The 57226-nt window shown below is 58.3% G+C and carries 51 protein-coding genes, 4 tRNA genes, 3 rRNA genes and 1 pseudogene (2 of these 59 cut by a window edge); 42 read left to right on the top strand and 17 right to left on the bottom strand.

Annotation, left to right across the window (positions count from 1 at the left end; all coding sequences use genetic code 11):
- On the bottom strand, positions 1-815 hold the 5' portion of the coding sequence (gene metN, locus E7738_RS10255; protein WP_058759540.1) for a methionine ABC transporter ATP-binding protein MetN. It extends 217 nt beyond the left edge of the window; 815 of the gene's 1032 nt are visible here — the first part of the coding sequence; it begins with the start codon at positions 813-815; its stop codon lies beyond the left edge, outside the window.
- Between the two features lie 188 nt (positions 816-1003).
- Between metN and gmhB the strand changes: the two genes are divergently transcribed.
- The 7 genes from gmhB to dkgB all read left to right on the top strand — a co-directional run bounded on the left by gmhB (position 1004) and on the right by dkgB (position 8263).
- Positions 1004-1564, top strand: coding sequence for a D-glycero-beta-D-manno-heptose 1,7-bisphosphate 7-phosphatase (gmhB, locus tag E7738_RS10250; protein ID WP_394515592.1), 561 nt, complete (start codon positions 1004-1006; stop codon positions 1562-1564).
- Positions 1565-1970: 406 nt separating this feature from the next.
- A 16S ribosomal RNA gene (locus tag E7738_RS10245) occupies positions 1971-3512 on the top strand.
- Positions 3513-3600: 88 nt separating this feature from the next.
- Positions 3601-3675, top strand: a tRNA-Glu gene (locus E7738_RS10240).
- A gap of 214 nt (positions 3676-3889) precedes the next feature.
- Positions 3890-6793 (top strand): 23S ribosomal RNA (locus tag E7738_RS10235).
- 203 nt (positions 6794-6996) lie between these two features.
- Positions 6997-7112: ribosomal RNA gene (rrf, locus tag E7738_RS10230) — 5S ribosomal RNA — on the top strand.
- Together the 16S, 23S and 5S rRNA genes with 2 tRNA genes alongside form the textbook arrangement of a ribosomal RNA operon.
- A gap of 100 nt (positions 7113-7212) precedes the next feature.
- Positions 7213-7289, top strand: a tRNA-Asp gene (locus tag E7738_RS10225).
- 170 nt (positions 7290-7459) lie between these two features.
- Positions 7460-8263: a 2,5-didehydrogluconate reductase DkgB gene (gene dkgB, locus E7738_RS10220; protein WP_021507313.1), complete on the top strand. Its 804-nt coding sequence runs from the start codon at positions 7460-7462 to the stop codon at positions 8261-8263.
- Between the two features lie 12 nt (positions 8264-8275).
- Here the strand turns inward: dkgB and yafC are convergent, their stop codons facing one another.
- Entirely contained in the window at positions 8276-9184 is a 909-nt protein-coding gene (yafC, locus tag E7738_RS10215; protein ID WP_059010977.1) for a DNA-binding transcriptional regulator YafC, read from the bottom strand.
- Between the two features lie 100 nt (positions 9185-9284).
- Here yafC and E7738_RS10210 point away from each other — a divergent pair, with 100 nt between their 5' ends.
- The gene (locus tag E7738_RS10210; protein WP_222985738.1) at positions 9285-10463 is read left to right on the top strand and encodes an MFS transporter; all 1179 of its coding nucleotides are present in this window, start codon (positions 9285-9287) and stop codon (positions 10461-10463) included.
- A 148-nt stretch (positions 10464-10611) separates the two neighbouring features.
- The gene (locus E7738_RS10205; RefSeq protein WP_031279675.1) at positions 10612-11412 is read left to right on the top strand and encodes an endonuclease/exonuclease/phosphatase family protein; all 801 of its coding nucleotides are present in this window, start codon (positions 10612-10614) and stop codon (positions 11410-11412) included.
- A 172-nt stretch (positions 11413-11584) separates the two neighbouring features.
- On the opposite strand, the gene mltD is transcribed toward E7738_RS10205, so the two are convergent.
- Together mltD and gloB are read right to left on the bottom strand one after the other, a co-directional pair.
- Entirely contained in the window at positions 11585-12961 is a 1377-nt protein-coding gene (gene mltD / locus E7738_RS10200) for a murein transglycosylase D (protein WP_031279674.1), read from the bottom strand.
- A 71-nt stretch (positions 12962-13032) separates the two neighbouring features.
- Entirely contained in the window at positions 13033-13788 is a 756-nt protein-coding gene (gene gloB / locus E7738_RS10195) for a hydroxyacylglutathione hydrolase (RefSeq protein WP_394515591.1), read from the bottom strand.
- A 40-nt stretch (positions 13789-13828) separates the two neighbouring features.
- Here gloB and E7738_RS10190 point away from each other — a divergent pair, with 40 nt between their 5' ends.
- Positions 13829-14563 carry a class I SAM-dependent methyltransferase gene (locus E7738_RS10190; protein WP_021507307.1) on the top strand — a complete coding sequence of 245 codons (735 nt, stop codon included), beginning with the start codon at positions 13829-13831 and terminating at the stop codon, positions 14561-14563.
- On the opposite strand, the pseudogene rnhA reads toward E7738_RS10190, so the two are convergent.
- Positions 14548-15115: pseudogene (gene rnhA / locus E7738_RS10185) on the bottom strand (ribonuclease HI). The gene E7738_RS10190 and the pseudogene rnhA overlap by 16 nt on opposite strands.
- On the opposite strand from rnhA, the gene dnaQ reads away from it, so the two are divergent.
- Positions 15069-15800, top strand: coding sequence for a DNA polymerase III subunit epsilon (gene dnaQ / locus E7738_RS10180; RefSeq protein WP_058776026.1), 732 nt, complete (start codon positions 15069-15071; stop codon positions 15798-15800). The pseudogene rnhA and the gene dnaQ sit on opposite strands and share 47 nt — an antisense overlap.
- Before the next feature lie 134 nt (positions 15801-15934).
- Positions 15935-16011, top strand: a tRNA-Asp gene (locus E7738_RS10175).
- A gap of 100 nt (positions 16012-16111) precedes the next feature.
- Here the strand turns inward: E7738_RS10175 and E7738_RS10170 are convergent.
- A complete protein-coding gene (locus E7738_RS10170) occupies positions 16112-17605 on the bottom strand; it encodes an NCS1 family nucleobase:cation symporter-1 (RefSeq protein WP_021507305.1) in 1494 nt (497 codons plus the stop codon).
- Between the two features lie 144 nt (positions 17606-17749).
- Here E7738_RS10170 and E7738_RS10165 point away from each other — a divergent pair, with 144 nt between their 5' ends.
- From E7738_RS10165 to puuE, 3 genes are read left to right on the top strand one after another with little or no spacing between them, the layout of a single operon-like run.
- Positions 17750-18472 carry a GntR family transcriptional regulator gene (locus tag E7738_RS10165; RefSeq protein WP_394515590.1) on the top strand — a complete coding sequence of 241 codons (723 nt, stop codon included), beginning with the start codon at positions 17750-17752 and terminating at the stop codon, positions 18470-18472.
- The gene (gene hpxA / locus E7738_RS10160; protein ID WP_021507303.1) at positions 18469-19200 is read left to right on the top strand and encodes an allantoin racemase; all 732 of its coding nucleotides are present in this window, start codon (positions 18469-18471) and stop codon (positions 19198-19200) included. The genes E7738_RS10165 and hpxA overlap by 4 nt, the downstream gene beginning before the upstream one ends.
- 35 nt (positions 19201-19235) lie before the next feature.
- Complete coding sequence (gene puuE / locus E7738_RS10155; RefSeq protein ID WP_021507302.1) at positions 19236-20189, top strand: allantoinase PuuE; 954 nt, start codon at positions 19236-19238, stop codon at positions 20187-20189.
- A gap of 74 nt (positions 20190-20263) precedes the next feature.
- Here the strand turns inward: puuE and hpxZ are convergent, their stop codons facing one another.
- From hpxZ to E7738_RS10135, 4 genes are read right to left on the bottom strand one after another with little or no spacing between them, the layout of a single operon-like run.
- The gene (gene hpxZ / locus E7738_RS10150; RefSeq protein WP_058769325.1) at positions 20264-20647 is read right to left on the bottom strand and encodes an oxalurate catabolism protein HpxZ; all 384 of its coding nucleotides are present in this window, start codon (positions 20645-20647) and stop codon (positions 20264-20266) included.
- Positions 20648-20649: 2 nt separating this feature from the next.
- Positions 20650-22047 (bottom strand): AtzE family amidohydrolase, encoded by a 1398-nt coding sequence (locus E7738_RS10145; protein ID WP_394515589.1) that lies wholly within the window; start codon positions 22045-22047, stop codon positions 20650-20652.
- The gene (hpxX, locus tag E7738_RS10140; RefSeq protein WP_104092603.1) at positions 22044-22229 is read right to left on the bottom strand and encodes an oxalurate catabolism protein HpxX; all 186 of its coding nucleotides are present in this window, start codon (positions 22227-22229) and stop codon (positions 22044-22046) included. Before hpxX ends, E7738_RS10145 begins: the two co-directional genes overlap by 4 nt.
- Positions 22230-22240: 11 nt before the next feature.
- Positions 22241-23827, bottom strand: coding sequence for a gamma-glutamyltransferase family protein (locus E7738_RS10135; protein ID WP_394515588.1), 1587 nt, complete (start codon positions 23825-23827; stop codon positions 22241-22243).
- A gap of 192 nt (positions 23828-24019) precedes the next feature.
- Here E7738_RS10135 and hpxU point away from each other — a divergent pair, with 192 nt between their 5' ends.
- The 10 genes from hpxU (at position 24020) to katG (ending at position 33682) form a co-directional block, all read left to right on the top strand.
- Entirely contained in the window at positions 24020-24859 is an 840-nt protein-coding gene (hpxU, locus tag E7738_RS10130) for a MurR/RpiR family transcriptional regulator HpxU (RefSeq protein ID WP_021507298.1), read from the top strand.
- A 194-nt stretch (positions 24860-25053) separates the two neighbouring features.
- Positions 25054-25839: a transporter substrate-binding domain-containing protein gene (locus E7738_RS10125; protein ID WP_031279673.1), complete on the top strand. Its 786-nt coding sequence runs from the start codon at positions 25054-25056 to the stop codon at positions 25837-25839.
- Positions 25840-25851: 12 nt separating this feature from the next.
- On the top strand, positions 25852-26520 hold the full coding sequence (locus tag E7738_RS10120; RefSeq protein ID WP_021507296.1) for an amino acid ABC transporter permease: 669 nt from the start codon (positions 25852-25854) through the stop codon (positions 26518-26520).
- Positions 26517-27173, top strand: coding sequence for an amino acid ABC transporter permease (locus tag E7738_RS10115; RefSeq protein ID WP_021507295.1), 657 nt, complete (start codon positions 26517-26519; stop codon positions 27171-27173). Before E7738_RS10120 ends, E7738_RS10115 begins: the two co-directional genes overlap by 4 nt.
- Positions 27154-27885 carry an amino acid ABC transporter ATP-binding protein gene (locus tag E7738_RS10110; RefSeq protein WP_021507294.1) on the top strand — a complete coding sequence of 244 codons (732 nt, stop codon included), beginning with the start codon at positions 27154-27156 and terminating at the stop codon, positions 27883-27885. Before E7738_RS10115 ends, E7738_RS10110 begins: the two co-directional genes overlap by 20 nt.
- A 21-nt stretch (positions 27886-27906) precedes the next feature.
- Entirely contained in the window at positions 27907-29142 is a 1236-nt protein-coding gene (locus tag E7738_RS10105; protein ID WP_058781166.1) for a pyridoxal-phosphate-dependent aminotransferase family protein, read from the top strand.
- Entirely contained in the window at positions 29139-30398 is a 1260-nt protein-coding gene (gene hpxK / locus E7738_RS10100; RefSeq protein ID WP_394515587.1) for an allantoate amidohydrolase, read from the top strand. The genes E7738_RS10105 and hpxK overlap by 4 nt, the downstream gene beginning before the upstream one ends.
- Positions 30399-30410: 12 nt before the next feature.
- On the top strand, positions 30411-30905 hold the full coding sequence (gene uraD / locus E7738_RS10095) for a 2-oxo-4-hydroxy-4-carboxy-5-ureidoimidazoline decarboxylase (RefSeq protein WP_021507291.1): 495 nt from the start codon (positions 30411-30413) through the stop codon (positions 30903-30905).
- Complete coding sequence (gene uraH / locus E7738_RS10090) at positions 30902-31237, top strand: hydroxyisourate hydrolase (RefSeq protein WP_021507290.1); 336 nt, start codon at positions 30902-30904, stop codon at positions 31235-31237. Before uraD ends, uraH begins: the two co-directional genes overlap by 4 nt.
- 246 nt (positions 31238-31483) lie before the next feature.
- Positions 31484-33682: a catalase/peroxidase HPI gene (gene katG / locus E7738_RS10085; RefSeq protein ID WP_031279672.1), complete on the top strand. Its 2199-nt coding sequence runs from the start codon at positions 31484-31486 to the stop codon at positions 33680-33682.
- Positions 33683-33729: 47 nt separating this feature from the next.
- Here the strand turns inward: katG and E7738_RS10080 are convergent, their stop codons facing one another.
- The 3 genes from E7738_RS10080 to fadE all read right to left on the bottom strand — a co-directional run bounded on the left by E7738_RS10080 (position 33730) and on the right by fadE (position 38283).
- Positions 33730-34500 (bottom strand): amidohydrolase, encoded by a 771-nt coding sequence (locus E7738_RS10080; protein ID WP_104189157.1) that lies wholly within the window; start codon positions 34498-34500, stop codon positions 33730-33732.
- Entirely contained in the window at positions 34488-35648 is a 1161-nt protein-coding gene (locus E7738_RS10075) for a pyridoxal phosphate-dependent aminotransferase (RefSeq protein WP_394516342.1), read from the bottom strand. Before E7738_RS10075 ends, E7738_RS10080 begins: the two co-directional genes overlap by 13 nt.
- Positions 35649-35832: 184 nt before the next feature.
- The gene (gene fadE, locus E7738_RS10070; RefSeq protein ID WP_159377485.1) at positions 35833-38283 is read right to left on the bottom strand and encodes an acyl-CoA dehydrogenase FadE; all 2451 of its coding nucleotides are present in this window, start codon (positions 38281-38283) and stop codon (positions 35833-35835) included.
- 229 nt (positions 38284-38512) lie between these two features.
- Between fadE and lpcA the strand changes: the two genes are divergently transcribed.
- A complete protein-coding gene (gene lpcA / locus E7738_RS10065) occupies positions 38513-39091 on the top strand; it encodes a D-sedoheptulose 7-phosphate isomerase (protein WP_021507284.1) in 579 nt (192 codons plus the stop codon).
- Between the two features lie 48 nt (positions 39092-39139).
- Positions 39140-39907, top strand: a complete 768-nt coding sequence (locus E7738_RS10060) for a class II glutamine amidotransferase (RefSeq protein WP_127833720.1) — start codon at positions 39140-39142, stop codon at positions 39905-39907.
- On the opposite strand, the gene dpaA is transcribed toward E7738_RS10060, so the two are convergent.
- Entirely contained in the window at positions 39878-40621 is a 744-nt protein-coding gene (gene dpaA / locus E7738_RS10055; RefSeq protein ID WP_021507282.1) for a peptidoglycan meso-diaminopimelic acid protein amidase, read from the bottom strand. The two genes, E7738_RS10060 and dpaA, sit on opposite strands and share 30 nt — an antisense overlap.
- Before the next feature lie 244 nt (positions 40622-40865).
- On the opposite strand from dpaA, the gene dinB reads away from it, so the two are divergent.
- Complete coding sequence (gene dinB, locus E7738_RS10050) at positions 40866-41921, top strand: DNA polymerase IV (protein ID WP_394515586.1); 1056 nt, start codon at positions 40866-40868, stop codon at positions 41919-41921.
- A 109-nt stretch (positions 41922-42030) separates the two neighbouring features.
- Here the strand turns inward: dinB and pepD are convergent, their stop codons facing one another.
- A complete protein-coding gene (pepD, locus tag E7738_RS10045; protein ID WP_059011002.1) occupies positions 42031-43491 on the bottom strand; it encodes a beta-Ala-His dipeptidase in 1461 nt (486 codons plus the stop codon).
- A 254-nt stretch (positions 43492-43745) separates the two neighbouring features.
- Between pepD and gpt the strand changes: the two genes are divergently transcribed.
- The 3 genes from gpt to crl all read left to right on the top strand — a co-directional run bounded on the left by gpt (position 43746) and on the right by crl (position 46083).
- A complete protein-coding gene (gene gpt / locus E7738_RS10040; RefSeq protein ID WP_021507279.1) occupies positions 43746-44204 on the top strand; it encodes a xanthine phosphoribosyltransferase in 459 nt (152 codons plus the stop codon).
- A gap of 120 nt (positions 44205-44324) precedes the next feature.
- The gene (gene frsA, locus E7738_RS10035; RefSeq protein ID WP_394515585.1) at positions 44325-45572 is read left to right on the top strand and encodes an esterase FrsA; all 1248 of its coding nucleotides are present in this window, start codon (positions 44325-44327) and stop codon (positions 45570-45572) included.
- A 109-nt stretch (positions 45573-45681) separates the two neighbouring features.
- Positions 45682-46083, top strand: coding sequence for a sigma factor-binding protein Crl (crl, locus tag E7738_RS10030; RefSeq protein ID WP_021313042.1), 402 nt, complete (start codon positions 45682-45684; stop codon positions 46081-46083).
- A gap of 81 nt (positions 46084-46164) precedes the next feature.
- Here the strand turns inward: crl and ompC are convergent, their stop codons facing one another.
- Entirely contained in the window at positions 46165-47247 is a 1083-nt protein-coding gene (gene ompC, locus E7738_RS10025) for a porin OmpC (protein ID WP_021507277.1), read from the bottom strand.
- Between the two features lie 246 nt (positions 47248-47493).
- Here ompC and proB point away from each other — a divergent pair, with 246 nt between their 5' ends.
- The 10 genes from proB (at position 47494) to E7738_RS09975 (ending at position 55142) form a co-directional block, all read left to right on the top strand.
- On the top strand, positions 47494-48597 hold the full coding sequence (gene proB / locus E7738_RS10020) for a glutamate 5-kinase (RefSeq protein ID WP_394515584.1): 1104 nt from the start codon (positions 47494-47496) through the stop codon (positions 48595-48597).
- Between the two features lie 10 nt (positions 48598-48607).
- The gene (gene proA, locus E7738_RS10015) at positions 48608-49861 is read left to right on the top strand and encodes a glutamate-5-semialdehyde dehydrogenase (protein WP_394516341.1); all 1254 of its coding nucleotides are present in this window, start codon (positions 48608-48610) and stop codon (positions 49859-49861) included.
- A 353-nt stretch (positions 49862-50214) separates the two neighbouring features.
- On the top strand, positions 50215-50946 hold the full coding sequence (locus tag E7738_RS10010; protein ID WP_031279669.1) for a S24 family peptidase: 732 nt from the start codon (positions 50215-50217) through the stop codon (positions 50944-50946).
- Positions 50947-51359: 413 nt separating this feature from the next.
- Entirely contained in the window at positions 51360-51638 is a 279-nt protein-coding gene (locus E7738_RS10005; protein ID WP_021507273.1) for a transcriptional antitermination N peptide, read from the top strand.
- A gap of 178 nt (positions 51639-51816) precedes the next feature.
- A complete protein-coding gene (locus tag E7738_RS10000) occupies positions 51817-52284 on the top strand; it encodes a lysozyme family protein (RefSeq protein ID WP_021507272.1) in 468 nt (155 codons plus the stop codon).
- A 2-nt stretch (positions 52285-52286) separates the two neighbouring features.
- Complete coding sequence (locus tag E7738_RS09995) at positions 52287-52631, top strand: DUF7940 domain-containing protein (protein WP_031279668.1); 345 nt, start codon at positions 52287-52289, stop codon at positions 52629-52631.
- The gene (locus E7738_RS09990; RefSeq protein ID WP_021507270.1) at positions 52628-52921 is read left to right on the top strand and encodes a hypothetical protein; all 294 of its coding nucleotides are present in this window, start codon (positions 52628-52630) and stop codon (positions 52919-52921) included. The genes E7738_RS09995 and E7738_RS09990 overlap by 4 nt, the downstream gene beginning before the upstream one ends.
- Positions 52922-52931: 10 nt before the next feature.
- Entirely contained in the window at positions 52932-53072 is a 141-nt protein-coding gene (locus E7738_RS09985; protein ID WP_021507269.1) for a hypothetical protein, read from the top strand.
- A gap of 50 nt (positions 53073-53122) precedes the next feature.
- Positions 53123-54868: an amylovoran biosynthesis protein AsmF gene (locus E7738_RS09980; protein ID WP_021507268.1), complete on the top strand. Its 1746-nt coding sequence runs from the start codon at positions 53123-53125 to the stop codon at positions 54866-54868.
- Positions 54869-55066: 198 nt separating this feature from the next.
- Positions 55067-55142: transfer RNA gene (locus E7738_RS09975), tRNA-Thr, on the top strand.
- Between the two features lie 205 nt (positions 55143-55347).
- Here E7738_RS09975 and E7738_RS09970 read toward each other — a convergent pair.
- Entirely contained in the window at positions 55348-56766 is a 1419-nt protein-coding gene (locus E7738_RS09970; protein ID WP_394515583.1) for an aldehyde dehydrogenase family protein, read from the bottom strand.
- A gap of 104 nt (positions 56767-56870) precedes the next feature.
- Between E7738_RS09970 and E7738_RS09965 the strand changes: the two genes are divergently transcribed.
- Positions 56871-57226, top strand: the 5' portion of a protein-coding gene (locus tag E7738_RS09965) for a LysR family transcriptional regulator (protein WP_150361746.1). It continues 562 nt past the right edge of the window; the window shows 356 of its 918 coding nt (coding positions 1-356); its start codon is at positions 56871-56873; its stop codon lies beyond the right edge, outside the window.

The raw sequence follows: 57226 nt of genomic DNA, 5'->3' as shown, positions 1-57226 counted from the left end.
TCCAGCCGCAGCAGTGGCACGCTCTCGCTGCCCGCGCTCGCCTGCATGCGCTGCTGGTAATCATCCGGAATATCCAGATGCAACGTTGACTGAATAAACTGCTGGGCCAGGGGCGTTTTCGGATGCGAGAACACTTCGCTGACGCTGTCTTTTTCAATCAGTTCGCCGTTGCTGATCACCGCTACCTGATCGCAGATGCGTTTCACCACATCCATCTCGTGAGTAATCAGCAGAATAGTGATGCCGAGCCGACGGTTGATGTCTTTCAGCAGCTCCAGAATCGAGCGGGTAGTGGCCGGGTCCAGCGCGCTGGTGGCTTCATCACACAGCAGGACCTTCGGATTGCTGGCCAGCGCACGGGCAATCGCGACGCGCTGTTTCTGACCGCCGGACAGATTCGCCGGCCAGCTGTCGTGTTTGTCCGCCAGACCGACCAGCTCCAGCAGTTCGCTGACGCGCTTTTTGATCGCTTCGCGTGACAGGTTACCCAGCTCAAGCGGCAGCGCAACGTTGCCCGACACGGTGCGGGAGTTCATCAGGTTGAAGTGCTGGAAGATCATGCCAATCTGGCGGCGCGCCAGCGTTAACTGCCCGGAAGAGAGCGCGGTGAGATCCTGACCGTCAACCAGCACGCGGCCGGATGTCGGGCGCTCCAGCAGGTTGACGCAGCGGATGAGCGTACTTTTACCGGCACCGGATGAACCGATGACGCCATAAATCTGTCCGGCAGGCACGTGCAGGCTAACGTTTGACAACGCCTGAATAGTGCGTGAACCTTGCTGGAACACTTTGGTGATATTTTCGAGTTTAATCATTAGTTTAATTGTTATCGTGTTGCGTTGTCCGTGGTGTATCGGTCTTCGCGCCGCCGGGGCAGGCGAAATCTGGATGGATGGTAAGGCATCCAGACGGCTAAATCAATCAAAGTCATTCAATCTGCCATTCTCACGGTATGCGCAATCATGCGATACTGCGCGGCACTATTTGCAGCAGGAGTTTCTACGTGGCGAACCCAGTCCCGGCTATTTTTCTCGATCGTGATGGCACCCTGAATGTCGATCACGGCTATGTTCATGAGATCGATAATTTTCAGTTTATTGATGGCACCATTGAAGCGCTGCAGGCGTTAAAGAAGATGGGCTACGCGCTGGTGCTGGTGACCAACCAGTCTGGCATCGCGCGCGGCATGTTTACCGAAGATCAGTTTATGCAACTCACCGAGTGGATGGACTGGTCACTGGCCGATCGCGATGTCGATCTCGACGGCATCTATTTCTGTCCGCATCTGCCTGATGCAACGGTCGTGGAGTACCGTCAGACTTGCGATTGCCGCAAGCCGCAACCGGGCATGCTGCTTTCGGCGCAGAAACACCTGAACATCAATATGGCGGCTTCTTATATGGTGGGCGATAAGCTGGAAGATATGCTGGCAGCGCAGGCGGCAGGCGTGGGAACCAAAGTGCTGGTGCGCAGTGGTAAGCCGGTAACCGCCGAAGGCGAAGCGGCTGCGGACTGGGTGATTGATAGTCTCGCAGAGCTGCCGGCGCACATGAAAAAGGCCTGAAATCAGGCCTTCTGCACAAATCTTAAGCGAACAGTAAAAAAGTTGAAATTTGCACTTGCGCTTCCATAAGTTCGCCCTATAATGCGCCACCACTGAGACGGCAAAGCGGCAACGCAGACGGCTCAGCAGGGCGTGAAGTGATTCACCCCGCCGGAGAAAAACGCTGAAAAAAGTGTTTGACTCTGAAGGAGGAAAGCGTAATATACGCCACCTCGCGACAGCAGGCCGAACGCCGCGTCGCACCGCTCTTTAACAATTTATCAGACAATCTGTGTGGGCACTCGCAGGATTGATATCAGCGTCTCCGGACGTAAAAAAATATCAAGTCTTTGCTGAGTGAACACGTAATTCATTACGAAGTTTAATTCACAGAGCATCGCTGCACTCGTTGCAGCAAATCAAACTTAAATTGAAGAGTTTGATCATGGCTCAGATTGAACGCTGGCGGCAGGCCTAACACATGCAAGTCGAACGGCAGCACAGAAGAGCTTGCTCTTTGGGTGGCGAGTGGCGGACGGGTGAGTAATGTCTGGGAAACTGCCCGATGGAGGGGGATAACTACTGGAAACGGTAGCTAATACCGCATAACGTCGCAAGACCAAAGTGGGGGACCTTCGGGCCTCACACCATCGGATGTGCCCAGATGGGATTAGCTAGTAGGTGGGGTAATGGCTCACCTAGGCGACGATCCCTAGCTGGTCTGAGAGGATGACCAGCCACACTGGAACTGAGACACGGTCCAGACTCCTACGGGAGGCAGCAGTGGGGAATATTGCACAATGGGCGCAAGCCTGATGCAGCCATGCCGCGTGTATGAAGAAGGCCTTCGGGTTGTAAAGTACTTTCAGCGGGGAGGAAGGCGGTGAGGTTAATAACCTTGCCGATTGACGTTACCCGCAGAAGAAGCACCGGCTAACTCCGTGCCAGCAGCCGCGGTAATACGGAGGGTGCAAGCGTTAATCGGAATTACTGGGCGTAAAGCGCACGCAGGCGGTCTGTTAAGTCAGATGTGAAATCCCCGGGCTTAACCTGGGAACTGCATTTGAAACTGGCAGGCTTGAGTCTCGTAGAGGGGGGTAGAATTCCAGGTGTAGCGGTGAAATGCGTAGAGATCTGGAGGAATACCGGTGGCGAAGGCGGCCCCCTGGACGAAGACTGACGCTCAGGTGCGAAAGCGTGGGGAGCAAACAGGATTAGATACCCTGGTAGTCCACGCCGTAAACGATGTCGACTTGGAGGTTGTGCCCTTGAGGCGTGGCTTCCGGAGCTAACGCGTTAAGTCGACCGCCTGGGGAGTACGGCCGCAAGGTTAAAACTCAAATGAATTGACGGGGGCCCGCACAAGCGGTGGAGCATGTGGTTTAATTCGATGCAACGCGAAGAACCTTACCTGGCCTTGACATCCAGAGAACTTAGCAGAGATGCTTTGGTGCCTTCGGGAACTCTGAGACAGGTGCTGCATGGCTGTCGTCAGCTCGTGTTGTGAAATGTTGGGTTAAGTCCCGCAACGAGCGCAACCCTTATCCTTTGTTGCCAGCGGCTCGGCCGGGAACTCAAAGGAGACTGCCGGTGATAAACCGGAGGAAGGTGGGGATGACGTCAAGTCATCATGGCCCTTACGGCCAGGGCTACACACGTGCTACAATGGCGCATACAAAGAGAAGCGACCTCGCGAGAGCAAGCGGACCTCATAAAGTGCGTCGTAGTCCGGATTGGAGTCTGCAACTCGACTCCATGAAGTCGGAATCGCTAGTAATCGTAGATCAGAATGCTACGGTGAATACGTTCCCGGGCCTTGTACACACCGCCCGTCACACCATGGGAGTGGGTTGCAAAAGAAGTAGGTAGCTTAACCTTCGGGAGGGCGCTTACCACTTTGTGATTCATGACTGGGGTGAAGTCGTAACAAGGTAACCGTAGGGGAACCTGCGGTTGGATCACCTCCTTACCTGAAGATACCTTCCCGCGAAGTGCTCACACAGATTGTCTGATAGAAAAGTAACGAGCAGGACGGCTGCGAAGTCGTGACACTTTGTGTCCCCTTCGTCTAGCGGTTAGGACTCCGCCCTTTCACGGCGGCAACAGGGGTTCGAATCCCCTAGGGGACGCCACTGCTTGGTGACAGGTGAAAGGTGTCTCCACAGAATATCTCAAAACTGACGGTAACGTCGTGTTTGAGATATTGCTCTTTAACAATCCGGAACAAGCTGAAAATTTGAAACGATGCGTCGTGTTCATTCTCCGTAATAAGAATGAAATGGCGATGCGTTCGAGTCTCTCAAATGCTTGCAGTCCGCAGCGTTGCAAAACGCCTGTGGGTTGTGAGGTTAAGCGACTAAGCGTACACGGTGGATGCCCTGGCAGTCAGAGGCGATGAAGGACGTGCTAATCTGCGAAAAGCGACGGTGAGGTGATATGAACCGCTACAGCCGTCGATGTCCGAATGGGGAAACCCAATGCACTTGTGCATTATCGTTTGATGAATACATAGTCAAACGAGGCGAACCGGGGGAACTGAAACATCTAAGTACCCCGAGGAAAAGAAATCAACCGAGATTCCCCCAGTAGCGGCGAGCGAACGGGGAGCAGCCCAGGACCTGAATCAGCTTGTGCATCAGTGGAAGCGTCTGGAAAGTCGCGCGATACCGGGTGACAGCCCCGTACACGAAGATGCATGAGTTGTGAGTCCGACGAGTAGGGCGGGACACGTGGTATCCTGTCTGAACATGGGGGGACCATCCTCCAAGGCTAAATACTCCTGACTGACCGATAGTGAACCAGTACCGTGAGGGAAAGGCGAAAAGAACCCCGGCGAGGGGAGTGAAACAGAACCTGAAACCGTGTACGTACAAGCAGTGGGAGCCTACTTGTTAGGTGACTGCGTACCTTTTGTATAATGGGTCAGCGACTTATATTCTGTAGCAAGGTTAACCGCATAGGGGAGCCGAAGGGAAACCGAGTCTTAATTGGGCGTTAAGTTGCAGGGTATAGACCCGAAACCCGGTGATCTAGCCATGGGCAGGTTGAAGGTTGGGTAACACTAACTGGAGGACCGAACCGACTAATGTTGAAAAATTAGCGGATGACTTGTGGCTGGGGGTGAAAGGCCAATCAAACCGGGAGATAGCTGGTTCTCCCCGAAAGCTATTTAGGTAGCGCCTCGTGAACTCATCTCCGGGGGTAGAGCACTGTTTCGGCTAGGGGGCCATCCCGGCTTACCAACCCGATGCAAACTGCGAATACCGGAGAATGTTATCACGGGAGACACACGGCGGGTGCTAACGTCCGTCGTGAAGAGGGAAACAACCCAGACCGCCAGCTAAGGTCCCAAAGTCATGGTTAAGTGGGAAACGATGTGGGAAGGCACAGACAGCCAGGATGTTGGCTTAGAAGCAGCCATCATTTAAAGAAAGCGTAATAGCTCACTGGTCGAGTCGGCCTGCGCGGAAGATGTAACGGGGCTAAACCATGCACCGAAGCTGCGGCAGCGACACTATGTGTTGTTGGGTAGGGGAGCGTTCTGTAAGCCGCTGAAGGTGTGCTGTGAGGCATGCTGGAGGTATCAGAAGTGCGAATGCTGACATAAGTAACGATAAAGCGGGTGAAAAGCCCGCTCGCCGGAAGACCAAGGGTTCCTGTCCAACGTTAATCGGGGCAGGGTGAGTCGACCCCTAAGGCGAGGCTGAAAAGCGTAGTCGATGGGAAACAGGTTAATATTCCTGTACTTGGTGTTACTGCGAAGGGGGGACGGAGAAGGCTAGGTTATCCGGGCGACGGTTGTCCCGGTTTAAGCGTGCAGGTGTGAAGACCAGGCAAATCCGGTCTTCTTTAACACTGAGGCGTGACGACGAGCCGCTACGGCGGTGAAGTAACTGATGCCCTGCTTCCAGGAAAAGCCTCTAAGCTCCAGGTAACACGAAATCGTACCCCAAACCGACACAGGTGGTCAGGTAGAGAATACCAAGGCGCTTGAGAGAACTCGGGTGAAGGAACTAGGCAAAATGGTGCCGTAACTTCGGGAGAAGGCACGCTGGCGCGTAGGTGAAGGGACTTGCTCCCGGAGCCGAGGCCAGTCGAAGATACCAGCTGGCTGCAACTGTTTATTAAAAACACAGCACTGTGCAAACACGAAAGTGGACGTATACGGTGTGACGCCTGCCCGGTGCCGGAAGGTTAATTGATGGGGTTATCCGCAAGGAGAAGCTCTTGATCGAAGCCCCGGTAAACGGCGGCCGTAACTATAACGGTCCTAAGGTAGCGAAATTCCTTGTCGGGTAAGTTCCGACCTGCACGAATGGCGTAATGATGGCCAGGCTGTCTCCACCCGAGACTCAGTGAAATTGAAATCGCTGTGAAGATGCAGTGTACCCGCGGCAAGACGGAAAGACCCCGTGAACCTTTACTATAGCTTGACACTGAACATTGAGCCTTGATGTGTAGGATAGGTGGGAGGCTTTGAAGCGCGGACGCCAGTCTGCGTGGAGCCAACCTTGAAATACCACCCTTTAATGTTTGATGTTCTAACGTAGGCCCGTAATCCGGGCTGCGGACAGTGTCTGGTGGGTAGTTTGACTGGGGCGGTCTCCTCCCAAAGCGTAACGGAGGAGCACGAAGGTTGGCTAATCCTGGTCGGACATCAGGAGGTTAGTGCAATGGCATAAGCCAGCTTGACTGCGAGAGTGACGGCTCGAGCAGGTGCGAAAGCAGGTCATAGTGATCCGGTGGTTCTGAATGGAAGGGCCATCGCTCAACGGATAAAAGGTACTCCGGGGATAACAGGCTGATACCGCCCAAGAGTTCATATCGACGGCGGTGTTTGGCACCTCGATGTCGGCTCATCACATCCTGGGGCTGAAGTAGGTCCCAAGGGTACGGCTGTTCGCCGTTTAAAGTGGTACGCGAGCTGGGTTTAGAACGTCGTGAGACAGTTCGGTCCCTATCTGCCGTGGGCGCTGGAGAATTGAGGGGGGTTGCTCCTAGTACGAGAGGACCGGAGTGAACGCACCGCTGGTGTTCGGGTTGTCATGCCAATGGCACTGCCCGGTAGCTAAGTGCGGAAGAGATAAGTGCTGAAAGCATCTAAGCACGAAACTTGCCCCGAGATGAGTTCTCCCTGACCCTTTAAGGGTCCTGAAGGGACGTTGAAGACGACGACGTTGATAGGCCGGGTGTGTAAGCGCAGCGATGCGTTGAGCTAACCGGTACTAATGACCCGTGAGGCTTAACCTTACAACGCCAGAGGCGTTTTGGTCTGAGAGACCGAAAGAATTTTCAGCTTGTGACGGAAAAATTAGCGGAAACGAAAGATTTTGCGCTGAGGCGAGGCGGCAGGCCGAAGGAAAGGAAGGAGCATACAGAAGTATGTGACTGACTTTGCGAGGGCGGCCAACGCGGCATCAGTGAAAAAGATTCGTTTCGCGCACCAGAATTTGCCTGGCGGCAACAGCGCGGTGGTCCCACCTGACCCCATGCCGAACTCAGAAGTGAAACGCCGTAGCGCCGATGGTAGTGTGGGGCCTCCCCATGCGAGAGTAGGGAACTGCCAGGCATCAATTTAAGACCCCTAGTCGGGTCGTGACCTTCCCGGTGACGCGGAAAGGGCGAAACACCTGAAATCAGCGACGGTCTGATATCAGTACAGAATCGGTGGAGCGGTAGTTCAGTTGGTTAGAATACCTGCCTGTCACGCAGGGGGTCGCGGGTTCGAGCCCCGTCCGTTCCGCCACTTAAATTGAGAAGCCCTGACTGCGAAGTCAGGGCTTTTTCATATCCGCTAAAAACCTGCCATTGTTGAGTAAAACGCAAAATTCCTCTGCTCATAAGCGGATTTTTCAGCAACAATAATCCTGCCACAATACGCCTCATCGCAACATTCAACGCAATGATGAGGAAAACATGACAATCCCCGCTTTTGGTTTAGGAACATTTCGTCTGCAGGACGATGTCGTTATTCATTCAGTGAAAACCGCACTGGAACTCGGTTATCGTACTATCGATACCGCTCAAATTTATGAAAACGAAGCTGCCGTAGGTCAGGCTATTGCTGAAAGCGGCGTGGCACGTGATGAGCTGTTTATCACCACTAAAATCTGGATTGAGAATCTCGCCGCCGACAAACTGATCCCCAGCCTGCAGCAGAGCCTGGCAAAACTGCGTACCGACTATGTCGATTTGACGCTGATTCACTGGCCATCGCCGGGTGCAGCGGTATCGGTCAAAGAGAGCATGCAGGCATTGATGGCCGCGAAAGAGGCGGGACTGACGCGTCAGGTTGGTATCTCTAACTTCCCGATTGCCCTGATGAAAGAGGCCATTGCCGCTGTGGGCGCAGAGAACATTGCGACCAACCAGATTGAACTGCACCCGTTCCTGCAAAATCGCCAGGTCGTGGACTTCGCGAAACAGCAGGGCATTCATATCACTTCATACATGACGCTGGCGTATGGCGAAGCGTTAAAAGAACAGGTGATAATGCAGATTGCGCAGAAACATCAGGCCACACCCGCGCAGGTCGTCCTGGCGTGGGCACTGGCACTGGGTTATGCCGTGATCCCCTCCTCAACCAAACGTGAGAACCTGGCCAGCAATATGGCGGCGCAGGATCTGAAACTGGATGCGGACGACATGGCGCAGATCGCCGCGCTGGATCGCCAGCAGCGTCTGGTCAGCCCGGAAGGCCTGGCACCAGACTGGGATTAATTCTCCCATGCATCAGCCCTGCACGCGCCAGGGCTGATCTCTGACCCACTCGCTGAGAAAATCAATAAAGGCCCGCACGCGCTGGCTCACCCCTAAATCGCTGTAATACACCGCATTAAAAGGCATCTCAACCGGTACCGACTGGTGCGCCAGCACCTCAGCAAAAGTGCCCGCCGCAATTTCCGCATTCACCATAAAGTCCGACAGGCAGGCGATACCCTGATCGTTCAGGCACAGCTGCTTGATCGTCTCTCCGCTGTTAGATGACATCGCCGCGTCAATTTCATACAGATCGCTGCCATTGGCCGACACGGGCCAGCGATTAAGACGAGGCGTCTCGACAAAGCCGAGGCACTGATGCTGTGCCAGCGCCTCCACCGACGCCGGCGTGCCATATTTCGCCAGATAAGCTGGCGTAGCGACCATTTTACGATAGCTGGTGAACAGCAGCCGGGCACGCAGCGTGGAGTCGGTTAAATCCCCGGCACGAATAGCGACATCCACTTTACGATCGATCAGGTTGATAAAGCTTTCAGAGGAGATTAGCGATAGCGTGACCGCCGGATAGCGCTCGCGAAAAGGCTTAATCATCGGCATCAGCAGGTTAAGGATCACCGGTGTTGCCGCGTCGATACGCAGCACGCCCTGTGGCGCCTGCTGGCGCTCAATCAGCTCATTCTCTGCTGTCGCCATCTCAAGGATCAGCTTCTGCACGCGCCGGAAATAGAGTTCGCCTTCGTAAGTCAGCGCCAGCTGACGGGTGGTACGCGTCAGCAGCGACACGCCAAGCTTGTTCTCCAGCTTCTTCACCGTGCGGCTCACCGCTGAATTGGCCATCTGTAACTGCTCCGCTGCACGGCTAAAACTGCCGCTTTCCACCACAGCGATAAAGACTTTTAACTCCTCTGAAGATGCCTTCATTATGCCTCCTCAGGCAAAAGTTTATTGTTACTTTGCTTCTTTTTGTTATTAAAGCACGAGTCGATAATGGCGCCCATCAAAACATTATTGGGAGTCAACCATGCCACTTGCACTCTGGGCGCTGACCATCAGCGCCTTCGCTATCGGAACCACCGAGTTTGTTATCGTCGGGCTGATTCCGACCATCGCTGAACAGCTCAGCATTACGTTACCTTCTGCCGGGATGCTGGTATCCATCTACGCGCTTGGCGTAGCCGTCGGTGCGCCAGTGCTCACCGCCTTAACCGGCAAGCTGCCGCGCAAGCAGTTGCTGATGGGGCTGATGGCGCTGTTTACCGTCGGTAATCTGGTGGCCTGGCTGGCACCCAACTATGAAACGCTGGTGATGGCGCGTCTGCTGACCGGACTGGCGCACGGTGTTTTCTTCTCCGTCGGCTCAACCATTGCGACCAGCCTGGTAAGCAAAGAGAAGGCCGCCAGTGCGATAGCTATCATGTTTGGCGGCTTAACCGTGGCGCTGGTCACCGGCGTACCGCTTGGCACACTGATTGGCCAGCACTTTGGCTGGCGTGAAAGTTTTCTGGCGGTCTCTCTGCTGGGTGTGATTGCACTGGTCAGCAGTATGATACTGGTACCGCGTAACATCGCACAGCCGCCTGCCACCTCCCTGGCACAGCAGGCCGCGGTAATGATCAATCCGCGTCTGCTGCTGATCTACGCGATTACCGCGCTGGGCTACGGTGGCATCTTTACCACCTTTACCTTCCTGGCACCGATGATGCAGTCACTGGCCGGTTTCTCGCCGACCGCCGTCAGCGGTGTGCTGCTGGGGTACGGTATTGCGGTGGCGATCGGGAATATCTGGGGCGGCAGGCTGGCCGATCGCCGCGGTGCGGTACCGGCGCTGACGCTGATTTTTATCGCGCTGGCCATTCTGTTAGTGGTATTCCAGTTCACCGCTAGCATGCATTACCCCGCGCTGCTCACGGTGCTGGTGATGGGCGTCTTTGCCTTTGCTAACGTACCTGGCCTGCAGGTTTACGTGGTGCAAAAGGCTGAACACTATGCGCCAGGCGCAGTTGATGTCGCGTCCGGGCTGAATATCGCGGCCTTTAATATTGGCATCGCACTGGGTTCAACCGTCGGCGGTCACATCGTGGAACATTACGGTCTGGCGCAGACGCCATGGGTGGGTGCCGTCATCGTGTTTGCGGCTCTGCTGCTGGTCCGCCTCAGTGGCCAGCTGGATAAGCCGCGCACGGCAGCCATCATTGAATAAGCCGCACAACAGCCTGCCGTATGGCGGGCTGTTGCCGTTGCTGGCTGTGAGGCGAATTCCGACAATCAATAACAGCAATTGAAACCCCGCGCTAAAATCCCTATAACAGTCAGGTGAAGTTGTAGTCGTAAATCAGCCAGGCGGGACAGTGCGAAAAAAAACTTATGCAATGCGGTATGTAGCAGGTCAGCCTGCTGAGCGGATTTTTCCGCCAGGGGCGATGCTGCATCTTGGGCAGGCGTTACCGCCCGGTGCACCGCTGCCAGCCGACCCAACCCTGCGCGTGCTGGTGTGGAATATCTTCAAACAGCAGCGGGCAGACTGGATGTCAGTACTGCAGGGCTTCGGCAAAGATGCCCATCTGGTGCTGCTGCAGGAGGCGCAGACCACACCGGAACTGGTGCAGTTCGCCACCAGCAATTATCTTGCGGCCGATCAGGTACCGGCCTTTGTGCTGCCACAACACCCCTCTGGCGTCATGACGCTGGCTTCTGCCCATCCGGTCTACTGCTGTCCGCTGCGTGAGCGTGAGCCGCTACTGAGGCTGTCTAAATCCGCTCTGGTCACTGCCTATCCGCTTCCCACCGGCGAAATGCTGATGGTGGTCAACATTCATGCGGTCAATTTCAGCCTCGGCGTTGATGTGTACAGCAAACAGCTGGGGCCGATTGGCGAGCAAATCCAGCATCATCGCGGGCCGGTGATCATGGCCGGCGACTTCAATGCCTGGAGCCGTCAGCGTATGAACGCGCTCTACCGCTTTGCCCGTGAGATGGCGCTGCGCGAAGTAAACTTTACTGATGATCATCGACGCAAAGCCTTCGGCCGCCCGCTGGACTTTGTCTTTTACCGCGACATGAAAGTCAGCGAGGCGTCGGTGCTGGTGACACGTGCCTCTGACCATAATCCTCTGCTGGTTGAATTCAGTCCCGGCGCGGCTAAACGCTAAGCTAAGTGCGGCACGCCAAAGCGAATGATTCACAGCGCTGAAGCCGCATCCTGCTCAATAGCCACTTCAGGCTGCTAAAGGCATTGAGGTTTACGCGTGAGTGTGTCTGACTGCGGGAACGGGAAAAGGTAAATAATGAAAAAGGCTGACAAAAGTCAGCCTTTTCGGTGCATCAGGTATCAGGTGTTGCGCTATTCTTCACAAACAGCGTCAGCTTGTCGCCGGGCTGAATGTCTTTAGCGTCACTGTTCCAGCGCATCACGTCTTTGGTGTTAACACCGTGACGTTTGGCGATACTGGCAAAAGAATCACCCTTACGTACACGGTAGGTGATGCTGTTGCCGTTATCCGCCAGCTGCGACGCGCCAGCTTTGCTGCCAACGGTCAGTGTCTGACCGATGCGTACTGACGCACTGCGCAGGTTATTCTGCTGCTTCAGTGCACTAACGCTCACACCAAGCTTACTGGCAATGCCCGATAAGGTGTCGCCTTTGCGGACCTTATAGCTATTGCCTGCAGCGCTGACTTTCGCCAGCTCGCCGGGCTGTACCGCAGCAATATCACCGGAAGCCAGCGAATTACGCAGCTGAGCCACGTTGGACTTTGGCACCATAATATAGTGCGGTCCGTTTGGCGCGGTGGTGCCGTTTTTATACCCGGCATTGAATGTCTTCAGCTTGCTGAGCGACATACCGGCCATATCTGCGGCCTGCGTCAGTTCAATCTGCTGTCCCACTTCAACGCGAGCCAGTGCACGGCTCTCATTCGCGGTTGGCAGCTTAATACCGTAACGCTTGCTGTTCTTGAGAATATCACTCAGGGCCAGCATTTTAGGTACGTAAACCGTAGTCTCGCGTGGCAGCGATAAATGCCAGAAGTCGGTCGGCTTACCGCGCGCCTTGTTCTGTTTCATCGCCTTCAGCACACGTCCTTCACCGCTGTTATAGGCGGCGATAGTCAGTAACCAGTCACCGTCAAACATGCCGTTCAGACGTTGCATCATATCCAGCGCAACTTTGGTTGAGGCCACCACATCGCGGCGTCCGTCGTACCATTGGTTCTGTTTCAAACCATAGTTTTTGCCCGTTTGCGCAACGATCTGCCAGATGCCAGCGGCATTCGCAGAAGAGGTTGCGTGTGGGTCAAAAGCGCTCTCCACTATGGGTAGCAGTACCAGTTCCATCGGCATTTTACGTTTCTGTATCTGCTCGACAATCCAGTACATGTACGGCTCTGCCCGTAATGTTACATCGTGGAGATAGCTCTTATTTTTTAAGTACTTTGTTTTTTGTTCGCGGATTCGCGGGTTTTCCGGAATCCCCATCTTCAACTCGTCACTAATGTGATTCCAGAGATCAGTGTCTTCTGCGAGGCTGGTTCCATCATCTTGCCAGCGCGGCGACAACAAGCGATCTCCGTACTTTCCATTTTCACCTTGACCAGCTGAAGACAGACTCTGTGCATGCTGTACCGGGATACTGGCGTCATTCCTTGATGCCTGACATCCAACCAGCAAGACCGAGGCGAGTAATATCGCTTTAGCCTTCATGTGTGTGTCAATAGTTCGCTTAAAAGACGAGCAACTATACGTTAGCGACCGGCACAACACAACCAGAAATATCAAAAACGGTCTTTCTTCTCGCGTAGATCGGCAAAAGTCTGCCATAACGGAGCCGACGACACATTAATGCCCAAAGCCTTTTGCAAATCAGGATCTTGCGTACGCAGGAATAAATTTATTTCACGCTCCAGCGCCAGTTTTGTTGGCAAAGTAATGCGATTTTCTGCGCGTAAGTCCTTAATTTGCTGATACCTTGCCAAAATTTTCGGGTCCTGAGGCAGAATAGCCGCAGCAAACTTCATATTGGATAAAGTGTATTCATGCGCACAGCAGATAAGCGTATCGGCAGGGAGTTGATTAAGCGCCTGAAACGACTCAAACATTTGCTGCGCAGTGCCTTCGAACAGTCGTCCGCAGCCACCCGAAAACATCGTATCGCCACAAAAAAGATAAGGTGAGCTGAAATATGAGATATGTCCTAAAGTGTGTCCAGGCGTTGCGATGACGCGGAAATTTAGCCCGAGCAGCGTAAATTCATCACCGTCACTGAGAATAGTGCGCGCGCCTTTATTAGCGGTCTCCTGCGGACCATAAACCTTAAGTTGCGGATAGTGCTCCAGCAGTTCGCTAACGCCGCCCACGTGATCGTGATGATGATGGGTCAGCAGAATGGCCTGCGGCTGCCAGTGATTGGCATGAATTTTTTCCAGCACCGGCCGGGCTTCACCCGGATCGACGATCAGACAGCGTCCCTGTTCATCGTTCAGTGTCCAGATGTAGTTATCCTGCAACGCGGGAATACTGGTAAGATTCATAAACACCTCTCAGGTCGTAGAAAAAGGAAAATGGTAGAGCATGAAGCCAGCGAAAACACGCCAAATCCTGACTGCGCCGCGCTCCTGGCAGGATATGCCCTGGGGCGACTATTTCCGCGACGCGTTAACTCAGCAACTGCAACCGTATCTCGGCAAGCTGTACGGCTTTCATATGCTTAAAATTGGCAGCCTCAGCGCAGAAATCAATACCCGCCAGTGTGCCATATCGCATCAGGTTAATGTGGGCGATGAGGGCGATGGGCTGCACGTCATCGCCAGCGCAACACAGTTGCCGTTTGAAGCCAAATCGATTGATGCCTGTCTGCTGGCGCACACGTTGGCCTGGAGCCAGGATCCGCACCGCGTCCTGCGCGAAGTGGATCGCGTACTGATTGATGACGGCTGGATGATTATTAGCGGCTTCAATCCGTTCAGCCTGCTGGGCATCAGTAAAGGCCTGCCCGGATTACAGCGCCGCGCACCGTGGAGCGGACGGATGTTCAGCCAGGTGCGCCTGCTCGACTGGCTGAGCTTACTCAACTATGAAGTGGTGTATCGTACGCGTTTTCAGGTGGTGCCGTGGCACCGCCAGGGCGGCAAGATGATCAGCACGCACCTGCCGGCGCTGGGCTGTCTGAATATCGTGGTTGCGCGTAAGCGCACCTTCCCGCTGACGCCGGGCAAAGTGAAGATGATGCCCGGCAAAACCCAGTTACGGCCAGCGGTCAATGCCACGCGGCAGTTTCGTGAAGCGAGCGATCAGGACTCAACCTGATAGCCAATATCGTCGAGGGAAGGATTGCCGGCAGCGCTGCGTGCCAGTTCATCGCAGCGTTCGTTCTCGGGATGACCGGCATGGCCTTTTACCCACTCCCATTGAATCTGATGGGTACTGAGCGCCGCGTCGAGTCGCTGCCACAGATCAACGTTCTTCACCGGCTTCTTTTCTGCGGTTTTCCAGCCGCGCTTTTTCCAGTTGTGAATCCAGCTGGTGATGCCCTGGCGCACGTACTGGCTGTCGGTGCTGAGTACCACGTCACACGGCTGGGTCAGCGCTTCCAGTGCCACAATGGCCGCCATCAGCTCCATGCGATTATTGGTAGTAAGGCGATAGCCGGCGCTGAATAATTTCTCGTGCTGGCGGTAGCGAAGAATGGCGCCGTAGCCGCCGGGACCGGGATTGCCCAGGCAGGATCCATCGGTGAATATTTCTACCTGTTTGCGCATCTCTGGTAGACTTCCTTCTGACAAAACGCCAAGTCTGACATAAAACGAGTCCTATGAGCACTGCAAATAACCGCCAGATCGTCCTCGATACCGAAACCACCGGCATGAACATGATCGGGGTGCATTACGAAGGACATCGCATCATTGAAATCGGTGCGGTTGAGGTGATCAACCGTCGCCTGACCGGCAACAACTTCCATATGTATCTCAAGCCCGATCGGCTGGTGGATCCGGAAGCGTTCGGCGTACACGGTATTGCCGATGAATTCCTCGCCGATAAACCGACCTTTGCGCAAATCGCCGACGAATTCCTCGATTACATTCGCGGCGCGGAGCTGGTGATCCATAACGCTTCGTTCGACATCGGCTTTATGGATTACGAATTTGCCATGCTGCAGCGCGACATCGGTAAGACAGAAACCTTCTGTCAGATCACCGATAGCCTGGCGATGGCGCGTAAAATGTTCCCGGGCAAGCGCAACAGCCTGGATGCGCTGTGTAACCGTTTCGAGATCGACAACAGCAAACGTACGCTGCACGGCGCTTTGCTTGATGCCGAGATTCTGGCCGAAGTGTTCCTCACCATGACCGGCGGCCAGACCTCGCTGGCGTTTTCAATGGAAGGCGAGCAGAGCAATCAGGTGGCAGGCGAGCATATACAGCGCATCGTTCGTCCGGGCGCCGGCCTGCGCGTGGTTAGCGCCAGCGATGAAGAAATAATGGCGCATGAGAGCCGGCTCGATCTGGTGCAAAAGAAGGGCGGCAGCTGCCTGTGGCGCGCCTGAAGCCGCTGATTTTGCGTGGAAAAGCGTCGTTAAGCTGAAAAAAACGGCAAACGAGAGATTCCCCTGCAAAAAGCGTTGACGAGGGATGAGGCTGCCATTAATATGCGCCTCGTTCCCGACGGGGAACAAAGCGCGGAGCGGTAGTTCAGTTGGTTAGAATACCTGCCTGTCACGCAGGGGGTCGCGGGTTCGAGCCCCGTCCGTTCCGCCAATCTCTTTAAAGAAGCCGATGCAGCAATGCATCGGCTTTTTGCTTTTCTAAATCATACCCATCTGGCGTACGGTCGCCATTCATGGCGACCGCCAGCGCATTAATCCTTCTGTACCGCCACTTCCGCACGATAGGTGGCTTGCGGCACCTCACGTTCGGCGCGCGCCAGCCAGCGGTAGCAGCCAGCGCCCAGCGCCACGCCGATGAACCAGCTGAAGTTTGCCACCGCGTGCAGGGACGGAATAAAGCTAATCACCAGACAAATGCCGACGGAAGGCAGCAGTGCAGCAATCGCTTTCGGATTGAAACCGCCGCGATACCAGTAGCGGCCTTTTGGCGTATCGTTGAACAGGTCATCAACGTACACCTTGCTGCGTTTAATCAGGTAGAAATCGGCGATCAGAATGCCAAACAGCGGCCCGATAAACGATCCCAGCACATCCAGCGTGTAGTGAATCAGCTCCGGTGACTGGAACAGATTCCACGGCGTCAGCAGCACTGAACCCACGGCGGCAATCATGCCACCGGCGCGGAAGCTGATCTTCTGCGGTGAGCAGTTAGAGAAATCAAACGCTGGCGAAACGAAGTTCGCCACGATATTGATGCCGATGGTGGCGGTAATCATGGTCAGCAGCCCGATAGCGACCGCTACATCGTTGCCTACCATGCTCACGGTTTCAATCGGATCGGTGATCATTTTGCCAAACAGCGACTGAGTACCCGAGACAATGACCACGGTCACAATCGAAAACAGCAGGAAGTTGAACGGCAGGCCCCAGCGGTTGCCGCGGCGAATCTCACCCATGCTTTTGCCGTAGCGCGAGAAGTCACCAAAGTTGAGCAGCGGGCCGGAGAAATAAGAGACCACCAGCGCGGTCGCGGTAATCATCTGCCAGGTTTGCTCGCCCGCGCTCAGTGATTTACTGGCGAGGGTGAAGGAGATACCGTCAAAACCGGTTTTGTATACAATCCAGCCCGCCAGCGCCACCATCACCACGTATACCGCCGGACCGGCGATATCGATAAAGCGTTTAATCGCGCTCATGCCGTGCCAGAACACCATCGCCTGCAGCAGCCACATGACGCCGAAACAGCACCAGCCAAGCTGCGACAGGCCGAGCCAGCTGCTCTGCGTCATGCTGCTTAACGACGGGTAGAACTTCAGCAGCACCAGCATCAGCGCATTCGCCGCCAGATAGGTCTGAATGCCGTACCAGGCGAAGGCGATCAGCCCGCGAATCACCGCCGGGATGTTGGCCCCGAACACGCCAAATGCCTGACGCGAAATCACCGCATAAGGCACGCCGGCCATCTGGCTCGGCTTTGCCACCAGGTTAGCGCACAGCTGCACGATGCAAATTCCCACCAGCAGACACAGCAGCACCTGCCAGCTGGCCAGACCGAGGGTGAAGAAGCTGGCCGCCACTACATAACCCCCCATGCTGTGCACGTCCGACATCCAGAACGAAAAAATGTTGTACCACGACCAGCTCTGGTTGCGGGTCGGCGCCAGGTCGTCGTTACACAGACGCGGGCTGTAATGGGCGTTGGCTTCAGAGGCCACCGCAGAGGTCACTTCAGAATGATTTGGCATGAAACCTGCTCCTCTTAACTTCATGGAAAAATAATGACAGCGTGAAACGGTATTGCAGGATCCAGGCCAAAATTGATTTCTTGTATACAAAAAATGAATTTCACGTATACGATGTCTGCATACAGTCACTTGCCGGAGCGGGTAATGAAGAGTGAAACAGGCCTGAAAACGGCTGCCGATCTGAATGACAGAGACGAACCTATCTATCAGGCGTTGCTGAACGCCATCGTGGAGCACCAGCTGCCGCCGGGCAGCAAATTGCCGGAAGAGGCGCTGTCGGAGGTGTTTGGCGTCAGCCGTACCGGCATTCGTAAGGTGCTGCAGCGCCTCGCGGCGGTGCAAATGATCACCCTGTCGCCCAGACGTGGTGCACAGGTGGCGACGCCGGGCGTGGAGGAAGCGCGCGACATCTTCGCCACGCGCAGCTTGCTGGAGTGCGCCAACCTGCCGGCGGTGCTGGCGCATCTGCAGCCGCCGCATCTCGCCGCGCTCAGTGGCTTAATTGCCGACGAGCAGCAGGCGCACCAGCAGCACGACGGAGCCGCCGCCATCCGTCTGTCTGCGGCTTTTCATATCCAGCTGCAGGCGATTTCCGGCAACCAGGTGCTGACTGACATGGTGACGCGCCTGACGCAGCGCTCCTCACTGGTGATCGCCGCTTACGGTGCACCGTGGCAGCGTGGCTGTCGTTGCGATCATCACGATCGGCTGGTGGATCTGCTGCGGCAAAACGATCTGCCGGCGTTAACTACGGCGCTGCAGCATCACTTCGAACATATCGTCGCCAGCCTGCACTTTGAACGCAGCGGCGAAACCCTGCCTGATTTCACCCGGTTATTTGCCGGTCATAAAGGAACTGCATCATGAGCCTGATCCAGGTGATCAACCCGAATACCAGCGCCGCCATGACGGCGACCATCGGTGCAGCGGCGCGCGCCGTGGCCGCACCTGGCACGGAGATTGTGGCGGTGTGCCCGAGCGAGGGCGTGCCCTCCATTGAAGGGCACTTTGATGAAGCGATTGCCGCGGTGGGCGTGCTGGAACAGGTAAAACGCGGCAAAGAGCAGGGCGTCAGCGGCCATATCATCGCCTGCTTTGGCGATCCGGGACTGCTGGCGGCGCGCGAACTGGCGAGCGGACCGGTGATTGGCATTGCCGAAGCGGCGATGCACACCGCGACGCTGGTGGCGACGCGCTTTTCGATTGTCACCACGCTGCCGCGCACGCTGGTGATCGCCCGCCATCTGCTGCAGCAATACGGATTCAGCCATCACTGTGCCGCGCTGCACGCCATTGACCTGCCGGTGCTGGCGCTTGAGGACGGCAGCGGCGTCGCGCAGGAGAAGGTGCGCGAGCGCTGCCTGCAGGCGAAACGTGAAGATGGCAGCGGGGCGATTGTGCTGGGCTGCGGCGGCATGGCGTCGCTGGCGCAGGATCTGACTAAAGAGCTGGGCCTGCCGGTGATTGATGGCGTCAGTGCGGCGGTGAAAATGGTCGAGTCATTACTGGCGCTGGGCTTTGGTACCAGCAAACACGGCGATCTGGCTTACCCGATTAAAAAACCGCTCAGCGCGGCATTTCAGCACCTAAACTAAGGGCTGGTTGAGGACTGATGACAGGAACTTGCAGAATGAGTGATGTATCTGAAAAGAAAGAGTACAGCTTCAACAAAAACTATCCGCGCGATCTGATTGGTTATGCGGGCCAGCCGCCGCACGCGCAGTGGCCGGGTGAGGCGCGGGTGGCGGTGCAGTTCGTGCTCAACTATGAAGAGGGCGCTGAAAACAATGTGCTGCACGGTGACGCGGGCTCTGAGCAGTTTCTCTCCGACATCATCGGTGCCGCCAGCTATGCCGATCGCCACATGTCGATGGATTCCCTGTATGAGTACGGTTCGCGTGCCGGTTTCTGGCGCATCCATCAGGAGTTTCAGCAGCGCGGCCTGCCGCTGACCATCTTTGGCGTCGCGATGGCGCTGGCGCGGCATCCGCAGATTGTCGAGGCCATCAAAGCCGCCGATTACGATGTGGTCAGCCACGGCTGGCGCTGGATTCACTATCAGGGGATGGATGCCAAAACCGAGCGTCAGCACATGCAGCAGGCAGTGGACGTGCTCACCGAGTTATTCGGTAAAGCGCCCACCGGCTGGTATACCGGGCGCGACAGCCCCAATACGCGGCGGCTGGTGGTCGAGCAGGGCGGCTTCAGCTACGACAGCGATTACTACGGTGACGATCTGCCGTTCTGGACGCAGGTCACCTGTCAGGACGGCACGGTGAAGCCGCATTTGATCATTCCCTATACGCTGGAGTGCAACGACATGCGCTTCGCCACGCCGCAGGGATTCAACACCGCCGAGCAGTTCTATACCTATCTGCGCGATACCTTTGATGTGCTGTATGAAGAGGGCGCGACTGCGCCGAAGATGATGTCGATTGGCATGCACTGCCGTCTGCTGGGGCGTCCGGGGAAATTCCGCGCGCTGCAGCGTTTCCTCGACCATATTCAGCAGCACGACAAGGTGTGGGTGTGCACGCGTCAGCAGATTGCCGATCACTGGATGAAGACGCATCCGGCTGCCTAAGCGGCCTTACTTTCCACCGATGTCAGGTCGTTTTTGCCCTCTCTTGTCAGGAGAGGGCAACACTCGCGCCCGCCTCAGCTCATCAAACTCACCTGCGCCGCCACGATGCGCCAGCCGCACGGCAGCCGTACCCAGGTCTGCTGCTGACGGCCGATCTTCTCTACGCCCTCGCGGGTGAACTCGGTGCTGCACACCGCATAGTCATCGCCAAAGGTGGTGATCACCGTATTGCGCAGCGTGCGATCGAGCCCCTTTGACGGCCGCGCCGCGCGAAAGGCGCGAATCTCGTCAATCCCGTACAGATTCTCTCCGGCACCGAGTCGCACCGTACGCGCATCGTGCCAGAACAGTTCGTCCAGCACGGCGACATCATTGCTCACCAGCGCCTGCTCGTAGCGGTAAAACGCGGCGGTGACTTCAGCCAGTATCGCCGGACGATCGATATGTTCAGGTGTCATCTTCAGGCATCCATAAAAGAGGTTTGTGGCAGCGTCACACCCTGCTGCTGCAGTGTCCAGGCGGCGCGCAGCGCCAGCTGTTCGTTAAACGGCGCAGCAATCAGTTGCAGGCCAATCGGTAAGCCGCTGGCGGTGAGCAGCGGTACGCTACACACCGGCAGGCCGAGGAACGAAATCGGCTGCGTGAGCATGCCCATGCTGGCGCGTGTCGGCAAATCCTGACCGTTGATGTGAATGGTTTCCTGGCCGATGGTGGTGGCGGTACAGGGCGTGGCCGGGGCGATCAGCACGTCATAATGGTCGAACAGCGGCAGCACCTGCTGCTGGAAGTGACGGCGGAAACGCTGGGCCTGCACATACCACGCGGCGGGCAGCATCGCGCCAGCCAGCAGGCGTTCGCGTGAATTCGGCTCAAAGCGTTCTGGCTGGGTGCGCAGCGCCGGCAGATAGTGATTGCCGCCTTCCGCGGCGGTCATGATAAACGCGGCCGAGCGCGCCAGTTCGGCCTGGGGCAGCGTCACTTCTTCTGTCGCGCCGAGCGCGCGGGCCGCTACCGCCACCGCCGCGCGCGCCTCATCGCTGCACCAGTCAGCAAAAAAGCCGCCCAGCACCGCGCTGCGCAGCTTTTCGCTGCCAGCAGAGAGCCTGTCACTGACCGGTTCCGCAGGCCGCGCCGCCTGAAACGCATCGCTGGCGTCGCCGCCCTGCAGCGCATCGTAGACCAGACTCAAATCTTCCACCGAGCGGGCAAACGGACCGATGTGGTCGAGGCTGGCGACAAACGGATGGCTGCCGCTGCGCGACAGACGACCAAAGGTGGGTTTCAGGCCGAAAATGCCGCACAGCGAAGCAGGCACGCGAATCGAGCCGTTGGTGTCGGTGCCGAGTGAAAAATGCACCAGCCCGGCGGCGACGGCCGCTGCGGAACCGCCGGACGAGCCGCCGGCCACGCGTGACAGATCGCGCGGGTTGCGGGTGGCACCATAATGGGTGTTCTCGGTGGTAAAGCCGTAAGCGTAGGCATCCATATTCAGCATGCCGGAGAGCAGTGCGCCGCTCTGCTGCAGCTTAGAGACCGCCCACGCATCCTGCTGCGCCACCGGCCGCTCGCTGAACAGGCTGGCGCCGGCAAGCGTGCTGTGACCGGCGACGTCAAACAGGTTTTTTACCGCATAGGGAATGCCAGCCAGCGCCGGCAGCGGCTCGCCGCGCTGACGCTGTTGATTCAGCCGATCGGCTTCCCGCAGCATGCGCTGCGCGGTGACGGCGGTCCAGGCGTTGATGGCCGGGTTATGCTGTTCAATGGCGGCCAGCGTCTGCTGTGCGATGTCGCGCGCGCTGAGATCGCCCTGCGCCAGTGCCTGCTGCAGCTGGCTAATCGATAAGGCTGCCAGCGTCATGGATGAAATACTCCCGCCACTTCCAGGCGATCGTCCAGCGGCAGCGCCATCAGCGGCTGCGCCATTGCGGCGATACGGTTAAACTGCGTCAGCAGCTCGGCGCGGCGCGTGTCGTCCAGCTCCAGCGCCAGAATCTGTTCCATTTGGGCGATATAGGCCGCCCAGTCCGGTTGTGCATTCATGATTGTCTCCGTTAAAAGCCGGCAGCGCTGCCGTTGCTGCGCGGATCAAACGCGCCTTCCAGCATGCCATTGTTGTGTCTGACGATGGCGCCGGCGTGGCCCACCACTTCACTGTATTCAGCCAGCAGTTCGACCTCATGACCGAGCGCGCGCAGCTGCTGCACGGTTTCAGGCGCGATGCGCGCCTCCAGCTTGAGGGAGTCTGAGGATTGTCCCCAGGTGCGGCCAAGCAGCCAGCGCGGTGCGCTGACCGCCTGCTGCAGCGGCTGGCCCTGAATGACATAGCGGGTAAAGATCGCCGCCTGGGTTTGCGGCTGGCCATCACCGCCCATCGAGCCGTACACCAGCGTGCGGCCATCTTTCAGGCGTGCAGCCGCTGGATTGAGCGTATGGAACGGCTGTTTGCCCGGTGCCAGCGTCAGCAGGTGATCCGGCTGCAGGCTGAACGCCGCGCCACGGTTTTGCCAGGTAATACCGGTGCCGGGCAGCACGACGCCGCTGCCAAATTCGTGGTAAATGCTCTGGATAAAGGAGACCGCCAGGCCGCTGCTGTCCATCACTCCCATCCACACGGTATCGCCCGGTCCGCGTCCGGTGCCCCAGGGCGCGGCGCGATCGTCCTGCACCTGCGCGGCCAGCGTGCCGAGATGATCGGCATTCAGCAGCGACTGCACATCAATCGCCATGTGACGCGGATCGGTGATGTGTTGATCGCGCAGGGCAAAGGCCTGTTTAGTGGCTTCAACGATGCGGTGCACTGTCTGCGCTTCACTGGCGTCGGTCATCGCCAGACGATCGGTGATCCCGAGGATCGCCAGCGATACCAGCCCCTGCGTTGGCGGCGTCATGTTCCAGATATCGCCTTCGCTGTGCGCGAGGTGCAGCGGCGTGCAGCGCCGGGCGCGCTGCCGGTGTAAATCGTCCAGCGTAATCGGCATGCCGAGCGCGCCCATTTCGCGTGCCAGATGGTGCGCCAGCTCACCGCGATAAAAGCTCTCCAGCCCTTGCTCGCTCAGCACGCTCAGCGTCTGTGCCAGTGCCGGCTGGGTAAAACGACTGCCGGCGGCGGGCGGTGCGCCATCAGGCAGAAAGGTGGCAGCAAAACCGGGCTGATGTTGCAGCTCATGCTGTTTTGCCGCCGTCGCTGCCGCCTGGGAGGCGGTGACCGGAATGCCATCGGCCGCATAGCGAATCGCATCGCGCAGCAAACGGCTCAGCGGCAGCGGCGTTGCGCCCAGCTCCTGCGCCAGCGTCAGCGCTTCCTGCCAGCCGCTGACGGTGCCGGCGACCGTCAGTGCCGCTTTAGGGCCGCGATGCGGGATATGGCTTTCGCCGTGGTAGAAGTCGGGGTGCGCCAGCGAGCCGGCAGCACCGCTGGCATCGATGGCAACCGGATCACCGCTGGGTGGCACCACCAGCCAGAAGCCGTCGCCGCCAAGGCCATTCATGTGCGGATAGACCACCGCGATGGTCGCCGCGGCCGCCACCATCGCTTCCAGCGCGTTGCCGCCTTCACGCAGTACCGCCAGTGCGCTTTCACTGGCAAGGTGATGCGGCGTCACCGCCATGCCCATCGGGGCCATATTGCTCTGAATCATAGTGAACTGTTCCCGGATTATTCTTTTGTAGCGGCGCGGTTTATCGCGCTGGATAGGGAAAACAAGCGCAACAAATTGCGCCGCTACCAGTCTGTACCAATGGTAAAGCAAGAGCCGTTCCAGTTTTGGTGTTACGCCAGCCTGGATCGATTTATGCTAGCTTGTGATGAAACGAAAGTTACAGGACCGATGATGAAACAGCTCGATGAACGCCTTCGCAGTCACTATCCGCAACTGTCGCCGCAGGAGCAGCGCATTGCTGACTTTGTGTTTGACCATTTTGATGATCTGATTAGCTATAACAGCGCTGAGCTGGCGCGGCTTAGCGGCGTATCAAAGGCCACGGTAAGCCGGCTGTTCAAACGCCTCGGCTATGAAAAATACAAAGACATGCGTGACGAACTGCGCACCCTGCGCCAGAGCGGAATGCCGCTGACCGATAACCGCGACGCGGTGCAGGGCAACACGCTGTTGTCGCGTCATTACAAGCAGGAGATGGCGAACCTGACGCAGTGGGTCAACAGCATTGACGCCCGGCAGTTTAGCGAGGTGATTGCTGCGCTGGGTGCCGCACGGCGGGTGTTTATCATTGGGATGCGCAACGCTTATCCGGTGGCGCTGCACCTGCGTCAGCAGCTACTGCAGGCGCGCGCTCAGGTGCAGGTGTTGCCGCAGCCAGGCCAGACGCTGGGCGAAGAGCTGGTGGACATGACGCCGGAAGATGTGGTGGTGGTAATGGCGTTTCGCCGCCGGCCACGCATCATTCGTCCACTGATGCAGCAGCTGCAGCAGAGCGGCATCCCGGTACTGGTGCTGTGCGAACCGCAGGCGCAGGGCATTCTCACCCTGGCGCGCTGGCAGCTGTGCGCACCGCTCGACAGCGTTTCCGCCTTTGACAGCTACGCCTCGGCAATGAGCCTGATCAACCTGCTGGCCAACGCGCTACTGCACGAAATGCTGTCGCAGGGGCGTCAGCGCATCCATCAGATTGCCGATCTTTACCAGCAGCTTGACGAGCTGGAACACCGCTAAAGGGCACCGTTTTGGTGCTTTGCACCTTTTTTGATCGCGTCTGCTAACGGGGTGATCCCCGTTATGATGCGCCCACAACCGCCTTAAATCCTCCGCTTAGCCGCTGCGTTTGCTGCCCGTTGTGGTTGGCACATTAGTTGCAAATCAATTTACCAAGAATCTTTTGTTTCACCATTAACTCACCGGGGTGCATAATGAACAAAGTATTACTGGCAGTAGCAGGAGCAGCATTGCTGCTGGCGCAGGCAGGCAGCGCCATGGCCGATCAGCTGCAGGATATCCAGAAGCGTGGCGTGATTCGCGTGGCGGTGCCGCAGGACTTCCCGCCGTTTGGCTCGGTTGGTACCGATCTGCAGCCGCAGGGCTATGACATCGACATGGCGAAATACCTCGCGAAGCAGATGAAACTGAAGTTGCAGCTGGTGCCGGTGACCAGCGCCAACCGCGTGCCGTATCTGCAGACCGACAAGGTCGACCTGGTGATCTCCAGCATGGGCAAAAACGCCGAGCGCGAAAAAGTGATCGACTTCAGCCGCGCCTACGCACCGTTCTTCCTCGGCGTGTTCGGCCCGAAAGGCGAGACGCTGAAAGATGCGGCGGCGCTGAGCGGTAAATCGATTGGCGTGACGCGCGGTGCGGTAGAGGACATGGTACTGAGTGATGTTGCTCCGAAAGATGCTCAGGTGAAGCGCTACGAAGATAACAACACCACGCTGTCCGCCTATCTCTCCGGTCAGGTGCAGTATGTCGCTACCGGTAACCTGGTGGTCGCGGCGATTGCGCGCCAGAACGCGGAAAAAGCCCCGGTGCCGCAGTTTATGCTGAAAGATTCACCGTGCTTTATCGGCCTGAAAAAGAATGAGCCAGCGCTGAAAGAGAAAGTGAACGCACTGATTGAGCAGGGTATTAAAGACGGCACGCTGAACAAGCTGTCGGAAGAGTGGCTGAAAGCGCCGCTGCCTGCCAACCTCGGCGCATAACAGGAACGGCCAATGATTGGGCAACTTAACTTTGCAGATCTCTGGCCGCACTGGCCAGAGCTGCTGGCCGGACTGTGGGTCACGGTGCAGCTTACGGTGCTGGCAACGGTGGGCGGTGTCGGACTGGGTATTCTCGGCGCGGCGCTGCGCAGCGGCAAACCGGGCTGGGCCAGCCGCCTGTGGGGCATCTACGTCGAGCTGATTCGCAACACGCCGTTTGTGGTACAGCTGTTTTTTATCGTGTTTGGTCTGCCTAATCTCGGGCTGAAACTGACGGCCGGTGAAGCGGCGCTGCTGGCGATGCTGATTAACCTTGGCGCCTATAGCACTGAAATCATCCGTGCCGGTATCCAGGTCACGCCGCGCGGGCAGTGGGAAGCGGGGCGCGTGCTCGGGCTGAGCCGCACGCAAACCTTCATCCGCGTGGTGCTGCCGCCCTCGCTGCAGCGCATTTATCCGGCGCTGGTCAGCCAGTGCATCATTGTGATGCTCGGCTCGTCGGTGGTGTCGCAGGTCTCGTATGAAGAGCTGACGTTTGCCGCCAACCTGATTCAGTCGCGCACCTTTTTGAGTTTTGAAGTTTATCTGGTGACCACGCTGATCTATCTGGCGTTGTCGATTGCCATGCGTCAGCTGCTGCTGGCGCTGGGTCGCAAATGGTTTGGAGCGCAGCCGGCATGACAACGTTTACTGACTGGGACATCCTGCGCAACCTGCTGCTGGCGGCGCGCTGGACGATTTTGCTGTCGCTGGTGGCCTTTTTCGGCGGCACGCTGGTGACACTGCCGCTGCTGTTTCTGCGTCTGCTGCAGCGTCGCTGGCTCACCCGCCTGATTCGCTGTTATACCGAGCTGTTTCAGGGCACGCCGCTGCTGATGCAGCTGTTTCTGGCCTTCTTCGGCGTTGGCCTGTTCGGCATCGATGTCGCGCCCTGGACCGCAGCGTCGCTGGCGCTGACGCTGTATACCAGCGCGTTTTTACTGGATATCTGGTACGGCAGCATTCGCGCGCTGCCAAAAGGGCAGTGGGAAGCGTCGCGCTGCCTCGGCCTGAACTTTGGCCAGACGCTGTATCGCGTGGTGGCACCGCAGGCTATCCGCATCGCCATCGCGCCGACCGTTGGCTTTGCCGTGCAGGTGATCAAGGGCACCGCGCTGGCGTCGATTATCGGCTTTGTCGAGCTGACCAAAGCCGGCACCATTCTCAACAATGTGACGTATCAGCCCTTCAAGGTGTTTGGCCTGGTGGCGCTCGGTTACTTCCTGATGTGTTATCCGCTGTCGCGTTACAGCCAGTACCTGGAGAAAAAATTCAATGCCGCTCATCACCATTAATCAGGTCCAGAAGTACTACGGTGATAACCACGTACTGAAAGGGGTCGATCTGGATATCGACAACGGCGAAGTGATCTCCATCATTGGCCGCAGCGGCTCCGGTAAAAGTACATTGCTGCGCTGCATGAACGGGCTGGAAGGCTATCAGGAAGGCAGCATTAAACTGGGCGGCATGACGATTACCGATCGTGAATCGCAGGCGCGTGAAATCAGCCGCTCGGTGGGCATGGTGTTTCAGAACTTTAACCTGTTTCCGCACATGACCGCGCTGGAAAACGTGATGCTGGCACCGCGCCGCGTGCTGAAAAAGAGCGAGGCGGAGTGCCGCACGCTGGCTACGCAGATGCTGGAAAAAGTCGGGCTCGGCGAACGCCTCAATTACTACCCGGCCAACCTGTCGGGCGGTCAGCAGCAGCGCGTGGCGATTGCCCGTGCACTGGCGATGCAGCCAAAAGTTTTACTCTGTGACGAAATCACCTCGGCGCTCGATCCGGAGCTGGTGGGTGAAGTACTGAAAGTGCTGGAGCAGCTGGCCGCCGAAGGCATGACGCTGATTCTCGTCACCCATGAAATGAACTTCGCCCGCGACGTGGGCGACCGCGTGGTGTTTATGCATCAGGGACGCGTGTGGGAGCAGGGTGACAGCAAAACGCTGTTTGCAAACCCACAAACCGCCGAGCTGAAGCAGTTTATTTCGACCGTGCGTCTGTAACCGAACAATAAGGAACCCCTCATGGATATCAGCCAGTTCTCGCAAATCAATCCGCCACAGCGTCTGCTGATGGGACCGGGCCCGATCAACGCCGACCCGCGCGTGCTGCGCGCCATGTCGAGCCAGCTGCTTGGGCAGTACGATCCGGCGATGACGCACTATATGAACGAGGTGATGGCGCTGTATCGTGGCGTATTCCGCACTGAAAACCGCTGGACCCTGCTGATTGATGGCACCTCACGCGCCGGTATCGAAGCCATCCTGCTGTCGGCGATTCGTCCGGGCGATAAAGTGCTGGTGCCGGTGTTCGGCCGCTTCGGCCATCTGCTGTGCGAAATCGCCCGTCGCTGCCGCGCGGAAGTCCATACCATCGAGGTGCCGTGGGGCGAGGTATTTACCCCGGATCAGATCGAAGATGCGATCAAAAAAGTCAAACCGCGCCTGCTGCTGACGGTGCAGGGCGATACCTCAACCACCATGCTGCAACCGCTGGAGCAGCTCGGTGCCATTTGTCGCCAGTACGGCGTGCTGTTGTACACCGATGCCACCGCATCGCTGGGCGGCAACCCGCTGGAAACCGATGCCTGGGGGCTGGATGCGGTCTCTGCCGGGATGCAGAAATGCCTCGGTGGTCCGTCCGGCACCTCGCCGATCACCCTGAGCCCGCAAATGGAAGCGGTGATCCGTCAGCGTAAGTGCGTGGAGCAGGGCATCCGTACCGACGCACATCAGGATGGCGTCGACGAGATGATCTACTCCAACTACTTCGATCTCGGCATGATCATGGATTACTGGGGGCCGGAGCGGCTCAACCATCATACCGAAGCCACCTCGGCGCTGTTTGGCGCACGCGAATGTGCCCGTCTGATCCTGCAGGAAGGGCTGGATAACGGCATTGCGCGTCACAAGCTGCACGGTGATGCGCTGCTGAAAGGCATTCAGGGCATGGGGCTGGAAACCTTTGGCGATCTCAGACACAAGATGAATAACGTACTTGGCGTGGTGATCCCGCAGGGCATCAACGGTGACCAGGTACGCAAATTGATGCTGGACGATTTCGGCATTGAGATTGGCACCTCGTTCGGTCCGCTGCACGGCAAAGTGTGGCGCATCGGCACCATGGGCTACAACGCGCGCAAAGATTGCGTGATGCTGACGCTGAGCGCGCTGGAGTCCGTGCTGAATCACGTCGGTTTCCGCACCACTCAGGGCGCGGCGCTGCAGGCTGCCTGGGACCACTACGGGAGCCACGCATGAGTCATAGCCTGATGAGCGCCGGTGAGGCGCAGTCAGCGGCGGCGCGGGTGATGGCGCGCTGTGACGCGCTGGCAGCAATCAGTGAAAGCGAAGAGGGGCTGACCCGCGTCTATCTGTCGCCGGAGCAGGTGCGCGCCAACGCGCGCGTTGCTGAGTGGATGCAGGCGGCAGGTATGCACACCTGGCAGGATGCGGTCGGCAATATCTGCGGTCGCTATGAAGCGGCGGAGCCGGGCGCACCGGCGCTGCTGCTCGGCTCGCACCTCGATACCGTGCGCAACGCCGGACGTTACGACGGCATGCTGGGCGTGCTCAGCGCCATCGAAACCGTGCAGTGGCTGCACGACCATCAGCAGCGCCTGCCGCTGGCGATTGAAATTGTCGGCTTCGGCGATGAAGAGGGCACGCGCTTTGGCATCACGCTGCTTGGCAGCCGCGGCCTCACCGGCAGCTGGCCGGAGAGCTGGGTGTCACATCCGGACGGTAACGGTATTACGGTGGCGCAGGCGATGCAGGACCTCGGCCTGGACGCGGCGCTGATCCCGCAGGCGGCACGTGAGGTGAGCGACATTGTGGCTTATCTCGAACTGCACATTGAGCAGGGACCGTGTCTGGAACAGGACGATTTGGCGCTTGGTGTGGTGACAGCGATTAACGGCGCGCGCCGTCTTAACTGCCGCTTTGTCGGGGAGGCCGGTCATGCCGGCACGGTGCCGATGACGCACCGCAAAGACGCGCTGGCAGCAGCTGCAGAGTGGATGGTGTTTGTGGAACAGGCCACGCAGGATCAGGATCCGCAGCTGGTGGCAACGGTGGGCACGCTGAGCTGTCTGCCGGGCGCCGTTAACGTTATCCCCGGCGACGTGCAGCTGTCGCTGGACGTGCGCGGACCGCAGGATGAACCGCTGGAACGTCTGCTTTCCAGCCTGCTGACCCAGGCGGAAGCCATCGCGCTGCGGCGCGGGCTCAGCTTCAGCGCTAACGAGTACTATCGCATCGCGGCCACCGCCTGTGATATGCGGCTGCAGCAGGCGCTGAGCCATGCGGTAGAAACCGTACAGGGGCGCAGTCTGGCGCTGCCGAGCGGAGCCGGTCACGACGCGATCGCGATGGCTGAGCGCTGGCCGGTGGGCATGCTGTTTGTGCGCAACCATCGCGGTATCAGCCATCATCCGGCGGAATCGGTGCAGGTGGCCGATGTGGCGCTCGGCGTGCAGGCCTATCTGCAGGCGGTGTGCGATCTGGCGCGCAGCTAAAGGAGCCGCGAAATGGATCTGAACGATTTTAATCAGGCGAGCGTCGCGCAGGCGCAGGCGGCGATTGCCCATTGCGTGGCGATTCCCGCCTGGCAGCAGGCGCTGGTGGCGGCGCGGCCGTTCGCCAGCCTGACGGCGCTGTACACCACGGCGCAACAGCTGGCGCTGGCGTGGCAGGGCGACGCCTTGCAACAGGCGCTGAGCGCCCATCCGCGCATCGGCGAAAAAGCGCAGGGCGCGGGTAAAGAGGCCGCGCTGTCGCAGCAGGAACAGGCAGCGATGCAGCAGGCTAACGGTGCGCTGCAGCTGGCGATGCTGGCCGGTAATGAGCGCTATGAGCAGCGCTTCGGCCGGGTGTTTCTGATTCGCGCCAAAGGGCGCAGCGGTGAACAGATGCTGGCGGAATTGCAGCGCAGGCTCAACAATGATGAAGAGACCGAGCAGCAGGAAGCGCTGGCGCAGCTGCGGGAAATTACCCTGTTACGGCTTAAGGAGAGCATTACATGAGCACCATCACCACCCATATTCTCGACACCGCGCTGGGCAAACCGGCGATTGGCGTCGCGATGTCGCTGGAGCAGAACAGCCCTGAGGGCTGGCTGCCAGTGGCCGAGGGCGAAACCGACAGCGACGGGCGCATCAAAGATCTCACGCCTGAACCGCTGGCGCCGGGCCACTATCGCTTAACCGCGGAGATCGGTGACTATTTCGCCGCCGACGGGCGTGATGCGCTGTATGTGAGCGCGCAGATTGATTTTGTGATTGGCTCCGCCGGCAGCCATTATCACCTGCCGTTCCTCATTTCCCCGTGGTCGTGGTCGACTTACCGCGGAAGTTAATCCAGGTCGCCATCAATGGCGCCCCTGTAAAAATCGTTATGCGGTTCCGTAGGGTGCGCATTCATGCGCACCGGTATAACCCGATCCATCATGAGGTGGACATCTGCGCCCTGAAATTCGTGCTCTCTATCACAAACCTCGCGCTTGAAAGCCAGTAACTATCAAAACCTTCGGTCCATCCAAATATATTCTGCAACACGGTGCGGTTATCTTAACCGGACAACGTGAAGCCAATGGAGCCGAGAAATGAGCACGCCCGAAAATAATGATAATGCAGCCGCCTCAGGAAAATGCCCCTTTCATCATGGAGCATCGGAAGAGAAAAGCGTTTTAGCGCGTGGCGCCGGAAGCGGGACCACCAACCGCGACTGGTGGCCAAACATGCTGCGCGTCGATCTGTTAAACCAGCATTCCAGCCGTTCTAACCCCCTCAGTGACACTTTCAACTACCGTGAAGAGTTCAGCAAGCTGGATTACGCCGCGCTGAAAGCCGACATTCGTGCGCTGCTGACCGACTCGCAATCCTGGTGGCCTGCCGACTGGGGCAGCTACATCGGGTTGTTCATTCGTATGGCGTGGCACAGCGCCGGTACTTATCGCACCATCGACGGGCGCGGCGGTTCCGGGCGTGGTCAGCAGCGCTTTGCGCCGCTTAACTCCTGGCCGGATAACGTCAGCCTCGACAAAGCGCGGCGTCTGCTGTGGCCGGTGAAACAGAAGTATGGCCAGAAAATCTCCTGGGCCGATCTCTACATTCTTGCCGGTAACGTGTCGCTGGAAAACGCCGGCTTCCGTACCTTTGGCTTTGGTGCCGGTCGTGAAGATGTCTGGGAACCGGACATGGACGTGGACTGGGGACATGAGACCGAATGGCTGGCGCACCGCCATCCGGAAAGCCTGGCAAACGCGCCGCTGGGTGCGACGGAAATGGGCCTGATCTACGTGAACCCGGAAGGTCCGGAAGCCAGCGGCGATCCGCGCTCGGCGGCCCCGGCGATTCGCGCTACCTTCGGCAACATGGGCATGAACGATGAAGAGATCGTCGCGCTGATTGCCGGCGGTCACACGCTGGGTAAAACGCACGGTGCCGCTGCGGCCAGCCACGTGGGCGTCGATCCGGAAGCCTCGCCGCTGGAAGCGCAGGGTCTGGGCTGGCACAGCAGCTACGGCAGCGGTGCCGGTGCCGATGCCATCACTTCCGGTCTGGAAGTGGTATGGACGCAAACCCCAACGCAGTGGAGCAACTACTTCTTCGAGAACCTGTTCAAATATGAGTGGGTACAAACGCACAGCCCGGCGGGCGCGATTCAGTTCGAAGCGGTTGATGCCGAAGCGATTATCCCGGATCCGTTCGATCCAGAGAAAAAACGCAAGCCGACCATGCTGGTCACCGACCTGACGCTGCGCTTCGATCCGGAGTTCGGGAAGATTTCGCGTCGTTTCCTCAACGATCCGCAGGCGTTCAACGAAGCCTTCGCCCGTGCCTGGTTTAAACTGACGCACCGCGATATGGGTCCAAAAGCGCGCTACCTCGGTCCGGAAGTGCCGAAGGAAGATCTGCTGTGGCAGGATCCGTTACCGCAGGCCACGCATCAGCCGACGCCGGATGACATCACCGATCTGAAAGCGAAAATTGCCGCTTCGGGTCTGAGCGTCAGCCAGCTGGTCTCTGCGGCCTGGGCGTCTGCTTCCACCTTCCGTGGCGGCGATAAACGCGGCGGGGCAAACGGTGCCCGTCTGGCGCTGGCGCCGCAGAACGGCTGGGCGGTCAACGCCAGTGTCACCCGCGATGTGCTGCCAGTGCTGCAGAAGATTCAGCAGGAGTCAGGTAAAGCGTCGCTGGCGGATGTGATTGTGCTGGCGGGCAGCGTCGGGATTGAGCAGGCGGCAGCAGCGGCAGGTGTCGCGGTGCAGGTGCCGTTCACGCCGGGCCGCGTGGATGCGCGTCAGGACCAGACGGATGTCGAGTCATTCAACGTACTGCAGCCGCTGGCCGATGGTTTCCGTAACTATCGCCGCGTGCAGGGCGGTTCTTCCACCGAAACCCTGCTGCTGGACAAAGCGCAACAGCTGACGCTGAGCGCGCCAGAGCTGACGGTACTGCTGGGTGGTCTGCGCGTGCTGGGCACCAACTTCGACGGCAGCGCGCACGGCGTGTTTACCGATCGCGTGGGCGTTCTGAGCAACGACTTCTTCATCAATCTGCTGGATATGCGCACCGCATGGCGCGCCACCGATGAGAGCGCTGAGCTGTTCGAAGGCCGCGATCGTCAGAGCGGAGAAGTGAAGTACAGCGCCACCCGCGCCGATCTGGTGTTTGGTTCTAACGCCATCCTGCGCGCGCTGGCGGAAGTTTACGCCAGCAGCGATGCGAAGCAGAAGTTCGTTAACGACTTCGTGGCCGCCTGGACCAAAGTGATGAACCTCGACCGGTTTGATCTGTAAGCAACTGACGTGAATAACGCGAACCCCGGCCTGGCCGGGGTTTTTTATTACTTCAGCGTATATTCATCGGCGTCGCGCCAGGCCGGGAAGCGTTCGCGATAGTCCTGCAGCGCCTCCAGTGATAACTCGGCGTCGAGGCGCGCGCGGGCGAAGGGTTCAGCGGCCGCGAGGATCTCACCCTGCGGCGAGATGATCCGGCTGTCGCCGCTGTATTGATGCTGATTGCCGTCACTGCCGACGCGGTTACACCCGGCTACATAGGCCTGATTCTCAATGGCGCGCGCCAGCAGCAGCGCCTGCCAGTGCAGCGCGCGCGGTGCCGGCCAGTTGGCGACGTACAGCGCCAGATCGTAATCATTCTGGTTGCGCGAAAACACCGGGAAGCGCAGGTCGTAGCAAATCTGCGGCAGAATACGCCAGCCGCGCCAGTGGAACACCTTGCGCGTTTCACCGGGCACATAGTGCTGGTGCTCACTGGCCATGCGGAACAGATGGCGTTTGTCGTACTGGTGCAGCGTGCCGTCGGGCTCCACCAGCAGGAAACGGTTTACCGCGCCCTGGTCGCTCTGAATCGCCGCGCTGCCGCCGACCAGAGCATTCAGGGCTTTGGCATGACCGTGCAGCCACGCCACTACCTGATCCTGCGGCAGCGAACTGGCCGCCGCCTCCATGGCGAAGCCGGTGGTAAACATCTCCGGCAGCAGGATGACATCGCGGCCCGTCAAGCCCTGCAATACCTCATCAAAATGGCGCAGGTTGGCCGCGCCATCCATCCAGCTCAGGGTTTCCTGTAATACGGTAAGTTTTAAAGCTGACATAAACGCTCCGCAGCGGCGTCGAGCGTCGCTTCCTGTTTAGCAAAGCACAGGCGAATGAGCTTGTGTGGGAAAGGGTCCGCGCAGAACACCGACAGCGGAATCGCCGCCACGCCTACTTCGCGGGTTAACCACTGGCAGAAACTGACATCATCCAAATCGGAAATGGCGCTGTAATCCACCAGCAGGAAATAGGTGCCGGCGCACGGCAGTACCTTAAACCGGCTGGCGGCCAGCGCCTGCATCAGACGGTCACGCCGGGCGCGGTAGAAGGCCGGCAGCTCATCAATATGTTCCGGCTGCTGGCGCAGCATATCGGCAATCGCCAGCTGCGCCGGGGTATTCACTGAAAAGGTGAGATACTGATGCACTTTGCGGATTTCGGCGCTGATCGCCGCCGGAGCGATGCAGTAACCCACTTTCCAGCCGGTCATATGAAAGGTTTTGCCGAAGGATGAGACTGCGATAGCGCGCTGACGCAGGTCGGTATGTGCCAGCACGCTGGCATGGCCCTGCTCATCAAAACAGATATGCTCATAGACTTCATCGCTGAGCACATAAATTTCCTGTCCGGCGATCGCCTGCCACAGCGCGGCGTAGTCGCTGGCGTGCCACACGGTGGCGGACGGATTATGCGGCGTGTTGACGATCACCAGCCGGGTGCGCGCGCTGAGCAGGCTGCTGAAGGCCAGCCAGTCGACCTGAAAAGCGGGCGGCTGCAGCGCGATGCGTTTCAGCACGCCGCCAGCCAGCTGAACCGCCGGCGCATAGCTGTCGTAGCTGGGATCAAAGCAGATCACCTCGTCGCCCGGCCGCACCAGCGCGGTGATCGCAGCATACAGCGCTTCGGTCGCGCCCGCCGTCACGGTGATGTCGCTGTTGATATCCGGCCGATGACCGTACATGTCTGCGGTTTTATCGGCGATCGCCTCGCGCAGCGGCAGGGTGCCAATCATCGGCGCGTACTGGTTGGCGCCTTCGCTGACGTGATGTGCCAGGCGCTGCTGCAAATAGCGCGGGCCGTCAAAATCGGGAAAGCCCTGTGACAGATTGATGGCGTTGTGCTGGGCGGCGAGGGCGCTCATTTGGGTAAAAATGGTGGTGCCGAGCGCCGGTAGTTTGCTCTCGGGGATCAGGTTGGGCTGCGTCATCATCGGGTGCCTTAAGCGCGAATGTCGTTGCGGAGTAACCTTGTGCTGCAGCCACTATAAACAGGATGTTAACACTTGGCAATCGAGACGCTTAGACGTCTAAACGTGGCTGGCACAGACGCTGAGTGCGCTTATCCGCTGCCGCAGGCCATAAAAAAAGCCTCCGGCTGGAGGCTTTTTACGATTACGCCGCTTCGCTGGGGCGGGCGCTCGGTTTGGGTTTGCTGTCCGGTTTGGCCACCGCCAGCGCCTCGGGCGCAAAATCATCCACGTTAATGGCCTTCAGCCGGCTGGCTTCGGCCCGCGTCAGCACCTTCGCTTCACTCTCGTCAATCCAGCCTTCTTTCAGCGCGCGCTGGGCCAGCGCATCCAGCCGGGTGAAGGAGAAGTGTTTTTTCTGCTGCTGACACAGACGATCGTGAATCACTTCTGCTGCCATCACATCCTGCAGCGCCTGCTCCAGCTGACCGGCCGGGTTGTGCTCACTCGGCGTCAGATACTGGCCGCGGCCCAGACGGGTGCGGGTTGCGGACGGCAGCTGCAGCATTTTGGCCAGCTTATGATCCAGCTTATCGGACGGTGCCGGGCAGTGTTTGCCGCCGGCGAAAATCACCAGCCGCAGCGCGCCCGCAACCAGGCGATTCGGGAAGTTGCGCAGCAGATCGTCCATCGCCACTTCCGCCTGATGCAGCGCATCCTGCACGCCCCAGTGCACCAGCGGCAGATCCACCTCGTTGCGGCCTTCATCGTCATAGCGTTTCAGCGTGGCGGATGCCAGATACATCTGACTCAGCACATCGCCGAGGCGTGCCGAAATACGTTCGCGACGTTTCAGGCTGCCGCCCAGCACCGCCATCGACACATCCGACAGCAGCGCAAGGTTGGCGCTCAGGCGATTCAGCTGCTGATAGTAGCGGCGGGTCGCGTCACGGGTTGGCGTAGCGCTGGTGCGGCCGCCGGTCAGGCCAAGCCACAGGCTGCGCACTTTATTGCTGCCGACGTGGCCGATATGGCTGAACAGCGCGCGGTCAAAGGCGACGAGATCGTTCTTCGCGGCGGCGTTCATCTCTTCCAGCACCCACGGGTGGCAGCGGATTGCGCCCTGGCCAAAGATAATCATGCTGCGCGTCAGGATGTTCGCGCCCTCAACGGTGATGGCGATCGGGGCGCCCTGATAGGCACGCGCCAGGAAGTTGTTCTCGCCAAGCATGATGCCTTTACCGCCGGCGATATCCATTGCATCAATGATGGCGCGCTGGCCGCGATGGGTGCAGTGGTATTTGACAATCGCTGACAGCACCGCCGGTTTTTCGCCCAGCATAATGCCGCTGGTGATCAGCGTCGCCGCCGCGTCCATCACGTAAGCGTTACCGGCGATGCGCGCCAGCGGCTCCTCAATCCCTTCCATTTTACCGATAGAGACTTTGAACTGGCGGCGAATGTGCGCGTAGGCACCGGTCGCCAGCGCCAGGCTTTTCAGGCTGCCGGTAGCGTTAGACGGCAGAGTAATGCCGCGTCCTACCGACAGGCACTCAACCAGCATGCGCCAGCCCTGACCGGCCATCGCCGGACCGCCGATGATGTAATCGATCGGCACAAAGATATCTTTGCCGCGCGTCGGCCCGTTCTGGAACGGCACGTTCAGCGGGAAGTGACGTCTGCCAATCTCAACGCCTGGCGTATGGGTCGGGATCAGCGCACAGGTAATACCCAGCTCTTCGGTTTCGCCCAGCAGATGATCGGGGTCGGAGAGCTTAAAGGCGAGGCCGAGCACGGTGGCAATCGGCGCCAGGGTAATGTAGCGCTTGTTCCAGGTCAGGCGCATGCCCAGCACCTGCTGGCCCTGCCAGTCGCCCATGCACACCACGCCGGTATCCGGAATGGCGCCGGCGTCGGAGCCCGCTTCCGGGCTGGTCAGCGCAAAGCAGGGGATTTCATCGCCGCGCGCGAGGCGTGGCAGGTAGTGATCTTTCTGCTCATCGGTACCGTAATGCTGCAGCAGTTCACCCGGACCCAGCGAGTTCGGCACGCCGACGGTGATCGCCAGGATCCCGGACACGCCTGCCAGTTTTTGCAGCACACGCGCCTGCGCGTAAGCGGAAAACTCCAGACCGCCGTACTCTTTTTTGATGATCATGGCAAAGAAGCGGTGCTGCTTGAGGTAAGCCCACAGCTCCGGCGGCAGATCGGCCATTTCATGGGTGATTTCGAAGTCGTTAGCCATGCGGCAGGCTTCTTCCACCGGGCCATCCAGAAACGCCTGTTCCTCTTCGGTCAGGCGCGGCTGCGGATAGTTGTGCAGTTTCTGCCAGTCCGGTTTGCCGCGAAACAGATCGCCTTCCCACCAGGTGGTACCGGCGTCGATCGCCTCTTTTTCGGTGCGCGACATCGGCGGCATCACCTTCTGGAAGCTGTGCAGAGCCGGCTTAGAGAACATGCTGCGGCGCATCGCCGGCAGGTTGAAAGGCAGCAGAATAATGGCCAGCGGCAGCAGCAGCCACGGCGTCCACAGGCCGGTGGCGGCCAGTGCCGCGGTCCACAGCAGCACAATCGCACTGCTGAGCCGCAGTGAAACCTGATGGTAGAAGAGGGCGCTAATTAACACCAGCGTCGCGATGATCGAGGCAAGCAACATAATGAACCGCTCCGTAAGTTGTAAGAGGTCTGACCTGTTAGTGATAAGGTTTAGAGCAGCGCACGAAATTTATCAATCTGTTTACATCGCAATTACAACCGAACTCACAAAATCGCGCCGGCAATTGGACGCCAGCGCGGCGTCGCGCTTTTCCCTGCTGCGGGCGCTTTGCGGCTCTGGCCCATTCCGTTAAACTTGCTGGGTCAATTTTCCTCTAAAGGACATCCCTATGTATCAGGACATTATTCGCTCAGAACTCAATGAAGCCGCCGATACGCTCAATAAGTTCCTGAGTGATGAAGCCAACATTCACGCCATTCAGCGCGCAGCCGTGCTGCTGGCCGACAGCTTCAAAGCCGGTGGCAAAGTGCTCTCCTGCGGCAACGGCGGCTCGCACTGCGATGCCATGCACTTCGCTGAGGAGCTGACCGGGCGCTACCGCGAAAATCGTCCTGGCTATCCGGCCATCGCCATTTCGGATGTCAGCCATCTTTCCTGCGTCAGCAACGATTTTGGCTACGACTATGTGTTCTCCCGCTACATCGAGGCGGTCGGGCGCGAGGGCGATGTGCTGCTGGGGCTGTCCACCTCGGGTAACTCGGCCAACATCATCAAAGCCGTAGAAGCCGCGCGCGCCAAAGGCATGAAAGTGATTACCCTGACCGGCAAAGACGGTGGCAAAATGGCCGGTACGGCCGATATCGAAATTCGCGTGCCGCACTTTGGATATGCCGATCGCATTCAGGAGATTCACATCAAAGTGATCCACATCCTGATGCTGTTAATCGAAAAAGAGATGGTTAAGTGATGACGTGCTCCTCCCGCGCCCGCGGGAGGTTCTGATAAGGCGGTTGCTATGTGCGAATTGCTCGGGATGAGCGCCAATGTCCCCACGGATATCTGTTTCAGTTTTACCGGTCTGGTGCAGCGTGGCGGTGGAACCGGGCCGCACAAAGATGGCTGGGGCATCACCTTTTACGAAGATAAAGGCTGCCGCACCTTTAAAGATCCGCTGCCGAGCTACAACTCGCCGATTGCCCGCCTGGTGCAGGAGTATCCGATTAAGTCGCACTCGGTGGTGGCGCATATTCGTCAGGCCAATCGCGGCCAGGTGTCACTGGAAAATACCCATCCGTTTACCCGCGAACTGTGGGGCCGCAACTGGACTTACGCGCATAACGGCCAGCTAAAGGGCTATCGCCAGCTGGAGACCGGGCATTTCCGTCCGGTAGGCGAAACCGACAGCGAAAAGGCGTTTTGCTGGATTCTGCATAAGCTGGCTGAGCGCTATCCGCGCACGCCGGGCAACTGGCCGGCGGTGTTTCGCTATGTGGCGGAACTGGCGACGGAGCTGCGTCAGAAGGGCGTGTTCAATATGCTGCTGTCTGACGGACGCTATCTGATGGCCTTCTGCTCAACCAATCTGTACTGGATTACGCGCCGCGCGCCGTTTGGCAAAGCGAAGCTGCTCGATCAGGATGTGGAGATTGACTTCCTGCAGCAGACGACGCCGAAAGACGTGGTGACGGTGATTGCGACGCAGCCGCTGACCGGTAATGAAACCTGGCACCGCATCGTGCCAGGTGAGTGGGCATTATTTTACCTGGGTGAGCGCCAGGAATGATTTCGACGCCGCTTCCGGCGTGGTCATGACCGGCGTGTTGTTCACCGCATACTGACCGGTTGCCGTCACGTTGACCGTTGGCGGCACGTGGTATTTGGCGAAGTAAGCATAGCCCGGCTGCAGTTCACGCCAGAAGCTGATGTAAGTCGAGTAACGATGACGCTGCATGTTGCTGTCGGTCATGCGGAACGGGAAGATGTTGACCTGCACATCCTGCTGACCGTTACGCAGCGCGGCGTTCACGTAAGTGAAGATCTCATCCATCGATGCGTTGGTCATGGCATAGCAGCCCACGGACACGCAATCGCCGTGAATCATCAGATAGTTACCGTTATAGCCTTTGGCGCGATCGTACTGATTCGGGAATCCGGTATTGATGGCGCGATAAAAACGGCTGTCCGGCTTGAGCTGATTCATCTTCACGTTATAAAAGCCTTCCGGACTTTTAAAATCGCCCTGACGACGTTTCGGCCCGAGGCCGCCGGAGAAGTTACAGATGCGATAGCTGTCCAGCAGACGATATTCATTACCGATTTTGCCGTACAGTTCCAGCGTACGCTCTTCCTTGAAGATCTGAATAAATACTGGTGTACCCAGTAATTGTTTCTTTAACTCTTTGCTCACCGGAGCCAGCGGCTGCATTGGCTCAGGCGTCATTGCCCAGCTCAGGAGCGGCATAAGAATCATCGCAAACAATAATGCGATTCTGCCCATTCTGTGTGTACCTTGAAGTGAAGAGGAACGCTGACGCAGTGCGTCACTGTATTGCATTATCGGAAATATCCGCTACCGCAGCGCAACATTATCATTGTCTGGCGTTTAATCAAGCCGGAGTCCGAGAAAATGGTGCAATCCTAAAGGGAATACGACCACAAATTTGTAAACTTTAATCGCACGCGCCACAAATATTGCCGTTGTTTTTCTCTGCTGTATACTTATCCAGTATCCGGAGGGGCGTATGCGCAAAATCATTCATGTCGATATGGACTGCTTTTTCGCAGCAGTGGAAATGCGCGACGATCCTTCATTACGTGATATCCCGATTGCCATCGGTGGCAGCCGCGTGCAGCGCGGCGTAATCAGCACCGCCAACTATCCGGCGCGGAAATACGGCGTGCGCAGCGCGATGCCAACCGCCACGGCGCTGCGCCTCTGTCCCCACCTGAAACTGCTGCCCGGCCGCTTCGATGCCTATAAAGAAGCTTCGCAGCAGATTCGCGCCATCTTTACCCGCTATACGCCACTGATTGAGCCATTGTCGCTGGATGAAGCCTACCTGGACGTCACCGACAGTGAACACTGCCAGGGATCGGCCACGCTGATGGCGCAGGCGATTCGCGCCGATATTCTGCGTGAAACCGGCCTGACCGCGTCGGCTGGCATTGCGCCGATCAAGTTCCTCGCCAAAATCGCTTCAGACATGAACAAGCCAGATGGTCAGTATGTGATTACGCCGCAGGCGATGCCGGACTTTCTGCTGACGCTGCCGCTGAGCAAGATTCCCGGCGTTGGTAAAGTGGCCACCAAAAAGCTCGAAGAGATGGGGCTGCGCACCTGCGCTGACGTACAACAGGCCGATCTGGCGCAACTGCTGAAGCGCTTTGGAAAATTTGGCCGCGTGCTGTGGGAGCGCAGCAACGGCATCGACGATCGCGAAGTGGTGGTGGAGCGCGAACGCAAATCGCTGGGTGTCGAGCGTACGCTGGGCGAGGACATCCATCACTGGGAGCAGTGCCTGGAAATTATTGATTTTCTCTACGCCGAACTCGATCGCCGTCTAAGCGCGATCCGCCCGGATAAGCAGATTGCACGTCAGGGCGTAAAGCTGAAGTTCAACGATTTCCAGCTCACCACCCAGGAGCATGTCTGGCCGGTGCTGAATAAAGACGACATGATCGCCGTGGCGCGTCAAGCCTGGGACGAACGCCGCGCCGGGCGCGGTGTGCGGCTGGTGGGGCTGCACGTAACGCTGGTAAATCCGCAGCTGGAGCGCCAGCTGGTGCTGGGGTTGTAATGGCTGAGCTGCCGCTGGACGAGAGCTACAGCGCGGTCGCCTGACGCGGCACCGTTACCGTAAATAAAAAATCCTGCCCGGAGGCAGGATTTTTTTTATCGCAACGGCGTTACGCTTTTTCCGGCACCACGTTCAGCAGCGCGGTCAGCAGTTTCCAGTACAGACCGACGCTGTCGATGTGCACCTGCTCGTCCGGCGAGTGTGGACCGGTGATGGTAGGCCCAATCGACACCATGTCCATGTCCGGATACGGTTTTTTGAACAGACCGCACTCCAGACCGGCGTGAATCACCTGAATGTTTGGCGTCTTACCAAACAGCGCTTCATAGGTTTTACGCGTCAGCGCCATGATGGGCGAGTCGGCATCCGGCTGCCAGCCCGGGTAACCGCCTTTCGGCGCGGTTTTCGCCCCGGCCAGCGCACCCAGCGAAGTCAGGGTTTCGACCACCCAATCTTTACCGGTGTCGATCAGGGAGCGAATCAGGCAGATGATCTCGGCGCTGTCCTGCTCCATGGTGACCACGCCGACGTTAAGCGAGGTTTCCACCACGCCTTTCGCCACGTCCGAGTTGCGAATCACACCGTTTGGCGTGCTGTTCAGCAGGTTGATGAAGCGATCGCGGCTGTCTGCGGTCAGCGCCTGGCCCTGATGCGCCAGCGGCTCGCTCAGCACGGCGACGTTCTTCTCTTTACTGCCCAGCTCATTCTGCAGCGTAGCCTGGAAGTGGGCGGCAGCAGACTTCAGCGCATCCACTTTATGGCTGTCGATGGCCAGCGTAGCGAACGCCTCGCGCGGAATCGCATTGCGCAGCGTACCGCCGGTGAACTCAATCAGACGGATATCCAGCTCAGCAGCGTGCACGGCAAGGAAGCGCGCCAGCAGCTTGTTGGCGTTGCCGAGACCGAGGTGAATGTCCGCGCCGGAGTGGCCACCTTTCAAACCTTTCAGCGTCAGCTTAAGGGTTTCAAAACCGGCAGGCACGGCCTCGCGGTTCAGCGGCAGGGTAGTGATAAAGTCGATACCACCGGCGCAGCCCATGTAGATCTCACCTTCCTCTTCCGAGTCGGTGTTGATCAGGATGTCCGCCTGCAGCCAGTTTGGCTGCAGACCAAAGGCGCCGTCCATGCCCGACTCTTCGGTCATGGTCAGCAGCACTTCCAGCGGACCGTGAGTCAGGCTGTTGTCAGCCAGCACCGCCAGCGCAGAGGCCATACCGATACCGTTATCCGCACCCAGCGTGGTGCCGCGCGCTTTCACCCACTCGCCATCAACGTACGGCTGAATCGGGTCTTTGGTGAAGTCGTGTACCGTGTCATTGTTCTTCTGCGGCACCATATCGAGGTGCGCCTGCAGCGCCACCGGAGTACGGTTTTCCATGCCTGCGGTAGCAGGTTTACGAATCAGGATATTGCCGACCTGATCGCGTTCAACCCAGAAACCTTGTTCTTTAGCCCAGCCAACAACGTATTCGGCCAGCGCTTCTTCATGGTAAGAAGGGTGCGGAATCGAGCAGATTTTTGCGAAGATATCCCACAGCGGCTGCGGGGAAAGTTGAGACAATTCAGACACAACGCGTCTCCTGTGTCAGCGCGGCGGACATACCGCTCGCACGCGGGTTTCCAGTGAAAGATCGCCGTCAGCACATCTGACGTGATGGGCCAGAGAATATCACTGTTTCCTGCCGGGTGCGCCATCGGGCGCGCTAAAAACCTGCAACCGATGTGACGGGTGCTGGTTTTTAACGCGTCAGATCCTTATAATCTCGCGCAACCTTTTCCCCCTTGCATATTTTTAAGCCAATCTCATTGGCCGGGATTCCTTTTATGAGCGAAAAATACGTCGTTACCTGGGACATGCTGCAGATTCATGCCCGTAAACTGGCCCAGCGCCTGCTTCCTGTGGAACAGTGGAAAGGCATCATCGCGGTCAGCCGCGGTGGTCTGGTTCCGGCATCGCTGCTGGCGCGTGAACTGGGGATTCGCTACGTCGATACCGTGTGCATCTCCAGCTACGATCACGATCACCAGCGTGAAATGAAAGTGCTGAAGCGCGCAGAAGGCGACGGTGAAGGTTTTGTGGTCATCGACGATCTGGTGGATACCGGCGGTACCGCGCAGGCGATTCGTGATATGTATCCAAAAGCGCGTTTCTGCACCATCTTCGCCAAGCCGGCTGGCCGCGCGCTGGTGGACGACTACATTGTCGATATTCCGCAGAACACCTGGATCGAGCAGCCGTGGGACATGGGCGTGGTGTACATTCCGCCGATTGTAAAAAGCTGATTGATGCAACGCAAACAACGCCCGGTTATGCCGGGCGTTGTGCTTTCTGCGCCTCGCGCCCGTGCGGCGGGTGCAGTACAATCTTAGCCATCTATGCGACTGCCGCAGGAGAAGCTTAAGATGGCCGAGAAAAATCTCAGCGAAGAACTGTTCAAACCCCGCTTCAAACACCCGGAAACCTCCTCGCTGGTGCATCGCCAGCACCACCCGACGGCGCAGGTGCACAATGCCCTGGAAGGCGATACCCAGCGCGGCTGGTATCGCATGCTGAATAAGCTGCTGTGGACGTGGCGCGGCCTGGCACCGCAGGAGATCAGCGAAGTGCTGGCGCGCATTGCCGTCAGTAAGTTTGAACACACCGACGAAACGCTGCTGGACACGGTGATTGGCTATCGCGGCGGCAACTGGAACTATGAGTGGTCGAAGCAGGCGGCGAAGTGGCAGCAGCGTGCAATGCAGAACGCCGATCATGATGAGGCCGGCCAGCAGTGGCTGCATGCCGCCAGTCTGTACAGCCTGGCCGCGTATCCCTACATTAAAGGCGATGAGCTGGCGGATCAGGCGCAGGTGCTGGCGAATCGCGCTTATGAAGAAGCCACCCAGCGCCTGCCCGGCGAGCTGAAATCCCTGACCTTTCCCATCAGCGGCGGCAGTCCGGTCACCGGCTTCCTGCATATGCCGGCGCAGGCCAGCGCGCCGTATCCGACCGTGCTGCTGTGCGGCGGCCTCGACTCGCTGCAGAGCGACCATTACCGGCTGTTTCATGATTATCTGGCACCGCGCGGCATCGCCATGCTGACGCTGGATATGCCGTCGGTGGGTTTCAGCAGCAAATGGACGCTCAATCAGGACACCAGCCAGCTGCATCAGCAGGTGCTGCGCGAGCTGAGCAACGTGCCGTGGATTGATCACACGCGCGTGGCGCTGTTCGGTTACCGCTTTGGCGCCAACGTGGCGACGCGGCTGGCTTACCTTGAGGTGCCGCGTCTGCGCGCGGTGGCGTCGCTCGGGCCGATGGTGCATCACGTGTTTGTCGATGCGCAGCGCCAGCAGCAGCTGCCGGATATGTATATGGACATGCTGGCCAGCCGGCTGGGCATGTCGTCGACCTCCGACAGCAATCTGCGCATCGAGCTCAACCGCTATTCGCTCAAAGTTCAGGGCCTGCTGGGCCGCCGGACGCCGGTGCCGATGCTGGCCGCTTACTGGCCCAACGATCTGTTCAGCCCGGAAGAGGAGGCGCAGCTGATCGTCAACTCCTCGGCGCAGGGCAAGGCGCTGGCGATTCCCGCCACGCCAGTGTTTGCCAGCTTTGACAAGGCGCTCAATCAAATTTGTGACTGGCTGGCAAAACAGTTGCAGCGCTAACTGGCGAAATACGCAGACTCTGCTACAACTTATCTTCGGGAAAATACGTGCGGTGGCGTTTTGCCGCCGCGCTGCGTTTTATACGGTTTATTTGAGGGAGAGAGTTAGCATGACGTTACCGAGTGGTCACCCCCGTAGTCGCCTGCTTAAGCGCTTCACCGAATTGGGGCCGTACATCCGTGAAGGACAGTGTGAAGAGACGCGTTTCTTCTTTGATTGCCTGGCGGCGTGCGTCAACGTCAAACCGGCGCCGGAAAGTCGCGAGTTCTGGGGCTGGTGGATGACGCTGAACGCCTATGAAGATCACTTCACCTACGAATACCACTTCGGCCTGTTTGATAAAGACGGCGACTGGAGCGTGGCCGCGATCAAGGGCAAAGAGAACAATGAGAAAGTGGAGAGCACGCTGCGTAATTTCCACGAGCGCCTGAAAGCCACGCTGCATGAGTTTAAGCTTGATCTCAGGCCCGCGGCGGGGTTCAAAGAAGAGCCGGTTAAACTCAGCGCCTGAACCTGAGTCAGACCAGAATAAGAAAGAGCCGGTGATGAGCCGGCTCTTTTTTTACAGACACAGACAGGGTAATGCTGACGCTTAGAACTGGTAGGTCAGACCGACCGCCACCACGTCATCGCTGTTGATGCCCAGCGGGTTGTTGTCATCCAGCTGGTTGATTTTGTAGTCAACCATGGCCGACATGTTTTTGTTGAAGTAGTACGTCATCGCCACGTCGACATATTTCACGATGTCCGCATCGCCAATGCCTTCAATGTCTTTGCCTTTGCTCTGCACGTAGCCCAGCGATGGACGCAGACCGAAGTCGAACTGATACTGTGCAACCACTTCAAAGTTCTGCGTTTTATTCGCCACGCCGCCGGTGATTGGCGTCATGTTACGGGTTTCAGAGTAGGTCGATGCCAGGTAGATGCTGTTCGCGTCATATTTGATGCCCGCGCCCCAGGCTTCCGCTTTGTCACCACGGCCCAGACGGGTCGCCACGTCCTGCGAGTTGGTACGGTCAGCAGAGGAGATCGCACTCATCAGGCTGACACCGCTATCGCCGAGGGTGTAACCCAGTGACGCACCGTAACCGTCGCCGTTCTGCTTAGGAATCTCTGAACGGCCGTTGGCGCTGGTGGAATCGTTCTTGCCCTGATACTGCACCGCGAAACGCAGGCCATCCACCAGACCGAAGAAATTGCTGTTGCGGTAAGTGGCGACGCCAGAAGTACGGCCCAGCATGTAGGTGTCGGTGTAGGCGCTGTCGCCACCGAATTCTGGTAGCACGTCGGTCCATGCCAGCACATCGTAAACCACGCCGTAGTTACGACCGTAATCAACAGAGCCGTAGTTACCAAACTTCAGACCGGCAAAGCCCAGACGGGTTTTGTTACCGATGTTAGCGTCGGTGTTGGTTTCTGCGCGGTTACCCTGGAACTGATATTCCCACTGACCGTAGCCGGTCATCAGGTCGTTAATCTGCGTCTGCCCTTTGAAGCCCAGACGGATGTAAGTTTTGTCGCCGTCAGCGGCTGCGTTGTCGCTGAAGTAGTGCATGCCTTTCACACGACCGTACAGATCCAGTTTGTTACCGTCTTTGTTATAAACTTCTGCGGCTTGTGCGGTTGAGGCCAGAGCCAGCGCGGAAACGATGAGTGCCAGTGTGCTTTTCTTCATTTTGCTATCAATCCCAATGAGTAAAATTTGTTGTACCCGTGAAAAGGTTTGTAAAACACGGGACGTTTTACCGACTGGCAATGAAGGTTTTATGACATTTTTTCTGATTTCTTGTTAATTGCGAACTTTTGGTCTACCAGCTTGTCTGGCGTTTTTTGTGCTTTTCCCCTTGCCGCTGTTGGCTTCCTTGCTGACTCCTGTTAAAACGTCCCTTCGCAGATTTTTTTCTTACATGGCAGGAAAAACATGAGTGGCAGTCAGACCCTGGTGGTCAAATTGGGTACCAGCGTCCTCACCGGCGGATCGCGCCGGCTGAACCGGGCGCATATGGTGGAGCTGGTTCGGCAGTGTGCACAACTGCACGCCGCCGGTCATCGCATTATCATCGTCACCTCAGGCGCGATTGCCGCTGGTCGCGAACACCTTGGTTACCCGGAACTGCCACCGACCATCGCCTCAAAGCAGCTGCTGGCTGCGGTGGGGCAGAGCCGTTTAATCCAGCTGTGGGAGCAGCTTTTCTCCATCTACGGTATCCATATCGGGCAGATGCTGCTGACGCGCGCCGACATGGAAGATCGTGAACGCTTCCTCTACGCGCGCGATATGCTGCGCGCGCTGCTCGACAACCATATCGTGCCGGTGATTAACGAGAACGACGCGGTGGCAACCGCGGAAATTAAGGTTGGCGACAATGACAACCTGTCCGCGCTGGCGGCGATGCTTGGCGGTGCCGATAAACTGCTGCTGCTGACCGATCAGCCAGGTCTGTTTACCGCCGATCCGCGCACCAATCCCGAGGCAGAACTGATCAGCGATGTGCATCAGATTGATGATGCGCTGCGCACGCTGGCTGGCGGCAGCGTCTCCGGTCTCGGCACCGGCGGCATGGCCACCAAACTGCAGGCGGCGGATGTCGCCTGCCGCGCCGGCATTGACGTCATCATTGCGGCCGGCAGCCGCGCGGATGTGATCGGGGATGTGCTACACGGCAAACCGGTGGGAACGCGCTTCCACGCGCAGCAGTCACCGCTGGAAAACCGCAAGCGCTGGATCTTCGGCGCACCACCAGCGGGCGAGATCACCATAGACGACGGCGCGCTGGCGGCGGTGCTGGAGCGCGGCAGTTCGCTGCTGCCGAAAGGCGTCCGCGAGGTGCAGGGCAATTTCTCGCGCGGCGAAGTGATCCGCATTCGTAACCTGCAGGGGCGCGATATCGCCCACGGCGTCACGCGCTATAACAGCGATGCGATGCGCATGATCGCTGGTCATCACAGTCAGGAGATTGGTGAGATCCTCGGTTACGAATATGGCCCGGTTGCGGTGCACCGCGACGATATGATCGTCAGTTAAGGAGCGGATGATGTTAGAACAGATGGGTAAAGCGGCGCGTGAAGCGTCGTACAAACTGGCGGAGCTCTCCACCGAACAAAAAAATCAGGTGTTGCTGACCATCGCCGATCGGCTGGAAGCGGAAAGCGCCGACATTCTGGCGGCTAACCAGCAGGATCTGGCCGATGCGCGCACTAACGGCATGAGTGCGGCGCTGCTCGATCGTCTGACGCTCAACCCGCAGCGCCTGAAAGGCATCGCGGACGACGTGCGCCAGGTGTGCCGTCTGGCCGATCCGGTTGGCCAGCTGATCGACGGCGGGCTGCTCGACAGCGGCCTGCGCATTGAGCGACGTCGCGTGCCGCTTGGCGTGATCGGGGTGATCTACGAAGCGCGCCCGAACGTCACGGTCGATGTGGCGTCACTGTGTCTGAAAACCGGCAACGCGGCGATTCTGCGCGGCGGCAAAGAGACTTACCGCACCAACGCCGCCACGGTGCGGGTGATCCAGAACGCGCTCATCGAGCATGGTTTACCGGCAGCAGCGGTGCAGGCGATTGAGAATCCGGATCGCGAACTGGTGAATCAGCTGCTGAAGCTTGATCGCTACGTTGACATGCTGATCCCGCGCGGCGGCGCCGGGCTGCACAAGCTGTGCCGCGAAAATTCCACCATTCCGGTGATCACCGGCGGTATCGGCGTGTGCCATCTCTATCTCGACGAAACCATAGAGACGGACGCCGCGCTGGAGGTGATTGTTAATGCCAAGAAGCAGCGTCCCAGCGCCTGTAACTCGCTGGAAACCCTGCTGATTCATCGCGATCAGGCTGAGCGTTTCATTCCGGCGTTTCTGCAGCGTATGGCGCAGGAGAACATTGCGCTGCACGCCGACGAAAACGCGCTGGCGCTGCTGCAGCAGGGGCCGGCCAGCGTGGTGGCGGTGCAGATGCACCAATACGACGATGAGTGGCTGTCGAACGATCTGAACGTCAAGCTGGTGGCGGACCTCGATGAAGCGGTCGCGCACATCCGCGCGCACGGCACCCAGCACTCCGACGGTATTCTGACGCGCAGTATTGGCAACGCCAATCGCTTCGTGAATCAGGTCGACTCATCGGCAGTGTACGTCAACGCCAGCACCCGCTTTACCGACGGCGGCCAGTTTGGTCTCGGCGCTGAAGTGGCGGTCAGTACGCAGAAACTGCATGCGCGCGGTCCGATGGGGCTGGAAGCGCTCACCACCTACAAATGGATTGGCTGGGGCGACGATACGCTGCGTCGTTAGTTTTCTCTCCGGCATCAAAACAGGCACCTGATACGGTGCCTTTTTTTGTCGCTTTCGATCCAGTTATTTCCAGAGCTTTTCGTTTTATTCCTGTCATCTGTGGCGCGCGCGCGGCTTTTCGCCCATTTTTTGCTGTGGGTGCTGGTCTCAGCGTTACAGAACAATCCTGAAAACCCCTGTCAGAACAAGCTGTCAGAGATTCATTACTGGTTTCCACCAGGGCGAAGAGGATAATGATCGTCCAGCTTTATTGATAAAAGCGGTTGGGTAGTAAACTAGCGGTAATATAAAATGAACTGGTAGCAAAAATGAAAATAACATTCAGTCTTTTACTGATGGCAGACTATTAACTGATGGTTAAAAAAGAGAGTACCAGACAAGCTTTTACTGCCAGGCTGATTGCCGCATGCGAGAGCGCGGGAATTGTCGGACATGGACGGAACAAACAGGTCGCTCAGGCACTGCAACAACGGGGATGCAGGATCTCAACTCCAGGGGTCTGGAAATGGTTTAACGCGCAATCCATTCCGGATGACAGTAATCTGCTGGCGCTCAGCCAGCTGTTAGGCGTGCGCGTGGAGTGGCTACAGTTCGGCATGGAAAAACCGGATGTGGCGCTTGCCCGTCAGCGCCTGATCGATCCGCAGCACATGTTCCGCGTCGAAAGCCTGGACATCGGGCAACGCAGCGCACAGGGTATTGTCGCGCGCGACGAACTGGTCGAGACCATTCAGGCGATTGAATACGGTCTGGATGAGGCGCGCGTGCTGTTTAACGGCCGCCCGGCCGAAAATATCCGGCTGATTGCCCTGAACAGTGACTCCATGGCCGGTACCTTCGCACCGCGCGATCAGCTGTTCGTTGATATCAGCGTGCACCGCTTCGACGGCGACGGCATCTATCTGTTCAATCTCGACAACCAGCTCTACCTCAAGCGGCTGCAGTTACAGCACAAGAAGGTGGCGGTGATCTCCGATAACAAACGCTACGAGACCTGGTATCTGACGCTGGACGAAGCGGCGTCGCTGCAGGTGATTGCCCGCGTCATCATGAGCCAGGCGCGTGACTATCAGATTCTGGGCTGAGCAGCAGTGTGCTAACCGGCAAAAAAAATAATCCGGCTGAAATCAAAAATTTAACTGACGGTAAATAAAAAATTAACTGTCAGTGTTTGCCAATGTATTAGAACCTGTTAATAATTTGACCATAGATGGACGACATCTCTGCTCCCGGATGAGCCCGCTCTTAAACAATTGAGGCGCTGCACAAGCGCGAGACAACCCACCCAAAGTCAGTGAATTTTGGGATGGGGTGGATACGCACTTAGCAGCGTCGTCAGTTGTCCTCTGCTTTCACTCTCCTCTGCTTATACCTGGCCGTTTTTTACGGCCGGGCAAGCCAGTTGCGGGTGATTGCAGAGGGGCCACGGACGTCCCGGTCTGTGCCGAATCGCCGTGCTCACCACCCCATCGCCAAAGACTCATTCACAGGAGGAGTTATGGCGATTATTCAATATGGCAAATCAGTCTTTAGCGGAAACGCGCGCACCCGTCGCCACCGGCGGCGTCAGCCGCTCAGCCGCCTGAAGCGCAGTATCGACAGTGCCCTGGGCCTGGAGTGTGATGAGATCACCCTGCGCACCGCCGAGCGCATCTGCCAGCGGGAAATCCGCTCCCGGGTAGACCGCGCAGTACTGGCGCCCACGCGGCCCTGCAACGACAACCCCAGCTTTGATAACTGCTGTTTGCCCCACGTTCATCTGTACGCCGTGCGTTAATTCTCTGCTGTTTTCCCAGTTCTGAACGGAACGTTTCACCTTTCCTCACTGTTTAGTTGCGCTTGAGCGTTGCGCTTAACGGCTGCCTGTCGCCCGGCGCAACCGATCAGCGAGGTTTATGTGTTGTGGTTATTTGCGCAGCTTTTCATGCCGTTGCGCCCGTCAAAGAGGAACCGTTATGAGCCAAATCATTGCCATTTTGAATTTCGAAGAGGGATACCGCGAAGCGCCTTACCTCGACACGCAGGGGTTTCCCACCGTTGCGGGCGGTATTCGCATCGGGCCGAAAGGCGCGTCGCTCAGCCACTATATCTTCCGCGTGCCGCGCCGCGTTGGTGACGTGTGGAAGCAGTGCATCGTTGAGGGCAAGGTGCAGGAGATGCAGCAGCGCGCGTTGGTGCAGCAGGCACTGAGTCAATGCAATGAGGCGCGCAGCGATGTGCTGATCAGCATGGCCTACCAGATGGGCGTCGACGGTCTGGCGCTGTTTCGCGGCATGCTCACCGCGGTGACGCAACGCGATTTCGACGCGGCGGCGAACGCCATGCTCGACAGCCTGTGGGCGCGGCAAACCGCGGGGCGCGCCCGGCGTCATGCCGAAGTGATGCGCACGGGCACCTACGACATTTACAGGGGGCTGTTATGAACATGCGCTGGCTGTTGTTCGTTATCGCCGTGCTGGCGGCCATCATCCTGCTGCTGTTGCTGCAGCGCTTCACCACGCTGGAGTTTGTTAAACACGCGCGCCTGTTGTTTAAAACCTGGTCGGTGTGGCTGGCGTCGCTGGGTTCGATGCTCAGCGCCTGGGTGCAGTCGTTTCCCTCGTCAGCGCTGGATGCATGGAACGCGCTGCCGGCGGATATCAAAGAGATTCTGCCGCACAACTATCTCGGCCTGATCGGCGCCTTCATGGTGGCGATGGGCGTACTGGCGCAGTTCGTGCGTCAGAAGAACCTGGTGGAGCAGAGAAAAACGCTGGAGGACAAACCATGAGCTTTCTTCTTTCTCAGCTTGCCGGCAGCTGGCACTGGCTGGCAGCAATTGGCGGCGTGATTGCCGCGCTGATTGCCAGCTACGCCGGCGGTAAAAAAATCGGCAAGGTGCAGCAGCAGGCGAAAGCTGATGTTGCGCAGGCCGAAAAGACCGCCGCGCAGGCGGTTGAAGTTAATCACCAGCAGCAACAGCTGCGTGAGGAGGCCAGACGTGTGGAAACCCGCAACGGTAATCTTGATGACGCTGCTGCTCGCGACAAGCTGCAGCAGTCGAAATATCACCAGCCCTGAGGCGCCCGTCGTGATCGACTCCGCCTGTTCACTCTTTTCCCCGATTTATACCCACGGCAATGACGCCGAACGCATGGACATTCGCACCGTGCGCGCCATCAACAACCACAACGATCTCTGGGACCAGCACTGCCGCCCGGCGGCGCACTGACGCTGTTCTCTCGCTTTGTATTGCAAACCTGAAATGCCGAGGAGGCTAAGATGATCGAAGTTAACTCTTTTGCTGAACTGCGTACCACTGTGCCGGCCAAAAACGGCGATCTGGCGTTCCTGCGCCGCTATAACCCGGACTCCACCTTCCGTGGCGGCGGTGATTTCACCGGCTTTATCGGCACCACCACGGCCGCCGATGACGGCGGTACGCTGGCGGTCGGCAATGGCTTTTACTGGAAACGCGTGATCAACGATCCGGCCGACGTCAACGTCTACCACTTCGGCGCGAAAGGGGACGGTTACGCTAACGATACCGACGCCTTTAACCGCATGCTGGCGTGGACGCAGGGCTACAGCGGTAATATCCGTGACCTGCCGGTGCGTTTCCCGGGCGGTAAATTTTTGATCAACCCGATCGACATCAGCGCTACCGAGATCGCCTTTTTTGGTCTGCAGGGGGATGACGTGGAGCTGGGTTCGCTGCCGCGCACCACCATCATCTCCGACAAAAGTGCCAACACGGTGTTCAAAGTGAAGGCACGGCGGACCGCGATCAAAGGCATCACCTGGCACGGTCAGGCATCGGCCGACGTCACCACCAACAAAGGTACCATTACCGCCGAGATGTGTACCAACGTGCAGCCGTTCTTCGAAAACACCTGCATCGAAGGCACCACGTTAAATATTTACTGTTTCCGCGCGCAAAACAGCGGCGGCACGGTGATTAAAGCGCTGGATACGCTCGACAGTAAATTTGACCAGATCTACACGCTGTGGACCTATGGCCGGGTGTTTGACATTGGCTGGTCGAACTCGCCAAACGGCAAGTGGGACCACTCAACGGCTATCGAGATCTGCAACTGTAACTTCCAGACCGGCTACGGCGACGCCACGCTGTACATGCCGCGCGTGACGCAGGGCATCATGCGCAACGTGTGGATTGAGCACACGCGTAATCCGGGCGATCTGTCGGACGGTGCCTGGAGCATTGATACGCTGAACATTGAGGATTGCGGCACGCCGTTCAATCTCAATAATGCGCGCGTCATCATGCGCCAGATTGGCCTGCAGTCCGGGGCGAAGATCTCGAACGATATGGCCGGCACGCGCTGGCTGTCGACCTTTGACTACGGCTATCGTCGTGAAGAGCATCACGGCACGCTGATCACCGGCTCATTCCGCGCGGGCTACTACAGCGGCCACAAAGTCACCAACAACACCGACACTGATAACTGGTATCGCCTCGGCCAGCTGTTCTTCCCGACGGCGAATCAGCAGTGGGTGATGGAGCTGATTGGTAAAGCCGACGCCACCCAGCCAACCGGAACGGCCGCTTCGCCGGTCAATCTGGCGGGCACCGGGAAAACGTGGATTAACCTGCAGCGGCTGGAAACGGTATGGGCTGACGCCTGCCATATGGGGCAGCCGGCGGTGCTGGATATTCGCTACAGCCGCGTCGGCACCACGTATGCCGTGGTGTGGGTGAAGCTGCGCGCCAACAGCGGCGACACGCTGATTAACCTGAAGACCACCGGTCCGACGCGTTTTGAAGCCGGCTCCTGCTCGCTGTTCCAGCCTGACTTCTCGGTGGTGACGGATACCACCAAAATGGGCACCCTCAAACCGGCGGCGCGCTTTGGCCTGCACAATGGCGTCGCGGGTATTGGGGCTAACGAGAAAGGCGTGCTTACCGTCGCGACGGCAGCAGGTACGCCGACCAATAAAACCACGCCGACGGGCTTTGTGCTGGTCAATATCAACGGTGTCGATCGTAAGCTTCCTTATTACGATTGAGGCCAGCACCTTTTGGCGAGGCTGCGGCCTCGCCTTTTTTTGTGTCTGGCGCGAGTGGTCGCTGTTCGCCGCGGCTTTTCCGCGTCAAAATCGTAAGGCCAGCCCGGGTGATGCTGAAAAACGCAGCACTTAACCGGCGCCATCTTGACTCATCCCCCCGATTTTTCTATGTTTACTCCCCGTAGTTCCCGCCTCAATGCCGGTATAGCTCAGTTGGTAGAGCAGCGCATTCGTAATGCGAAGGTCGCAGGTTCGACTCCTGTTTCCGGCACCAGTTAAATCAATCCCTTATCTAATATTGTTACTGTCCCGATTCAGCCTGTGTGACAGATTTGTGCCCTCAACACCTATAAACATGGCGATTTTTGCGTGCGGAGAAAGGTGATGGGCGTCAGGATAATCACAATCTAAAAGAGGCGCATTGCTCTGGCGCGACACCCTGCGCCGCAGTGCTATTCACTGCAGCGCTCACCTCATCCTTAACCAGCAATCAGCGCCCTTGGTTCCAGAAACGCGCTGATACCAGCCTGACCCATCTCCCGGCCGATGCCGGAGTGGCGGAAACCGCCGAACGGCGCGCGCGGTTCGTGAGCCAGCGTGTTGATCATCACGCGGCCGGCGATCAGCTGCTCTCCTACGTTGCGTGCATGCTGTTCATCCGCACCGATCACCAGTGCCGACAGGCCGTAATCGCTGTCGTTGGCCATGGCGATGGCTTCGGCTTCATCGCGGTAGGTCAGGATGCTCAGCACCGGGCCAAAAATCTCTTCGCGCGCCAGCGGCATTTCATTGGTGACATCGCTGAACAGCGTCGGGCGAATATACCAGCCGTGGTGCAGCCCGTCCGGGCGGCCGCTGCCGCCGGTCAGCAGGCGCGCGCCCTGTTGTTCGCCAAGCGCAATATAGTGCTGCACGCGCTGCCACTGTTTCTCGTTAACCATCGGCCCGATAGTGGTGCGCGCGTCAGCCGGATCGCCGGAGACCTCTGCAGCGACTGCTGCCGTCAGCGCCTGTTCGAACTCGGCCTTGCGCTGCTCCGGCACCAGAATGCGCGTGCCGGCAATACAGGCCTGGCCGCTGTTGATAAAGCCAGCCTGCACCGCCAGTTCGGCCGCCTGGGCGGCATCGGCATCCGGCAAAATCAGCGTCGGTGATTTACCACCCAGCTCCAGCGTGACGCGTTTAAAGGTGTCGGCGGCGCTGCGCAAAATCGCTTTGCCGGTGGCGGTCGAGCCGGTGAAGGAGATTTTTGCCACTTGCGGACTGCGGCTCAGGGCTTCACCGACGCTGGCACCGCGTCCGGTGACGATATTAAACACCCCCGCAGGCAAACCGGCGGTGTGCAGCGCCCTGGTGATCACCTGGGTCTGTAACAGGCTGAACTCGCTGGGTTTGATCACGGCGGTACAGCCTGCGGCAATCGCGGTTGCCAGTTTATGGCAGATAAAGCCCGCGTTGCTGTTCCATGGTGTGATCAGGCCGGCAACGCCGAGCGGCAGCATCTGCACCTGCGCGCGGCCTGCCTGTTGTACAAACGGGTAGCGTTTCAGCTCTTCAATGACCTGCAGAATCACGTCAGCCGGATAGCGGCTCATCCACTCGGAGCGTGCGGTGGGCGCGCCGTACTCCTCAAGGATCGCCGCGCGCAGCTCGCTTTCGGCTCCGTTAACCGCATGGTACATCTGTTCCAGCAGGGTGATGCGCTGCGCCACCGTGGTCGCGGCGAAGGCGGGAAACGCCGCCGCGGCTGCCGCAATCGCGCGTTCAGCATCCTGCGCATCGGCCAGACGCGCTTTACCGATTACGCTGCCGTCGGCAGGTTTGATAATATCCAGCCATTCATCGCCGTCAGGAGTGACAAACTGGCCGTTGATATAGATGTGTTCAATCATGTGCATGGCTATGCTCCTTTGCATGTTGCGTGGCGGCAAAGTAGCACGCACCACCGGCGGCGATAATCCGCCTCCGCCTGCAAAGGGTATTGCGCGAAACGGAATAATTGATGAACCGGACAGGTCTGACTGAACTGGAAATTGTGCTGGCGGTCGCGCGGCGCGGCACCTTTAAAGCGGCGGCCAGCGAGCTCGAGATGTCGCCTTCGGCGGTGACCAATGCGGTTGCCGCGCTGGAGAAACGGCTGGGCGTGCGGCTCTTCAACCGCACCACGCGCAGCGTCGCGCTGACCGATGCCGGACGGCGTTTCAGCGAGAAAATTGTGCCAGCGCTGGCGATGATCCGCAGCGCGGCTGAGGAAGCCGGCAGCGATCCGGGCGATCCGGCCGGCATGCTGCGTCTCAACGTGCCGCCGGAGAGCAGTGCGCTGTGGTACGCATCGATATTGCTGCCGTTCCTGCAGCG

It is taken from the genome of Pantoea sp. SGAir0430 (genome assembly GCF_043549295.1).
Note: the sequence above shows the minus strand (reverse complement) of the source record. Positions and strands in the feature narration are given on the sequence as shown.

Excerpts from the sequence above, each read along its gene's own strand:
- E7738_RS10135 (WP_394515588.1), bottom strand. The coding sequence starts at position 23,827 with ATGATTCAGAGCAATATGGCCCCGATGGGCATGGCGGTGACGCCGCAT.
- dkgB (WP_021507313.1), top strand. The coding sequence starts at position 7,460 with ATGACAATCCCCGCTTTTGGTTTAGGAACATTTCGTCTGCAGGACGAT.
- E7738_RS10000 (WP_021507272.1), top strand. The coding sequence starts at position 51,817 with ATGAGCCAAATCATTGCCATTTTGAATTTCGAAGAGGGATACCGCGAA.
- E7738_RS10060 (WP_127833720.1), top strand. The coding sequence starts at position 39,140 with ATGTGCGAATTGCTCGGGATGAGCGCCAATGTCCCCACGGATATCTGT.
- E7738_RS09990 (WP_021507270.1), top strand. The coding sequence starts at position 52,628 with ATGAGCTTTCTTCTTTCTCAGCTTGCCGGCAGCTGGCACTGGCTGGCA.
- katG (WP_031279672.1), top strand. The coding sequence starts at position 31,484 with ATGAGCACGCCCGAAAATAATGATAATGCAGCCGCCTCAGGAAAATGC.
- yafC (WP_059010977.1), bottom strand. The coding sequence starts at position 9,184 with ATGAAGGCATCTTCAGAGGAGTTAAAAGTCTTTATCGCTGTGGTGGAA.
- hpxK (WP_394515587.1), top strand. The coding sequence starts at position 29,139 with ATGAGTCATAGCCTGATGAGCGCCGGTGAGGCGCAGTCAGCGGCGGCG.
- E7738_RS09995 (WP_031279668.1), top strand. The coding sequence starts at position 52,287 with ATGCGCTGGCTGTTGTTCGTTATCGCCGTGCTGGCGGCCATCATCCTG.
- mltD (WP_031279674.1), bottom strand. The coding sequence starts at position 12,961 with ATGAAGGCTAAAGCGATATTACTCGCCTCGGTCTTGCTGGTTGGATGT.
- E7738_RS10010 (WP_031279669.1), top strand. The coding sequence starts at position 50,215 with ATGGTTAAAAAAGAGAGTACCAGACAAGCTTTTACTGCCAGGCTGATT.
- hpxZ (WP_058769325.1), bottom strand. The coding sequence starts at position 20,647 with ATGACACCTGAACATATCGATCGTCCGGCGATACTGGCTGAAGTCACC.
- dpaA (WP_021507282.1), bottom strand. The coding sequence starts at position 40,621 with ATGGGCAGAATCGCATTATTGTTTGCGATGATTCTTATGCCGCTCCTG.
- hpxA (WP_021507303.1), top strand. The coding sequence starts at position 18,469 with ATGAGCCTGATCCAGGTGATCAACCCGAATACCAGCGCCGCCATGACG.
- E7738_RS10110 (WP_021507294.1), top strand. The coding sequence starts at position 27,154 with ATGCCGCTCATCACCATTAATCAGGTCCAGAAGTACTACGGTGATAAC.
- dinB (WP_394515586.1), top strand. The coding sequence starts at position 40,866 with ATGCGCAAAATCATTCATGTCGATATGGACTGCTTTTTCGCAGCAGTG.
- E7738_RS10120 (WP_021507296.1), top strand. The coding sequence starts at position 25,852 with ATGATTGGGCAACTTAACTTTGCAGATCTCTGGCCGCACTGGCCAGAG.
- E7738_RS10165 (WP_394515590.1), top strand. The coding sequence starts at position 17,750 with ATGAAGAGTGAAACAGGCCTGAAAACGGCTGCCGATCTGAATGACAGA.
- uraH (WP_021507290.1), top strand. The coding sequence starts at position 30,902 with ATGAGCACCATCACCACCCATATTCTCGACACCGCGCTGGGCAAACCG.
- puuE (WP_021507302.1), top strand. The coding sequence starts at position 19,236 with ATGAGTGATGTATCTGAAAAGAAAGAGTACAGCTTCAACAAAAACTAT.
- E7738_RS10170 (WP_021507305.1), bottom strand. The coding sequence starts at position 17,605 with ATGCCAAATCATTCTGAAGTGACCTCTGCGGTGGCCTCTGAAGCCAAC.
- E7738_RS10080 (WP_104189157.1), bottom strand. The coding sequence starts at position 34,500 with ATGTCAGCTTTAAAACTTACCGTATTACAGGAAACCCTGAGCTGGATG.
- E7738_RS10125 (WP_031279673.1), top strand. The coding sequence starts at position 25,054 with ATGAACAAAGTATTACTGGCAGTAGCAGGAGCAGCATTGCTGCTGGCG.
- uraD (WP_021507291.1), top strand. The coding sequence starts at position 30,411 with ATGGATCTGAACGATTTTAATCAGGCGAGCGTCGCGCAGGCGCAGGCG.
- hpxU (WP_021507298.1), top strand. The coding sequence starts at position 24,020 with ATGAAACAGCTCGATGAACGCCTTCGCAGTCACTATCCGCAACTGTCG.
- proA (WP_394516341.1), top strand. The coding sequence starts at position 48,608 with ATGTTAGAACAGATGGGTAAAGCGGCGCGTGAAGCGTCGTACAAACTG.
- E7738_RS09980 (WP_021507268.1), top strand. The coding sequence starts at position 53,123 with ATGATCGAAGTTAACTCTTTTGCTGAACTGCGTACCACTGTGCCGGCC.
- E7738_RS10075 (WP_394516342.1), bottom strand. The coding sequence starts at position 35,648 with ATGACGCAGCCCAACCTGATCCCCGAGAGCAAACTACCGGCGCTCGGC.
- lpcA (WP_021507284.1), top strand. The coding sequence starts at position 38,513 with ATGTATCAGGACATTATTCGCTCAGAACTCAATGAAGCCGCCGATACG.
- ompC (WP_021507277.1), bottom strand. The coding sequence starts at position 47,247 with ATGAAGAAAAGCACACTGGCACTCATCGTTTCCGCGCTGGCTCTGGCC.
- E7738_RS10210 (WP_222985738.1), top strand. The coding sequence starts at position 9,285 with ATGCCACTTGCACTCTGGGCGCTGACCATCAGCGCCTTCGCTATCGGA.
- fadE (WP_159377485.1), bottom strand. The coding sequence starts at position 38,283 with ATGTTGCTTGCCTCGATCATCGCGACGCTGGTGTTAATTAGCGCCCTC.
- proB (WP_394515584.1), top strand. The coding sequence starts at position 47,494 with ATGAGTGGCAGTCAGACCCTGGTGGTCAAATTGGGTACCAGCGTCCTC.
- E7738_RS10190 (WP_021507307.1), top strand. The coding sequence starts at position 13,829 with ATGAAGCCAGCGAAAACACGCCAAATCCTGACTGCGCCGCGCTCCTGG.
- E7738_RS10115 (WP_021507295.1), top strand. The coding sequence starts at position 26,517 with ATGACAACGTTTACTGACTGGGACATCCTGCGCAACCTGCTGCTGGCG.
- gloB (WP_394515591.1), bottom strand. The coding sequence starts at position 13,788 with ATGAATCTTACCAGTATTCCCGCGTTGCAGGATAACTACATCTGGACA.
- E7738_RS10145 (WP_394515589.1), bottom strand. The coding sequence starts at position 22,047 with ATGACGCTGGCAGCCTTATCGATTAGCCAGCTGCAGCAGGCACTGGCG.
- frsA (WP_394515585.1), top strand. The coding sequence starts at position 44,325 with ATGGCCGAGAAAAATCTCAGCGAAGAACTGTTCAAACCCCGCTTCAAA.
- crl (WP_021313042.1), top strand. The coding sequence starts at position 45,682 with ATGACGTTACCGAGTGGTCACCCCCGTAGTCGCCTGCTTAAGCGCTTC.
- dnaQ (WP_058776026.1), top strand. The coding sequence starts at position 15,069 with ATGAGCACTGCAAATAACCGCCAGATCGTCCTCGATACCGAAACCACC.
- E7738_RS10005 (WP_021507273.1), top strand. The coding sequence starts at position 51,360 with ATGGCGATTATTCAATATGGCAAATCAGTCTTTAGCGGAAACGCGCGC.
- E7738_RS10105 (WP_058781166.1), top strand. The coding sequence starts at position 27,907 with ATGGATATCAGCCAGTTCTCGCAAATCAATCCGCCACAGCGTCTGCTG.
- gpt (WP_021507279.1), top strand. The coding sequence starts at position 43,746 with ATGAGCGAAAAATACGTCGTTACCTGGGACATGCTGCAGATTCATGCC.
- E7738_RS09970 (WP_394515583.1), bottom strand. The coding sequence starts at position 56,766 with ATGCACATGATTGAACACATCTATATCAACGGCCAGTTTGTCACTCCT.
- hpxX (WP_104092603.1), bottom strand. The coding sequence starts at position 22,229 with ATGAATGCACAACCGGACTGGGCGGCCTATATCGCCCAAATGGAACAG.